A 57,671-nucleotide genomic window follows, 5' to 3' on the forward strand; every position below is an offset into this window, starting at 1 on the left:
TCTCCAAATGCTTCGCCCGTACAGTTGTTAGTTGTCAGTTGTCAGTAGGAAAAATCCTCTCCCCTACATCCCCTGCCTCTTGTCTGTTCCCTGCTTCCCTGTTCCCCGTTCCCTACTATAGACTAATGACTAATCACCAATGACTAATAACTAATGACTAGCAATTTAGAAGACCAACTTTTAGCATTACGACAAGAAGGAGAAACAGCGATCGCTGCTGCTGATAGCCTAGAACGCCTAGAAGAACTCAGAGTTAACTATTTGGGCAAAAAAGGGCAATTGGGGCTGCTGTTACGAAGTATGGGGCAAATGAGCGCGGAAGAACGTCCTCAGATTGGGGCGATCGCTAACACTGTCAAAGAAGCCATTCAAAACAGCCTTGACCAGCAACGCACAACCCTGGAATCTGCTCAAATTCTGGTACAACTAGAGGCGGAAACAATAGATGTCACCATGCCCGGTATTTACCGTCCCCAAGGTCGGATTCATCCCCTCAATGGCATTATTGACCAAACCCTAGATATCTTTGTTGGCATGGGTTACACCGTTGCCCAAGGATCAGAAATGGAAACAGATTACTACAATTTTGAAGCTCTTAACACCCCCCCAGATCATCCAGCCCGTGATATGCAGGATACCTTCTATTTACCAGATGGTAATTTATTGCGGACTCATACTTCTTCAGTGCAAATTCGCTACATGGAAAAGGAAGAACCACCTATTCGAGTTGTTGCCCCAGGTCGAGTATATCGCAGAGATGATGTAGATGCGACGCACTCAGCAGTTTTCCATCAAATTGAACTTTTAGCCATAGATGAAGGACTAACTTTTACAGACCTCAAAGGAACTGTGAAAATATTTTTACAATCAATATTTGGCGATTTACCAATTCGGTTTCGTGCCAGTTATTTTCCTTTCACCGAACCTTCAGCCGAAGTAGATTTACAGTGGAAAGGACGTTGGTTAGAAGTCATGGGTTGCGGTATGGTTGACCCCAATGTTTTAAAATCTGTGGGTTATGATCCAGAAGTTTATAGCGGCTTTGCTGCCGGTTTTGGTGTAGAACGTTTTGCCATGGTACTACACCAAATTGATGATATTCGCCGTTTATATAATAGCGATTTACGCTTTTTACAACAATTTTAATGCAGGGGTGGGGTTTCCCCGCCCTTAATAATCATGAACCAAAACTTAACCAACCAAAAATTTCTTTAACTGTTAATTCTAAATTGATATTTTCCAAAATTGGTAATTTATCATCACCTTCATATATTTCTATTTTTTGTCCAGGAAATACAGCTAATACACTTTCTTCCTCTGGATTTAATAACCAACCTAATTCAGTTCCGTGACGGGAACAATGCAATAATTTCGTTAATACTTTTTTCTGTGGTTGTTCAGGAGAAAGAATTTCTATTACCCAATCAGGATGAATTTCAAACCGATTAGCAATTCTCCCAGATTCAGTTTTGGGGATTCTTTCCCACCGGAACACCGCAATATCAGGCACAATGGTACTACCACCAAAGGTACAACGTAGTTCTGGGAAGGCATAAGCAATCTTTGGCGTTTCCGCTACTTGATTAATATTGGTACAAAATTTAATCTGTAGACGACTGTGTTCACCTTGTGGCATAGGTTTTTGTAGGATTTCCCCGTTAATAAATTCTGATGCTGGTTTAGTTTCTGGTAACTTGAGAAAATTTTCTAGTGTAATCTGGCGTTCAGTGGCTATAGTCATAATTGGTAACTAGAAAGCATAATTATATTATCAACGATAATGTTGAAAATTAGTTTTCGGGAAATATAGCAATCCTATTTGATTTGTGATAGCGTAGCGTGCCGTAGGTATACATTGCTAAAGTCAGATCCCCGACTTCTTAAAGAAGTCGGGGATCTTGTTGGTGATTGGGGGACTTTAACTTGTAGAGACAATCGCAGTTTTGATCTAACTCCGCTGCCAAATTTTAATGGTTTTATCCAAACTTCCACTAACTAACATTTCTCCAGAAGCAGTAAATGATAAAGCTGTAACTGTGTTAGCATGACCTGTAAATGTCCCTAATAATTCCCCAGATTGTAAATGCCACAATTTGATAGTTTTATCAGCACTACCACTGGCAATAATTTGTTCGTCAGGACTTAAAGCAACTGTATTCACACTATCTCGATGTCCTTTGAGAGTGTGAACTAATTCCCCAGTGGCTAAATTCCAAACTCGAATAGTTTGATCTTGACTACCACTAACTAAAAATTTAGCATCAGCACTTATGGCTAGGGAACTAACAATATGAGAATGACCCATCAGGGTGTATATTGGTTGTATATCTGGCAATTTTTTCTGATTGAGTGTTGAGGATGTTTCCCAAACTTTGATTTTGCGATAACTACCTGTAATTAAAATTTTCCCATCTTGACTTAATACCATTGAATGGGCTGCTGTATCATCTAAGGATAGAGTATTTTCAACTTGGCGATCGCGCAAATTCCAAAATAAAATCTTCCGATCATGGCCACCAGTCGCTAACATCTTACCATCAGGAGTAAACGCCACACAACGGACATCTCCATGATGTTTATGGAGAATATCAATTAGATCCAACGCCCCAGTATGCCAAATTTTAACGGTGGAATCTGCACCTACACTCACTAATGTTTGTCCGTCGGTGCTAAAAGCCAGAGAATTAACTTCATTAACATGATCAGAAATCACCCAAGGATATTCTGATAATGTCTCGATTAATTCACCTTTTGATAAATCCCATAATTTTGTTTCTCCCCTGCTACCACTAGCTAACATCGGAATTGTTTTGACATTTTTAGATCCGGCATCTTGCACTACTAATGTTTTGATAGCATAGGCTAAACAGTTAATACCTTTGGTATGTCCTTTCAGTGTTTGCCAGCATTCCCAATCACCAATAATCTTCTTTTGGGGATGATCTGATGGTAAGGTTTGAATGGTTTCTACCATCATTTTCTCATCAGTTATTGGCACATCATCTGGCTTACCACCCAGAGATTGTAAATACCAATTTAATCCTCCCGCATATAATAGACTACTGGGAGTTAGATAAGTTTTGGCGTTGGAAAAATCTAGTTGATTTGTGGGTAAAAAACCAGTAATTACAGTTTGTTTGTGGTATCCTAATTTGTTATTTCCAGGATAAAACAAACACAAGAAAATTAATACTTGGTGGTTACTGATATCTTCTTGACTAACAGACCAACGAATTTTATCTTTTTTAATACCGTTAAAACTTTCTCCATCTGCTACGTGAATTTGAATACTCACTTTTGGGTTATTAGCTAACAAATAAGTAAACTTACTTTCACTACGTAAATTTCCCTCATCATCCAAAACCATATTGTCTAAAGTGTCTTGTGGCACTTTTCTCACCAATTTTCCTAAGCGTTCTGTAATCATCCAATCAACAATTTGTTCACGGACAAGATAATCTTCTGCTTGACGTTGAAAATAAGTAGGAAAGGGAATGATCCAATCAGGATATTCAGGATATTCTGGTGGTATCGGTGGGGGATTTTTGGCGAGAATTTCAGCTTGCTGACGGGAACATTCGAGAATTTTTGTGAATGAATCCCCCGCAAATGCCATTACCTCACTGTGATAACCTTTAACTCGACTTTCTAAAAGAGAAAGATCCGCCGTTTTCGGTTTTTTCACCCGGTTTAAGAAGTCAGTTTGTTGCGCTTTTAGTAAACTAATCCAATTCATCTGCATGATAGTGGCACACCATTGCATACCCAAGATAACTTATACTAATGGAATAATTACTCAATTTATAACTTCAGCCAAAATTCAGTAATCATCACAGTCTAATAGAATACAAAAACTAGCTGAATTTAATGGTAAACATCAACCCCTACGGTGATTAAGCACTGCTTAATTTTATATAGTAGGTTATAGAGATTTCGATGATTTCCCTAAATTCTAACTAACCTAACTAACAATTTACTGTTTCTCTAGAAACACTTCTGAGTAGAAAAATAGTAAGCATTCACTCGTCAGTCGTCAGCTAATACAGCTTTCCGTAAAACACGGGTAATTAAAAGAATGCAGAATTTAGAATTTAGAATTTAGAATTTAGAATTACGTTTTGCAACGGGGATTTTACCCCGACGCAAAACCCGCTGCTTGTAGAAGCAGGGGACTTTAACCCCCAAAGGTAAGTTAAAACTTCCTCTTCTTGGCTATTCCTGCTTTTAGCTGACTCCTGAATACTACTGAAAGATTTTTTACACCCTATCCGATTTTCAAACATCCTCTTATTGATATATTCAGCATAACTTTATTAAAACAATAAATAATATAATCTAGGACTTGACTATCATAAAAATAGTTGTGTTGTTTTGATTTGTGAGAAGCATCAATATTTGTCATCTACAAAACTTTAAGTTTATCTGGAATCAAAACTATCATAAAAATATTTGTTCTAATTTATGGTAAGCATCAATATTTGTTATCTAGAAAACTTTAATTTTGTCTTGAATCAATTTTAAAATTATGAATCATAAAAAAACACTCACCTCATTAGAAAAAATAATTCCTAATCAATTGCTAAATCAGATACAATATATTCATTGTAGTCTAGTTTCCTGGTGGATTTTGCATTGGGGAAGTCAGCCTTTAAATTTTTCTGAAAAATCAGCAATGGTTTTTTCTCCTCATCAAGATGATGAAACCTTTGGTTGTGGAGGCATGATTGCCCGCAAAAGAGAACAGGGAATACAAGTAGGGATAACTTTTTTAACTGACGGTAGAGGTTCTCATGGTTTAGATCCACTTATGCAAAATCAAGTTATCCAGATTCGTCAACAAGAATCTTTGATAGCTTTAGATATTTTGGGTGTGAACACTTCAGAGATTCATTTTTTAAATTATCAAGATGGCAGTTTGGCTGCTTTGAATATAGAGAAAAGGCAACAGATAATTACTGAGATTTCAGAATTACTAAATTTGTATCAACCTGGAGAAGTTTATGTACCTCACCGCAAAGATTGTCATCAAGATCATGAAGCTACTTATAATTTAGTGAAAGAGGCAATTATTCAATCTAAAATCACTACAGAAATACTTCAGTATCCTATTTGGGTATTTTGGCGATCGCCATTATTTATTCTGTTGAAGTTACAAGATATTGCAGCGGCTTATCGCTTATCAGTAACATCAGTAAAAGAGAAAAAACAAAAAGCTATTGCTGCCTATCCTTCCCAGCTTGAGATGTTACCTCGGGGATTTATTAACAGATTTTTATATTCGGAAGAAATATTTTTTAAATCCGAGTGAAGTTGTGAGTGGTAAGCATCTGAAGATTTGTTATCAATAATTACAGTGGAGAAAATTTAAATGCGGATTCTACATATTACTAATCATGTCCAAAAAATCGGTAATGGAATTGTTAATGTTGCTGTAGATTTAGCTTGTTTACAAGCAAAAAGTGGTCTGGATATTGCTGTAGCTTCTGCTGGTGGAGAATATGAAAAATTATTAGCAGATCACGGTGTTGAACATTTTCATCTCAATCAGTGTCGGACACCATTAAATCTCATTAAAGCTGCTGGGCATTATCGCCAAATCATTAAAGAGTTTCAACCGGATATTGTTCATGTACACATGATGACAGGGGCAATTTTAGCCGGTATTTTTCGCAAGAATCGAGAATATCATTTAGTTTCTACTGTCCATAATGAATTTCAACATAGTGCTATCCTCATGGGGTTAGCTGATCAGGTAATTGCAGTTAGTAAAGCAGTAGCTAATTCAATGATTAAACGGGGTATTCCACCTCGAAAGTTACGAGTAGTTAGTAATGGGACGTTAGGAAGTCCTCGACATAAAAAACTGGCAGATTATCAACCAGTAGAAATGCCACATCCATCTATAACTACTGTGGCGGGGATGTATACCCGCAAAGGTATTTATGAGTTAATTGAGGCATTTAAAATAGTTTCCTCAGACTTTCCGCAAGCACATTTATATTTAGTGGGAGATGGTCCAGATCGTTCGATATTTGAGGCAATGGTGCAAAATACAGGTGTTAGTAATCGCATTCATTTTGAAGGATTTCAGGCAGAACCGCAACGCTATATGTTAGCAACGGATATCTTTGTTCTGGCTTCACATTGCGAATCTTTTGGCTTAGTGCTAACGGAAGCGCGGGAAGCTGGTTGTGCGATTATAGCCAGTGATGTAGATGGTATTCCTGAGACTTTAGATTATAGTCAAGCGGGGATTTTAGTGCCACCCAAGGATATTCCAGCCTTAGCTAATACTTTGACACAATTATTGAGCGATCGCCAACTTTTAGATCAGTGGAAATTCCGCGCCCAACAAAATTTAGAAAGATTTAGTGCCGCAAGAGTGAATGAAGAAACACTAAATATATATCGTGAATTAATGAGAAAAGACAATATCATCAGAGTCATGGAAACCAGAGAATTAGCCAATCTTAATTAATTCTTTTTCGCTAATGTGCATCGCAATTCCTTTCTCATAATAGGCAGCTTCATTAATAAAGATTGGATAAACAGTAGAATTTCCTTGATAGAAAATTTCTTCTCCTGTGAAAGTCAGAAAAATAGGATCACCAGGATGTAAAGGTTCATAATCTTGAAATTGAAGTCGGGGGTGAATCATCGCCTGAATTTCCCCTACTTCATTTCTCGGATAATCAATCACACCAATTGATTTATAAACTGTTAGTGTGTTATTTTTGGGCAAATATTTTCCTTGATTATAGTCTTCAAAATAATCTAAAATACTATAAATAAGTTGTTCAGTCTGTTGAAATAATTCCGCATTTAAAATTCCCTGGGGTACGGCACCAACTTCAATCGCAAAACCCAAATCACACAAAGAACGCAGAAAACCACTACCTTGAGGTTGTTCATGAATATAAACCTTTACCAAAGGATTAACTGCACTCAAATCAGCCGCTAATTTCAGCAGAAAAGGATGCCAATTTCCCAGAATAATACATAATCCCATATTGGCAGTAGTCGTATGTACATCAACAATTGTATCTACAGATTCTTGATTTTCTGGTTGTAATATTTGCTGAATTTCTCGCGCCCTTAATTCTTCGTAACTTGAGATTTTTGAACTTGATAATTTATCTTGATTAAAGCAACGATTCAGATCCGTATCAATATATCTTGTCCGTGCAGCAATAGCTTTAGGATTACCAAGTAATGATAAAGTTTCAAAACTACCTCGATGAATTAAATGGGGATATTGCTGAAACTTTTTAACCAAGTAAACTCCCGTTAACTCATTACCGTGATTTCCCCCAACAATCGCCACCCGATGAATTTGATTCATAAATACCTCATTTATAAGCAACTTAGCTATGAAAGTGAACACATTCTATCAGTCCATAGCCTTTTGTGCTGAGATGCTGCATAAATAATTTTCTCACAGTCCAGATGCCAATAGCAAGAGGAAGGGAGTATAATTAATGATGATAAATTCTGAGATATTCTTTAAAAATGGGGGAAAGAGTATATAGTTTTTGATCATTTTCTAATTTGGATACTAAAAATCTTCTTGTTAATGATTGTAACCCGTTAATTATATCCATTGATGATAATGATAAAAGTTGTTTTATCTCATCTCTAGATATAGGTTGATCATTTTGACTGATTTTTAATAATATCTCTTTTTCAACTTCAGATAATCTCATCCATATTAAATCAAACAGAGTTTTAAAATCTTCTGTTAAAATTAAACTATTTTCTTTGATAAATTCGGCAACTTCACCCTCAAAGACATCTTTAATTAAAATACTGATATACTGTAAATATTTAGGATGACTTTCATATAAGTTAATTAAGTTTAACCAAGTTTCCTCATTTTTTAATCCTTGATTTTTTAATATCTCTGTAGCTGCACTATCTAAACCTGATAATTCTAAGGAATGAATTGGATAAAGTTCACTATCTAAAGAAATCATTTGTTGGCATTTTTCCTGACTGATGAGAATTAAACAACTTTCATGTTCAATTTCTGTAATCATTTGTAAAAAGGTTTTGTAATCTTGATATTCAGGTTTATATTGTCCTGAATATTGTTGAGGGGTAAATATTTCTTCTAGGTTATCGAGAATAATTAAGCAGCGTTTTTGATTAAATAATTCTAAGGATTGATTTAAGAAGTTATTGGTATTGATATCTTTGCTATTTACATTTAATTCGGTGAGTATTTCTGTAAGGATAGAATTTAAAGAATTAGATAATTTAAGATTTTTCCAGATAATTACATCAAATGGTATTATGTGAGTATCAAGAAAGTGTTTCACTAATGTGCTTTTACCAATACCGGAAATTCCCAAGATTGAGATTAAGCGAGTATTGGAGTTTTCTACCCATTTAGATAGGGTTGTTAGTTCATTGGTTCGTCCGTGAAAATGGGTTATTTTTAGTGATTGTTTGAGGTTAATATAAGATGTTTTTTGTTTGATTTTATCTTCATAATTAATTGCTTGTTTTTGATGATCTGGGTTATTTGGACACCAATTCACATGATTTTTGATTCCTATCCCAAGAATTTGCTGATTAAATGAATTTGCTAATCTTTCGATAGACCAACGAAAATTAGATTTAGTAACATCTTCACCTAATTCTTTTCCCAGAATTTTATATAACTCACGACTAACATTTCCAATATGATTTTCGCTTTCATAGCCAAATTCATCGGCAATGTCACTATAGATTTTACCGTGCCAAATGCCTTGAACAGCACTTCGTTGTAAGTCGTTCAGGTGGTTTCCGGTGTGTTTAAAGACTAATTCATCAACTATTTGTAACACTTCTGTAACAGTCATAAATGCCCGTATAGTTAGGATTACAGCTATTTTAGCCTAGTCTGGGGTTGAATTATCAAGGGTTTTCAAGGGTTTGGATTAATATTTTTTTACAAAATTGGGTAGGAAATGAAGTATTTTAGCAGTATTAAGCTTACTGTGCTTGTGCAATAATTATGCAAAGACAAGGCAAGTGACAATTACCAAACTTATATACTGATAGAAATTACCAGAAGAGGACAAGTGAATCAGTTTAAAACCCTTATTTATGAACAAGAGTTAGAACACATTGCAGGATGGGTTCAAGAATATCCCAACTTAGAAACAGGTGGAGATTTATTTGGCTTTTGGACTCATTCAGGTTTTCCTGTTGTTCAGTTTGTTCTAGGTCCTGGAAAAACTAGCAGACATAATCAAACTAGTTTTTATCAAGATAGAGAACATTTAATTAAAGCAGGAGAAATTCTCAGACAGAAACATGGCCTTCAGCATATTGGAGAATGGCACTCTCATCATCAGATGGGATTAGCACGACCTAGTGGGGGTGATGAACAGACTGTTTTTAACGCCTTAAGGCAATACAACTTTCCTAAGTTTTTGCTATGTATTGCTAATTTACATTCAGAAAGGGAAATTGTCGGAAGTAAATATATAGTTAATGTTGGCGCTTTTTTATTTACTCCTTCATCTCCTAGTTATCAAACAGGCTCTTGGGTAGTATTACCTGATAAAAGTCCAATTCGTCAAGGATTAAGTTTGGGCGATAATCCAAGTTTATTGAGGACTTGTAGACCTAATAAAAACTGGAACGTTTACAAAACAACATTAGAAGAACAAAGATTAATTTCTACTGAACCAATTGAAATATCCAACGATATATGGTATTCAACAAAGAGAGGTAAGGCTTTATTAAAAGAAATTTTTGATTTTTTAAGAAGCAGTTATAAAAACTGTGAAATGTTCCGTACTCCATCGGAAGAAATTTATTTTACATTTGAGCAAAATCCTAATGATAGATATGGATATGTAACGGCTGATAAATGGCGTGTTGATATTCCTAATAATTTCCCTCAATCTTCACCGAAAATAAAGCTTAATGAGCGTCCATCATCGGAAATAAAAGATTGGAATGGAGAGTCTCAAGTTGTGAGGCAAATCGAAGCTTGTATCCAAAGATATTACAATGGTGAATGGAGTAAATAATCATGTCATGGAATCAGTTACAGCGTCAAAGGTTAGCATTGGAAAAGGAAATTCTAAACACCTATTTTCCTCAATTTAGCTGGATTAACCCCATTGATTCTAATAATACAAGAATTGAAGGAGAAGTAAAAACCAATGTAGGTAATGTCTATAAACTTCGAGTTTATGTTCCTTCTGATTTTCCTAACTCTTTACCAGATATGGTTGTTATCTATCCATATCCGTTAAAAGGTTATCAAGGACAAGATATGAAACGACATGAAACAAGTAGTAGTATGCACACTTTAACTCCCAGAGATGGGTATTTGAAGATTTGCCACTATCGAGATTGGTTGCCTAATATAACTTTATATAAAGTTGTTCTTAAAGGTCGTATTTGGTTAGAAGCACTCGAAGGACACAAAAGAACAGGTCAACCAATTGACGCTTTTTTATCACATATGCAGTAAACACAAGATTAAGAAAAAAGCAAAATTATGAGTCAAGCAGAATCTCAAGAAGTTCAAAATTACTTACAAAGAACAGTTCTAGCAGGAGAGACTCCTGAAGATCAAAAACTAGTTTTTGACCCTACAACGGGTGAGTTAGTTGTGCAACAAAAGAATGAAAGACTACCTAATCCTGATGCAGTAGTAGCTGATAACATTGCTGAGGAAGGTTTTTTTGGAGAAACTTCTTTTGTATATCTCCACAAAAAGATTACATTGTTTAGTCAAAAAGAAGTGAATTTAATATTATGAGTGAAGAACAAATGCAAGAATTCATAGAAGTCATAAGGGGTACTGTTGAAATAGTTGAAACTGCCCTAGAAGTTACAAATGTTATTCAAGAAGTTCATAATTTTCTACAAGAAACTGTTCTGGGGGGAAAAACACCTCCAGATCAGCAACTAATATTTGATCCTATGACGAGTGAGTTAGTTGTGCAAAGGAAGAATGAAAGACCATCTAATCCTGATGCTGTAGTAGCTGATAACATTGCTAAAGAAGGTTTTTTTGGAGAAACTTCTTTTGTATATATGCACGAAGACCAAATTTCAACTATTTATCAAAGGTGGAAAGTATCCCAAATTAATCAAGTGCCTGCAATAGCTTTTGGATTTGATGAGGGAGAAGTATTTCATGTATATACCTCACAACCTAAAGCTCATTTTGCAGGTATTCCTGTTACTTCAATTATTCAATTTTTACCACAGTTTGGAAATAATGATGAAGTCTTGAATGTGGTTAACGAAATTGTCAATACAAGACTATATCAACATGGAAAACCATCTTATAATGTTATAGTTTTATTCACAATTGAAGGAGATAAATTACAACATCGTGTTTTTATTAAGCAACCTGATGGGTATTTGGTTGAAGGAATTGTAAAATTTATTCCTGAGCGTTCTGAGCTTTATTCCAGAAGCCAAGGTTTGCTAGAAACTTCATTGCTTGAAGATTTCAAGGTTGGAATAGTAGGATTAGGAAGTGGTGGTTCTTCCGTAGCAATAGAATTGGCTAAAGCGGGAGTTGGTAATTTTGTCTTAATTGATTTTGATCGCGTAGAGTTAGGAAATGTAGCTCGTCATACTTGTGGAACAGGTGATTTAGGACGTTATAAAACTAAAGCTGTTCGAGATTTATTATATGGCAAAAATCCTTATCTCCAAGTAGGAACTGCTGAAATAGATATTAATACTAATCTAGATCAGACTAAACTTTTACTCAAAGATTGTGATTTAATTATTGCTGCAACTGATAATAATCGTAGTCGCTTTAATCTCAATAGTATTGCACTGGAATATAAAATACCTACTATTTTTGGGAGAGCGTTAACTCGTGCTTGTGGTGGAGATGTTTTAAGAGTTCGTCCTTTTGCAGGACCTTGTTTAGCCTGTGTTTTTACTAAGGATTTTTTGGAATCTCGTCAAGAAGAAGTTTCTCAGTTTCGACAAGCTAGAGAGGATAATCCTGCTTATGTCCCTGATGATGAATTACAAGCAACCGTTCAAGTAGGTTTATCTTCTGATATTTTGCCTATATCAAATATGATTGTTAAATTGGCATTAGTTGAATTATCTCGTGGTAAAGATAGTGGTATTAAGTCTTTAGAAGAAGATTTAATTGCAGATTTTTATATTTGGGCTAATCGCCGAGATAATACTTATGAAAGTTGGCCTAAGATGGAATATGGATCAAAAACACCTTCTGTCTTACGTTGGTATGGGGCTAAATGGGAACGTAATTTATTCTGTGCAGTTTGTGGAGAAAGACAAGATACAATAAACGGTGATGATAGCTTTTTTGGATAACTAATTTCAAATGTTAGGATTATTCAGATTAGATATAAATTCGGTTTCAAATTTTTATATATGGGTAGGGGTTCAGCAATGCTCATTGGTGTCAACTTAACGTAAAATCCATAGCCCGCCTGGGAATGAATTCCCAGTCTAATAGCAAAAGTCATCTGAAGATGACTGAATATCCTGAAAATCTTTAGTCTACTTTAGTAGACTTTGGTTATTAGCCCGGAAATTCATTTCTGGGCGGGTGTGGAAGCCAACAGATCAGGCATTTTTAGCCTAAGTTGACACCAATGAGCAATGCTAAACCCCTACGTTATTTTTTTATAAAAAATGCTATAATCATCTCAAAATTACAAAATTGCATGAAAATCACTCACTATGTCTTCTATAGAAGTCACACAAGCAATTAACCAAATATCAGAATTATTCCATCTAGCGTTAAACGGAGAAGAAATTATTATTACCGAAAATCACCAACCATTGTTAAAACTAACTGCACTCAAATCTAAATCTCAACGTCCTCCTTTATTTGGTACAGATAAAGATATTATTTCTATTGCTGATAATTTTGATGCCCCATTAGAAGAATTTGCAGATTAATCATGTAAGTTAGCATTTTTTATTGTTTATTTAACCATCCTTCTAAATTAGGTATCTTACTAAAATAATTAATTCCCAAATTAGCTAATATCTGTTGAATATTAGTATTACCAAATTCCTTAGTATTCTCACTAAAAAAAGCTTTGTTAATTGATAAATTATTTTCAGCATGAGCTAAAATAACCTGTAAAATAAAATCATCTCTTTTTTGATTTTTCCCAGGTAGCAAAGGATTAGTTAAAGTAGCTTCTAACATTTTAATGCTTGGTTAAATCAATTCACAATGATTTTTTAAATATTCGAGAATATTCAAAAAACGCTTTCTAAAATCTCGTAATACTTTTCCATAATCAATCAAACAAAGTTCTAAATAATTGGCAAAAGATTGAGAATTAGTTAATCCTTTATTTCTCTTACCTTCATTCATTTCTATTTGAATAGTTTGAGAAAAAGATTGACTACGTTTTTCTTCTCTTTCTATCGCTACCAGGGTTTCCATTAAACAAATACTAGGAATAACAAATTTTAAGTTTCCTGAAGAATGATAGACAAAATCTTCTAATTCTTTGTTTCTTCCTTTGGCAATTGCCATAATTGAATTAGTTTCTAAATAAATAATCATAATAAGTCTAACTCCTCTGTTGTACCATCAAACAAAAGAGTAAATAAGCCAATTTCCTTCATTTCCTCAATGTAAGGAGGGGTTTCACTTTTCCAATGATAAGCTAAATCTCTTAACCATGATTGAGTTAAAGTTATTAAAGTAGATTGATAGATGATACCTTCAATACTGCCTACATCATAATGTTTTAAAACATTTTTTGTGTCCAATCTTGCTACTTCTGTAAAAGTCGGACTCTTAAAGATTCTCATGACATTAGAATTAACAAACATTAAAAAAGGAATATGCTGGTATTCTTCCATTTTTAAGATATTAAGATCCGGGGAAGAATACATAGCGGAAAATCTCACATCTATGATCAAAATATATTTATCATCTTTATCTTTAGCAGCAATTGCTGGTTGAAAATCAATTATAGTTGGAGGTTGTATTTTTAACATGGTATTTAACCTCTTGTTTAATAGTTTAACTACTTTTCATACAGGAAATATTTATACTAAATTCTATCACAAGTTATCAATAAAATGTGATCATAATAATTATAACTCCTCTGTGGTGTCATCGCACAAAGGAGCAAATAAGCTAATTTCTTTTATTTTCCCACCTTCAGGAGGGGTTTTAATTCAACTCTGCGGTCTGCTGTAGTATTTATGTCCGGCCATAGCCATTGCCAAAAATCCCCACATAATCATCCCCGCAATACTCAGCATCCCGCTATAGATAATTAACTGAGCGCAAGAACTGATACCAATAGCGCGGGCAGCACTGAGAAAACTATCAAAGCGACCTTCTGTATAATTACTAACCGTAACTAGCAGCAATACTAACCCACTAATATAGGGTATAGCACCAATCCAACCCAAGGTAAAAAACATATCTAAAATGCCGCTATCAATAACAATCACTTCTATTTGTCCAGTTTTTTCATTCACTTTCCAGATATTTCCAAAGCCGTTACCGACAACATTAGAAAGAGCTAAATTCAGGTTTCTGTCATAAGTTGCAGATCTATCTCTAAAACTACCATCTTCTTCCAGATTAGAAAAACTTTCAAATCGAGTGGTAATGACTTTAGAAAGCGGTTCAATAGTTACCAAGGGAATAACACAGATTGTCATCACTAAAATTATAGTAATTAATCGCATTTGAATCTGGGGTTTTACTGAACCAAAAATCATAATAATTCCTAATAACCAACCGCCCCAACTTGTTCGCACCTGGGAAAGTAAAAATGATAAATAACCCACAGCAGAAGCGGGGAAAATTAACGGACCGGTGCTGGTAAATAATAATAGTAATCCAGTCTGCATAACAGTTCCAAATGGTCCAGGTGAGTGTAATGTACTCCAGACGCGCATTCCAAAAGGAATTGGTTGTCCAGCACTGGTAAACATTTTCGATTCGATTAGCCAATATCTGTCCCATTCAGGAGCGACAACAAATTGATAGACACCGTAAGCACCAAGGATGAGTACACACCAAATAAATGTTCTTTGCAGATGTTGACGATAACTGGGATAATCTCGCCAATTAGAAAATAGGTGAAAAGCAAAAATTATCGGACTTAACCAATCTAAAAAACTCCGAACTACAGGGAGTGGTTGATTGTAAATTAAACCTATTAAACATCCATAAGAAACTCCTATAGCAGCTAAAAGAAATGGCAGTCCCCCTTGACGAAGACTGCTAGGTAGATGTTTTAAAAAGGTGAATATTGTCAGGAATACGACTAAATAAGGTGCAATTAACATTTGTCTGGTGGGGTCCCAGCCAATTTTATAGTCAACTAAACGAGTGATTAAGGGGGTGAGAAACCATATCCACCAGGTGAAGCCGATATAGTGAATGGGATGCCGCAAGTATAAAAACGCCGCTACTAGAAAAGCAGTGGCGGGAAAAACGAGGCGTAAACTACCTGTACTGGTAAAGTAGCAAGCTGTGATCAGGAGGATAAAAGCAAGAATGATCATCCAACTTTGGGCAGATCGATCTTGGGGAGAAAATTGTTCTTTTAAAACTGTATTGAAAAGTATTGGTTTGGAAATCATTCTCTATGTTTGCCTATTTTGTATTAGGAAGGAGTATTTAAAGAGGTATTGAACGCAGATGAACGCAGATGAACGCGGATAAAGATTCTTAACTCCTGACTCCTACAAGATGGTGATTTCCTATCTTTCTATATTTTTGATATCCTAACCATCTTCCTTGTAAGGATGCTCGCAATTTTTTACTGGCAATTTCTTTTTGTTGGGGAAATAATCTTAACCATTGACATATTCCTAAACTTTCTCTTGTGCCAACTAAAATTGACCAGGATAAAAATACAATTTGACGCAGGGGTGAAAGATGTTCTAATAAAATTAAGGTTTCGTTGTGGACTAGGTTAATTAATGCGGTGTCGTTAAAATTGTGGCGTTGATCTTCATCAAATCTTTGGGCGGGATAGTGATCTACTGCAATGCTGGGATCATAAATCATTTTCCATCCAGCGCGTTTGAGGGTGAGGGCAAAGGACATTTCAAAATGTACCTGTGCGCCCGTTCCTTGCATTCTGTCATCAAATCGCAATTTGCCGATCGCCTGGGTGCGAAAGCTCATATTCACACCTTTGAGAACATCAACTTCACGGGGTGCGCCTACTCCTAAGTGATGGTTGCCAATGACGCGCCCCCACCATTGCAATTTACCAACTATGGGACGGGAACCATTTTCTAATTTGTCTCCTTGATACACCCAATCACGACCACCTACGCCACCAATGGTATAATTAACGCTGAAGTGAGTATTAATTTTGGCTAACCAATCCGGGTGGGGGGCGGCATCATCATCGGTGATGGAAAGAATGTCTCCCTGTACTTGTGCTAGTCCGGCGTTGAGGGCGGCGACGACTCCCGGCTGGGTGACGGTGACAATCTGTAAGGGGAGGAGGTGGGGCGGAAATTGGTGGAGGAATTGCTGGGTTTCTGTGTCTGTATCTCTGACAACAACGATCGCCTGATCAACTGATTTAGTTTGCTGTTGCAGTGCTTTCAGACACCGGGCTAGGTCTTGAGGACGGCGATAGGTGGGGATGAGAACTGTGTTTCTCATGGGTGATTAACTCCTCAAATATATTTAGATAGGTTTGTGCCATTGTTGACCAGCTATGTTGCTCGGCAATAGTCCGGGCAATTTTACCCATTTGTTGACGCAGTGAGCGATCGCTATTTAACAACTCCAGCGCCTCTGCTAAAGCCTTAACATCATCACAATCGTCTAAAACGATGCCGCAGTCGGGATTAACTAAATCAGCCGCACCAGTAGTAGTGGCGGTAATCACGGGCAAACCTGAAGCCATCGCTTCAATCACTACAAGTCCAAAGGGTTCATAACGGGACGGAAACACAAATAAATCTGATGCCCGTTGAATTTGGGGCATATCATGGCGATAACCTAAAAAATGCACTCGTTCACTAATATTTAATGCTTTTGCCATTGCCGGATAAGGGCTATCTTGAGTACCACCGACAACTGCTAAATGTAATTTAGGAACTTTTACCAAAGCATGAAGTACAGTATCTAAGTTCTTCCGGGAAATCCGAATATCACCTGCAAATAATGCCAAATTAACATTTTCAGGCAACCCCAATGCAGTACGAGAACTGACACCAGGAGCAAATTCTTGTAAGTCTACACCATTAACAACAACCCGAATTTGTGAACGAGGTACACCAATATTTACTAATTCTTGGGCAACTTTTTCTGAGACAGCAATAATAATTTTAGATTGGCAAAAAGCTTGTTTTTCCCAATAAGCATTAGCCGCAGTAAATAACCATTGATATAACCCGTACAAATCTTTACGGTTATGGGAAATATGCACAGGCGATTTTAACCATGAACCATGCACAAAATGTACAGCATTCACATCAGTTGCCCCCATAGTAATCGCGCCATTGACTTTAATTAAATCCAAATTAGCTCGATTTTTACGCAACCAATCGGCACTTTTTTTAGCAAAGATGAAATTGCGAATAAATTCCGTAGGATACCTTGCTACTGGAATATAAATACAATTAACAGCATTATTTTCAGATAACTCTGGGGCAATTTCACTAGCTAATAATGTCAGATCATGACCACGACGAATGGCTTCTTGAGCGACTTCATAATTAACTCTACCTTGACCATCACCTTTTCTGATTTTGTGGGTAACAATACAAATTTTCACTCATAACCTCTTGTAATTGACTAAGTTAGGAAACTTTCCAAATTTTATTCGTTAAATTGGTAGGAATAAAACTAATAATTAAAGCGACTAAAGTGCGTAAGTTAAATTTTTGCTCACTTAAAGTTTGCCAAAAATAACGGCGAGCATCTGTAATTTTTTGATCTCGTAATAAGCCAATTCCTAAAGTTGTATTAGCTTCTAACCATTTGGTTTTAAAGTAGGAATTAAATTCTTGTAACTGTTGATCTTTCATAAAGGTTTGATAACAGAATAGCTCACTTTTACCTTTACGGATTTTTGCTTGAACATTGCGACTACCACTAAGCATAGTATCAGTTTGTTCATGCTCTCGATATTTAGTTAATTTTTCGGGAACATAGTAAACTCCATAGCCAGAAATACAGCAAAGATATGTTAAATATAAATCCCACATTCCGTCAACCTCTGAAGGAATATTATCCCAATTAAGCACACCATTTCTGATTACACAAGCAGCCGCAGTGGGAATACTTTTATCAATTAAGCCAATTTGAGTAAAATTTTCATGAACTCCAGGAGTGATTTGGTCACGTTTATAACTGCGGGTATTGTTTTCAGTGGCAGCAATATTAATTTTACTATCACCATCTATAATATATTGGTCACAAAATGCCAAAATTAAATTGGGATTTGCTTCTAAGTTGGGAACAAGTTTGGATAAAAAATCCTCATTCCACATATCATCATCATGGAGACTAGCCACATATTTACCTGTGGCAATTTTAAAACCATAAAACTGGTTAGCTAACATCCCAATATTTTCTTTATGTCGCCAAAATTTAATTCGTGAATCTGGAAATGATTCAACTAGTGCTTGGGGATTTTCAGAACTGCAATTATCAGAAACGATAATTTCTAGATTTTGATAAGTTTGTTGAACGGCACTATTAATTGCTTGTTTTAGATATTCTGGACGATTATAGGTAGGAATAATGACACTTACCAAAGGTTCGGAGGAGTTAATATTTAACATTGATTTTAGGATGAGAAGATAAACTAAGTAGGTGAACGGAAAAAAACCGTAGACGCGGAGCGGCTTCTCGAAGAGTAATATGTAACGAAAAGTAAAATCGCCCAAACCCTCTTCACTCTTGCCTCTGGTTACTGAGCGAAGTCGAAGTATTGCCTCAAGCCTAGTGCCATAACGACGATTTTCAATGCTAACCTACTTACTTTTAGTTGTTGTTTGTTTTTGGGAAACTATCTCTAAAAAACGCAAAGCTGTAGGGACAGGACTATAATTTTTAATTGCCCAACTTCTTCCTTCTTGAGCAATATATTCCAGAATTTCGGGATTTTCTGTAATTCTATCTATTGTGGCTTGAACATTATCTAAATCTACACCAATATAATGTCGCCAATTTTCAGGCATTACAGGTAAAGTAATCCCATATTTTTCAAAATCAACATGAAATGTCACACATCCTGCGGCTAAAGATTCCCAAAATCGCCAACTATCCCATTGTAGAATTGTATTTGACTGTAATTTTAACTTAGCTAAAAGTTGTTTAATTCCACGATTAATTAAACTACTAGGATCATTAGGCCAAGTAGGTACAAAGAAGCCACCAAAGCAAGTACAAGCAACAGATTCTTGCAGACGTTTATAATAATTGGGATAGTGTCTACCACCAGTTTGTAACCATTGTAGATAATGATATCCTGCTTGCGGATGATGATTTGGATCATCAACAAAGTTATTAATAGAGAGAATGTTTTCAATTTGAGGAATTAGCTTACTACAGCTAATATTTCTGACAGGATGTCCAGACTTCCAATGGCGAAAATTGACAAGAATCTGTTTTTTTCTAGCAGTAAAATCTGGTATGGTATTCAGTTCTTGTAAAATGCGATTACTCAGTCCAAAAACCCAAGGCTGAAAGTTATTACCATAGTTTAGTTTGCTATTAAAATGAGTTCTTAAAATCAAATCAAATTGTCTAAATTCTGGTATTTTATTGTAGGTTTTATTATTATCCTCACAATCCAAATAAACAGTAATATATTGACGCTGAGGATGAAATAAGTTCTTTGGTAATGGTTCTTGAATATGATATGAATTGGTTGTGAATATAACTATAGAACAATCATCAGGTGTCACATCTGCATGATGTTTAAAAAGATATTCTGATGTTTCTAAGGAATTTTGCCAATAATTGACATTAGAAAAAAATGGGATTCCCAACTCTTGAAAACCTTCAGCCAAACAAATTATTAAATGTTGAAATTTCTCTCCTATAGAAATATTTTCTACAGGATCACAATAAAAATAAATTTTAAGAGGAAACTTGAGGGAACGATTATTTGTCATACATTTAGCCTGATGATTGAGTAAATATTAAAGGTTTTATTTTTGATATTTAAAATCAGTGATGGTGTTATTTTTGAAGTCTACCAATCTCTGAATATAAATATCAAAGCAGTTTATTAGTTGATATTAAGTATCCTGTTTAGAAGTCATTTCATACTGCATTTGATGATATTCCCAAAGTTTACCTTGAAGTTCTAGGAGTTCTTGATATTTACCTTGTTCGACAATTCTTCCCTGTTCTAAAACTACAACTTTATTCGCTTTAGCAATAGTAGAAAGACGGTGGGCGATCGCAATTACTGTGCGGCCAACAGATAGCTTTTCTAAAGATTCTTGAATTAACCGCTCAGACACAGAGTCTAAAGCACTTGTAGCTTCATCTAAAATCAGAATTTCGGGGTTTTTCAGCAATGCGCGAGCGATCGCAATTCTTTGTCTTTGTCCACCTGATAACCGCACACCTCTATCTCCTAATTGCGTATCGAAACCTTCCGGCATTTCTAGAATAAATTCTAAAGCATTTGCCAATCGTGCAGCTTCTTTAATCTCTGTTGCTGTAGCTGTTGGTGTCCCATAAGCAATATTATTCCAAACAGAAGTATTGAAAATAAATGTATTCTGACTAACAACTGCTATCTGAGAACGCAGAGAGTTAATGTCAAATTTGCGAATATCAACTTCATCTATATAAATATAGCCATCAGTAGCATCATGAAAGCGCGGAATTAAATCCGCAAGTGTAGTTTTTCCAGCCCCAGATGAACCAATTAAAGCCGTCATTTCCCCTTGTTTAATGGAGAGAGTTATATTATGTAAAACTCGTTGATCAGGACTATAATCAAAATCTACCGACACTAAATCAATTGATCTTTTAAAACTAGGAAATCTGAGTGCGCCATTTTGAAAGTAGATTTTATCATCAGTTTTTAACAACTCCTTGATATTTTCCACTGCTCCCGCTTGGGTACTTAAAAAAGCCACGACTCCATTCAAATCTTGAGTCATAGGGATAATGCGGAACAGGACAAAAAAGAAAGTTAACAAAGCTGAAACTTTCATTAATCCTGTGGTTAAAGCCACAATAATCATACTAATTAGAATTAGCGTAGATATACTTTCAGCCAAAGGCTTAACTATCAAAGAAATCCAATAAACACTTTTCCACGTATTAACAATTTTTTCACTGGCTTGATAATACCGTTTTCGCTCAAATTCTTGAGTAGAAAAAGCATGAATTGTGCGAATACCTTCGATAAACTCTAGCACCCTAGCCGTAAAGTTATCATTAGCAGTAGTAATAGTAAAACTACGTTCTCTAATTTGTTTATTTAGAGTGGATAATGCCACCGCTAAAAGACTAAATAGCAAAATAGAAACTATAGTCAGTTTCCAGGAAAGAATAAACAAGGAAATAGAATAGACAATCAGTGTAAAACTTCTAGTGATTAAAAAAGCTAGTCCACCAAAAATCTGCCTAATTCTCTCCATTTCACTGGTGAGTGTATTAACTAATTCTCCAGATTTTTTATGACTAAAATAATTAAGAGTTTGAGCCTCTAACTGTTGAAAAATTCGTTTACGGAGATTATCTACTAAACTTATTTCACTAAACTGAATGCAAATCTGTCCTATATAATTGAAGGATGCTCGCATACAGGTTGTAACAACAATTAAAGCTGATATTCGATATAATCGCTCTGTTGCGGAAGCATTAATTCCTAAAATCAAAATATCAAACCAGCCTATTCCTGTTTTCACAGGTTCAGCCCCAGGAGTAGTTAAGCTTTGCAGAAACACCAGCAAAAATCCTAAACCAAACCCTTCAAAACTGGCAGCTAAAGCCGAAAATACGATAGCTAAAATAGCCACAACTCGAAAGTGTTTAAATTCTCGTAATATTACCCGATTATTTTGCCACAAACTTGTAGCTTGAAAGATTTTCACTGTTGACGGTAGAAATTTGGAATCCATAAAAATTTTGACCAATAATTTTGATAATTAAGCACAGAAGCATCAATCTCAAGAAAATAAATATGCTTACATAGGAGCGCGACGAATAAAACGACCAAGAGCAGAACCACAGAGAATTTCAAATTTCTGCCATAGTATTTTTGCCATTGAATAAAGTTGAATAGGTGTTTGACTATGTTGCCAATATAATTTATCAGTTATGGTGGGAGAGCTACCTTCTAAAGCACTAAGCAGCAGTTTTTTCCGCCAAGGTTTAATATTTGGAATTGTGGCGTGAGACATGATAGTACCACCAGGAACAAAATCCATACCGTCTGGTCCAACTGTACTTAAAGGATAATTAGTCAACATCAATGCTAAGTTTAAATAAGTCTGGTCTCCATAAAGATATGGGTAATGATGAAAGGTATTATCGTTATAAAGATCGTCTAAATTGGCATATCCTGCCATCTCACCCAATTCTTCTAATTGCTGCCAAAGTTTCAAGATAGATTTGTAATTTTTATGAACTCCAATGAAGCCACTATTGTAGTGATAATCTAACTCACGGTCACAAGTAAAACCATTGTTTTGAGCAAATTCTTTCCATGCTAACCGTTTAGGATGATTTGCCGGAACAAAATACCAAGAATCACCACAAAGAGCAATTCCCCGACTTACCCAATTTTCATAAAAATCCCACTCACATTTATTGACAATATCAGGATCAAAGTAAAATAAGGCATCAATATCTGGACAGTAATTTTCCCATAATTGGGACATAAAATCAGGTTTATAAAAACCTAGATGTTTTGGAGTTGTTAGCTTGACAAATCGGATTGCACAACCTTCACCTAAAGAAAACTCTTGATAACCATTTTCTGTTTTCAAAGACTTAGCCCAAGGTGGCACATTTCCCCGATAACCAGCCCAAATTATGCCTCGAAACCCGTGGTGATATAAGGAATTTACTAAAGCCCCCACACCATAATGATAGTCTTTTTCAAATACGGTACAAATCGCTGTTTGCATGGTAGTTTTTATTTTTTACTTAGGTACATAATTCATAGTTATCAATATGAGAACAGGAAGTATTCATCAATTAGATAAAAGCGCTTAAAAACACAGAGTGAATATATTTATTCTAAACTATAGGCAAATTAACCTTATTCTCTATTTGCCATGCACCGCTGAAGTTATGTTTTTGATTTAACTTTTTGCTCTGGGCTTCTAAGCTTAATTTAACCGCATCTTCTAAAGACAAACAACGATTATTAAGTAGGCAAAATTTTCCTTGAAATAGATTCAATCCATTAGATAAATTATTTAGAAAAAATGTACCTAATACAACAATTAAATTAGTCATTTCATGTTTAGCTGTTGGGCTAAATTTAATAGCTCGAAAAAGTTGTTTATTTTCTCCCACATACCACTCATAATCAAACAACAATTTGGGAGAATATATTTGAATAGTTATCAATCCTCCTAGTATGACTGGACTCATAAACAGCAGCAGAAATAAAGCCCAAGTCCAATCAATGATGATTCGTAAATTCCTGAAAATTTGATTACCTTTTTTTGACGATTTTCGATAAACAGAAATGTTTATAAATATCGGCTTATTAGCTTTTTGACAAGCATTTGCCCAAACTTTTAATAAAGAATCACCAATTTTTGGATCTATGCTCACTAAACTAACTGGAGAATGTTTTAAGCATTCTATTAACGATGCTTCATTTTCTAGTGCAGCTAAATGGGGCTGTGGCAATTTTTCAGAAGCTTTCACCAATAACTTTCCTCTCCGCCATTGCAAGGTACATGATAGGAAGTTAAAATTTTCAGATGACTGAGGTATAATAGAGTTATTATTTAGACTAGAAATGACTGAAATTGGCATAGATTAAAAGTGATAAAGTAGTAAAAGATTGACTTGATCTGTACGATCAGGAAATTAAAATTTTCTCAATCGTAAAAAATACATTAAAGATAAGCAGATTTAACTTTTATGACTAACCAGCGTTCCTCCTTGTAAAATTTGTTTATATTAAAATACATATAGGAATCCGCTTTGATTTCTGAATTTATTTGCTCTTGTCTTTGAAAGTTAGATGATGGGTTTCAATCTCTACAATATAAGACTCTTGATAAATAAATCATCAAGAAACAACTTCTTTATTCACTCTTTAAATAAATATTACTTTTTTCTTCACAATATTAAGATATGGTAAAATGAATTAATGGTAACTAAATAAAATTAACCAACATTTTGTGTTTATAAAACATCTTATAGTTTGCTTATCAGGTAAATAAAAATAACTCTAGAGCGGATTAGTTCCTCAACTTAGATCCCCCACTTCTTAAAGAAGCTGGGGATCTTTAATCTTGTTGTTCAAATGCAAAAACCCCTGTCAAGTGCAGGGGTAAATCTATCGTAGCTGGTTAAATATTGAGCAAATATTCTGGTTTATTCTTCCATTGCCGGTTGTAAAACCAATTGTTTTGGCTTGACATAAGGTACATAGGTGCTATCAGATGGAGATGCACCATTAGCCACAACACCAATCAAATTTAACTTACTCAACATCCTTGTGGCTTGATTAAGTTGGGTACGCGTTACTTTACCAATGCTGGCCATCATTACCACACTTCGACAAGAGGATGCTGTGAGCATAGCATCCACTAAACCAAGCACTGAGGGGGCATCTATGATTACCAAATCATAATTTTCTTCAAATGCAGCCATCAATTGGATCATGCGGGGAGAACTCAAAAGATGGGCAGGATCTGTCGGGATTGGTCCGGCTGTCAAAATATCAATGTAAGATGATCCAGAGTAAGGAACACTAATATGATTAGGCAGATTAACTTCACTTTCTAATAAACTGGAAAGTCCCTGTTCATTAGGAAGATTTAATTGTTTGTGCAGATTAGGATCGCGTAAATTAGCATCAATTAGTAAGACTTTTTTATGTAGACGAGCCGCACTCATGGCTAGACCTAATGCCAAAGCCGATTTACCATCATCTGGTAATGCTGATGTTACCATTAATGATCTTAAATCTGAGACTTTATTCAGCAGTTCGATATTTTTGTAAATGAGATCAAGTGATTCCCAGCGGGGAGAAGATTGTAATACTTGAATTGTCCAAGGAGCCAGAACTTCTGGTTTGCCAAATGGCAATTTGATCATTGATTCTCTGGGTCTGGCAGGTGGCAATTTAGGAGTTGTTCCTAATAAGGGGAGAGCAGCCTGTTTTTCTAATTCCGCAGTAGTATGTACAGCGTCATCAGCGGCTTCACGAATGAAGGCAGCAGCCCCTCCTAACATTAAGCCAATGACTCCTCCTAAGAGGAGATTCTGTCTCATGTTAGGCCCAGTTTGAGAACCTTCTTGTGGTTCTTCTACTACTTCCCAATTGAATCCACCCTTAGAAAGTTCCTGGCGTAATTTTTGTTCGGCTCTTAATAATTGTTCTAATCTTTCTCTGCTAAATTGTAGTTGGGGAAGGATGCGATTGTAATAAGCTAATAGAGAGGGAAAACGCTTGAGGTCTGCTTGTAATTCTTTCTCTTTTGCGGCTAAAGTTTGATCGCGGGCGGTTAATGCAACTATAGTAGTTTGCGTTTCTACCAATTGACCTGTGAGATTCAGATCAATTTGTCCAAGTTGTCCTTGTGCTAAAAGATTATCTCCAGAACTAAAGACAGGATTAGTGCTTTCTCCTAAAGTTCTGCTGACTTCTTTTTGTAAAAGTTGTTTTTGACTTTGTAGTTGTTCGTTCAATTTTTGAACGCCGGGAGTATCATCAGTAAAACGTAAGCGTTCTTGTGCTAAAGCCAGTTCGGTTTTTTGGATTTCGTTGAGTAAGCCTTGGTAGCGGGTAGACTGACTCAAACGAGAAGAAACTAAGGCGTTTTGTGGAGAACGATTCAGTTGTACTTGCAAAGATTTTTGCTTTGCTAAAGCTTCTTCATACAAAGAACGAGTTGCTTGTCGTTCCTGTTGGACAGTATTTAAAGTTGTCTCTACGGTTTTAGCCTGAGCATCTGGATCAATTAGATTTTGATTTCTGCGAAACCTTTGTAGATTTGCTTCGGAAACAGTTACTTCATCTGTCGCTTTTCTTAATTGCTCTCTAATGACTTGGAGACCTTTTTGTAACCGCGAATTTTGCTGTTGTTTGTTGTATTCTAAATAAACTTGCTGAATTGTTTGCAGAACTTTTTGGGTTTTTTCTGGATCGTTACTGGTATAATCAACTTGAAATATTTTAGTGACAACCTTATCCTCTGGACTCTTAATTTGAGTTAAGACTAAGGATTTTTTTAAATCCATTACGGTTAAGTCTGGATATTCAGCTTTGAGTTTATCAACTGCTTTTTTAATCAGTCCAGAACTCTGCATCAAGTTTAATTGAGTAGCAGTATCTACCTCCACATTAGTATCAGTGAATTGACTTTCTGTGTTATCAGTTTCTTTCTTGCCTTGATAGTTAGGTTCTACTAACAATTGCATGGTGCTTTTGAAGCTGGGTTCTGTTTTCAAGGTGATGATGCCAGCAATAGCAGTAGAACTCAGCAATACTAATAATAACCAGGGAAATCTTCGCAGAATTACTGCAAACATTTGTCCATAACCTGGTTCTGTTTCTGATGCTGGATTTATATTGGGATTTAGACTAGTTTGAACCACTTTTATTATCCTTATCTGCGATACACTACGCAAACACCTAAAAATTAAATGAATTAGCGATGCACACCTCTAATACCGCAGGGCAGAATTAAAAATTAAAAAAGCAAATTATATAAGCTTTCTAGGAATTTTTAATGATTAGTTATTTTTGCCATGCTGCACTAGTAGTCTGTCAATCCAAAAATGACGGGTGAAGGGGAGCGGGGGGAGCGGGGGGGTAGGGGAGGTAGGGGAGGGAAAAACAGGAGTTTTTTCCGATCATTACCCGTCAAAATAAATTTGACGAACTACTAGTTTTACCAATAACTTGCTCAACTTTACTAAAGAATGACTGTTCTGAGAAATTGCTAACAGCATGATTACGGATAGTTTCGTAATCCCAAGCTATTCCTCCAGCTTCGAGTATTGCTGCTTGTAAAGAGCATGGTGTTTGTCTTTTGAAAAACACCCCAGTTTTTCCTGGTATTTGAGTATCTAAGACTCCACCTGCTCCATAGGCAATAACTGGTGTACCACTAGCGTTTGCCTCGACTGGAACTAATCCATAATCTTCTAAAGCTGCAACAATAATTGACGTAGCTTTAGAAAATAAGTCTTTACGTTCTCTATCACTAACATGACCAAGAAATTGGATGTTGGGTAATGCGTGGGCTTTTAATCTTTCTTGTTCTGGTCCATCACCTGATATTAATAAGTTCCAGCCTAACCAATTAAAAGCTTCGACTATTATATCAAGACGTTTATAACTTATCATCCGCGCCGATGCCAAGTAATATTCTTCTTTGGTATCGGAAAAAACAAAGTTGCTAGTATCAATTGGATAGTTAATAGCAATGGCTTGTTTGTGATAAATCTTTTGAATTCGCTGGGCAACAATGCTAGAGTTAGCAATGTAGAGATCGGGTTCTTGAGCATATTTCAGGTCTACATTTCTCATCATTTGAAAAACTCTTTCGATGAGAGGAGCAAAGTATCTATAATCTCCGTATTCCCGTAAATATGTTTCTGTGTCCCATAAAAAGCGGGTAACATTATGACAAAAACAAATATGTCTAGCTTCAGGTTTTTTCCGTACTGCTTTGGCAAAACTGGTGCTACTGCTGATAATTAGGTCATAATCTTGGAGATCCAAGGAACGAAATGCAGGAAAATACAAAGGAGCTAACATCCGAAAATATTTGGTTGCACCAGGAATTTTTTGCAAAAATGTGGTATTAATAATTCGTTCACCTAAATCAATACTTTTCTGCGGGTCGTATAATGAGGTGAAAATGTCAGCATCGGGATAGCGTTTACACAGTAATTCAAATACGCGCTCTGCTCCACCGCGTTGAGTTAAGTAATCATGGACGAGAGCTATTTTCATACCGGATTCCCTACGATTTGGTAATTGACAATTGGTTTTAATATTTATTCTCTAGGAATTTAATTTTTCATGTTGCATTACTAGGTTTTATCACTTATTTTGTATCAATTAATTTATCTAGTTTAATATGAGCTTGAATCATGCAAAACCTCACAAGATTATGAAAATAATCTCTGTTATCTATTGTATATATGTGAATTCAGAGGTTAAATGAAAATATCAGGAAACCTCTGAATTATCTTGTTGCTGATTTGAAAATTATTTTGTGAGTGCTAAAGTTTTCGCAGGAGCAAAGTAAACGGTTTGTTCAGCGCGTAATTGATCGCAAAGTCTGCCTTCAGGTAGTTCCACGTCATCATAAGTGAGGACTTGATCTTTAGGAATATCGCGCTTTAAGCGACATCCTTCAGCTAGACCCATGGGGAGTAGGTTTTCTTGTTGCACAATGGGGGAATTTTCACATTGTCCATAGGTCATGTAATAACCAATACCATCAAGGGTTTCTCCGGCTGTGAGATCAATTTTGGCAGTGGTGACGACATCAACAACGGGACCCGCTATTGGTGCAAGCACAGCATCATGGAAGAGGACAGCCCGAGCTACAGAGAGGGGAACTTCAAAATGGCATAGGTGATAGGGGGTGTAGAAACTGTAGAGGGGGCCTTCACCGAGTTTATAAAGGTTGAGGTAATGGCGTTGTTTGGGGTCTTCGTGGGTAGCAAATACGAATACTCCTGGACCGGGTTTAGTGCCAACTACGTAATCAACGATACCGCCTAATTCTTGCAGTTGGTCAATATCATACATTTTGGTCATTTCATCCACATGACCGGTGTAGTCATATCCCAACATCCCCCGCTTGGCTACTTTCATGCCTGTGCCGTTGGCGACTATGGCTTGCTCAAAGGAGATTTTTGTACCATCGGCAAAGCTTGTTACCATGGCGGGATTTTGTCCCCAGCGTTGGGCAAAACCGGCTTGGGTGGTGGGGTTGCGGTAGGGGTCTTGTAAACCTTTGATATTACCGCACAGGAGGGGTTTTAAACCGATGCTTTTGACAAAGCGATACAGGTTCATTTCTACCCCTGGTTGGTCGCCGTCACAGGCACTCAGGACGACTCCAGCCCGGTCTGCATGGACCTTGAGAATGGGACCAATTGTGCCATCTAGTTCGGCATTCATGAGGATGATATGCTTGCCATGAGCGATCGCACACATCACCAAATGAGCCGCATATTCAATTGTTCCCGTCACTTCAATGATTGCATCTATGCCATCTGCTTCACACAAGAGCATAGCATCTTCTGTGATTGCATATTTATTTTGAGCTATGGCATCTTCTAAATCAGCTAAATTAGCAACAATCTTGATATCCTCAATTCCTGCTTCTAAATAAGCTCGTTTAGCGTTATCAATATGCCGATTAGAAATAGCCACCAACTCCATTCCTGGCACAGAATTGATAATTTGATTAGCAATGCCTCGACCCATAAAACCAGCGCCAATCATGGCCACTTTGACTGGTTTACCTAATGCAGCCCGGGCTTGTAAAGCTTTATCAACAATAATCATGATTAAACTCCTATTAAAATAGATTCTAGTAAAGGCCAATTGCGATCTTTATCAGACATTTCTGTAGCACTCAATGGCCAAGAAATTTCTAAAATTGGATCGTCATAACGTAAACCTCTTTCATATCCAGGAGTGTAAAATTCACCTACTTGATAGACAACTTCTGCACCATCGGTTAAAGCTTGATAACCATGAGCAAACATTTCTGGAACATAAAGAGCGCGACGATTTTCTGCACTCAGTTCTACACCAATATGCGCTAGATAAGTGGGAGATTCAGGACGCATATCCACAATCACATCATAAATAGCTCCTTGAGTGCAGCGAATTAATTTGGTTTCCGCTGCGGGAAGAGTTTGATAGTGCATTCCTCGCAATGTGCCTTTTTTATGATTAAAAGAAAGATTACATTGGGCAACTGTTGGTTTTAATCCATGAGCAATAAATTCATCAGCGCAAAAAGTCCGAGCAAAAAAACCACGAGAATCAGGCTTTTCTTCTAAGTCAATAATGAAAGCACCAGCAAGTTTAGTAGAGGTAAAAATCATGGTTATTTAGGAAAGTTTTATTGAGCATAACAGAATCGTAGGGGCGTTCGCGTAGCGTGCCGTAGGCATCAGCATTCGGACATAAAATTAATGGTTTTGGCGATAGATTATCACCCGAATGCTTCGCCCTTACTAATGGTTTTGGCGATAGATTATCACCCGAATGCTTCGCCCTTACAAGATTTCAATTCTTGCATTTTAGGTTTATACCTTTAATCCTAATTGGGGATTTATTTTGGGAAAGGTATCATCATGATATTGTGTACAAAGTTCAGGTCGTTTAGGAGAGTTAGCTGTGTATGTAAAAAATAGTGTTGACCGCTCTTGGTTTCTCACAGTCCCATGATGGAAAATATTTCTCACATCTGCAAAAATCACAGTTCCAGCTTTACCAGGACATGATTTCCAAGCTGATTTAGGAATAACTTTCATCATTTTATCATCGTTAATTCCCAAAAAATTAACACGCCATAATTCATAATCAACTTGATAATTTTTAACCTGATCTAAAGCATTAGTCGGTAGGGGAATGTATTCAAATGGTCCATGTTCTTCAGTCACATCATTTAGATAGATAATGACTTTAATCATGCGTCTATCTTCAGAATCTTTATGCCATAGTAAAGTTTCCAGTTGTTTTTTATTAGGAAAGTCTTTCCGCACATGAACACCATGAAAAGCGATAGGTAAACCTATATAATGTTCAATGATGTTTTGTAATCGGGTTTCAATTCCCCAATTAAAGAATTCTGGTAAATCTGTAACCGTATAAATTTGCGGTAACTTATATCCTGCATGGATATCTCTGGGATTTACCATACTATCTGCACAAGTATTAGCAGTAGCTAACATTGTAGCTGTAGATAAAAAACCTAAATTTTCCAAAGATGTGATATAAACACCTGATGTTTTTAGGGTATCAACAATCAATTGATCTTTTGCACTAATAGCAGGTAAATTTTTACCATGATGCCAAAGTGATACTCGATAAGCTAACTCATCTTTTAAGACTGAGATTTTTTCTGCAACTTTATTAATCACAATCCAAATACCTCCCAATCAAAACTTATTTTGTCCAAACAATTGCTGATTTATCCCTTATAGTTTCTGACTTCTGAAGTCGTTGTTCTGTCCATTTCTGTTTCTGCTACTTTAAATTCTCTCATTGGTATTAATTCCAATACGGCCACACTAGCTAAACCTAAAAAAGGAATTACTGTCTTAATAGCCGATACAGGCCATCTTCTCATCGCTCCTAAAAAAACTTTCAAGTCTACTTCATGGTAGTTTTGTAAAAGCATCCGACAACAATATGCTTTAGAATAACCAACTTGCTCAAGTTTTAAAATCACTTCAGGTATATGTTGGTATTGCATTAAAAGTGCAGCCTTTGGTTGTTTTTGCCAATAACTCACACCAACAATACATTCTAAATAGACATCTTTAGTGACAATTACTTTGCCATTAGCAGCACAATAACCAGCTAAATATGCTAAAGATATCCAATTATTACTAGCAGTTGGCCAAATTTGGAGAGCGCGTTTAATTAAATCAGCACGATATACTGTAGCAGTTAGAAAAATTACTGCTCCTACACTTTTAGTAAAACAATGTTCAAATATTGCTTTACCATCACCTTTACCATCTTCAGTATCGGCATCAAACCAGCGATTACCAACTATTTTTGGTGGATGTACTGCTTCACCAGTAATTTGATTTCGACCAGAAAAATTCAAAAACAATAATGATAAATTATCAATATTTTTAATTTTATCCATCACATAAGCGACTGCTCTTTCTTGAATGGGATCATCATCACCAATTGTCCAAACATACTTGGTTGTGGCAGAACTTAGGCAATGAAAAATATTTCGCATTACGCCTATGTTTTCAGGATTTTTATTTGATTTGAATGTGATATCTTGGAGAAGATTCTCCCATTTATTAATGATAGATTGAGTATGATCCGTAGAACAGTTATCAGAAACTAAAATTTCACATTCTGTTTCAAATCCTTTAATAGCCTGAGATAACCAAGTTAATTGTTTATCTAGTAAATCGGCTCGATTGTAAGTAGGAATAGCAATAGTTAGGAGTTTGTTCATGGTTTTTGATGGTTAATAGAGAAGGATTTTATCTTCTATTTAATTACTGAGATGTGAAATATTGATTGATGATTTTTGCTGATTAAAATTCAATTGATATATAAATTTACCTACCAATTGCAAGTAAGTAATTATAATATTTGTGGCTAGAACTGGCCATCTTCTTAAAGCACCAAATAATATTTTCCAATCACTTAATTTGAAAATATTTTCTAGAATCATGCGTTGACAAAATTTAGCAGAATATCCTAAACTTAATAATTTCAGATAAATTTCTGGGATGTAGACATATCGCATCATTAATGACCAGCGAGGATTTTCTTCTAAGGAACTAGCGTGCATTGTGCATTCCAAATAATTATCTTGAGTGACAATTACATTTCCATGAGCCGCACAAAATCCAGTCCAATATGCTTGGGATGCCAAATTTTTACAAGAAGTAGTCCACTGTTGTAAAGCTTGCTGAACTAGTTCAGTTTTATAAATGGTAGCCGTCATGAACAGTACCCCACCAAAACTATTCTGTAAATACTGTTCAAATACAGGTTTACTATTAGTAATTATTTCATCACTATCACTAGGAAACCAGTGTTTTACCAAAACTTGATTTGTTTTGTGATCACGTCCACAACAGTTAAGAAACATCAGTGATAAACTGGGATTTCTTTTAATTGTAGTTACGACATGAGCTAGGGTTCTTTCCTGAATTGGATCATCATCACCCACAGTCCAAACATATTTACTACCAGCAGCTTGAAGACAAAAAGCAATATTAGGCATTAACCCTATATTTTCCCGATTTCTATTCGCTATAAATACAGTATTACTAAAAACAGATTGCCATTTTTTGACAACGCCTGGTGTATTATCTGTTGAGCAATTATCAGAAATAATAATTTCACATTCCGACTCAAAACCTTTAATTGCTATTGCTAACCAAGCCAGTTGTTTATCTAGCAATGCAGCACGATTGTATGTAGGAATAGCAATAGTTAGTAACTTTTGCATTATCTGGTAATCCTGGTATGAGGATATTACTTGGTATAAATCTAAGAGAAGTGTTTAAATCGAATATCTTAAATTGAGAAAATTCGATTTAATCCACTTTGATGCAATAATGTTCGGTTAAGAAAATGTAGGTTGGGTTGACGTATGTTACCCAAAACCCAACAAAATTATTAATCATGTTGGGTTTTGCTGTCACTCAAACCAACCTACGATATTTTCGGAATAAATTAATAATTCTCTTGCTTATTCCAGAAGAAATCTTTGTCAATTTGTTCTGTGCGAATTAGATACTCTAATTGTTTGAGGCGGGTGAAACCTCTAGACAAGAAAGTATCTTCATTCATATCAATTTGCTTGAACAAACTAAATAATTGTCCAGCCCCAAGTTGAGCATTCCAATCACACTTGAATCCGGGAAGAATAGTGTTAATCTTTTCAAAAGATACTCGATAGCTGCGATTATCTGAACCGTTAGTACCAAAAGATAATTGACAACCGGGAAAGACATCAGCAACGATTTCTGCTATTTCTTTAACTCGATAATTATTCGCTGTATCACCAACGTTAAAGATTTGATTGTGAATAATATCTCTGGGTGCTTCCAAAGCACAAACAATGGCTTTACAAATATCTAAAGCGTGAACTAATGGCCGCCACGGTGTACCGTCACTGGTCATTTTAATTTCTTTGGTAGTCCAAGCCAAGCCAGCCAAGTTGTTTAAAACAATATCAAATCGCATTCTGGGAGAAGCACCAAAAGCAGTAGCATTCCGCATGAAAGTAGGAGAGAAATCATCATCAGCTAATGGTTGAACATCTCTTTCTACTAATGTTTTACATTCGGCGTAAGCTGTTTGGGGATTAACTGGTGATGATTCTGTAATATCACCTTCACTAGCCACACCATAAACACTACAAGAAGACATATAAACAAAGCGACGGACACCTACTGCTTTTGCCAAATTAGCAAGACGAACTGAACCTAAATGATTAATATCATAAGTAATAGTAGGAGATAATTGTCCAGTCGGATCATTAGATAATTCCGCCATATGAACAATAGCTTCCACCCCTTCTAAATCTTCAGGACTGATATCACGAATATCTTTATTGAGAGTTTTAGCTGTTAAGTGAGTGCCGTTATATAGCCAACCAACTTTATAAAATCCAGTATCAACACCAAGAACTTCATGTCCTCTTTTCATTAATAAAGAAGGCAATAAAGAACCAAGATAACCTTCTGTTCCAGTTACTAAAATCTTCATGATTGTTAAAACTTTTGATGTGTAAAATTAAGTTGTTTGTTGAAAAGTCCGCAAATAAAATTCTCTTGTCTTCCTCTTGAGTGCCTCTGCGCCTCTGCGTGTTAGCGAAGCCCGATAAAAAAATGTAGTTCATTCTACAAAGATGCTAAACTGTGCAAATGAGTAGGTTCTGGTATTTGCTTAACTATAGCTTTACCAATTTCCAAAGAAGAAGTTGCAGCGGGTGAAGGTGCATTGCAAACATGAATAGAGTTCTCACCTGCAATGATTAAAAAGTCATCAACAAGCGCACCATTATTCATTAATGCTTGAGCGCGAACTCCTGCATGAGTAGGAATTACATCTTCTGCTTGAACTTCGGGAATTAGTGTTTGCAGACTTTTGACAAATGCTGCTTTACTAAAGGAACGAATGATTTCTTGAATCCCTTCGTCAGCGTGTTTTGCTGCTAATTTCCAAAAGCCGGGATAAGTGATAACTTCGGCAAAATCTCTAAAATCAAAGTCGGTTTTTTTGTAACCTTCACGTTTGAGACTGAGAACTGCATTTGGTCCTGCGTGAACTGTGTTATCAATCATCCGGGTGAAATGCACGCCGAGAAAGGGGAAATCTGGGTTAGGAACTGGATAAATGAGAGTTTTGACCAGATAGCGTTTTTCGGGGGTAAGTTCGTAATATTCGCCGCGAAAGGGAACGATCTTAGCTTCAGGATTAGCTTTACCTAATTTTGCAATGCGATCGCTATGCAATCCGGCACAATTGATCACAAATCGAGTTTCAAAACTGCCCTTGTTAGTTTCTAATACCTGATTTTTGCCACTGCGGGTAATTTTCACAACTTGGGTATTGAGACGTAAATCTCCCCCTTGATTGCGAATTAATTCGGCGTATTTTAAACAAACTTGTTTGTAATTAACAATCCCTGTATTAAATACCCGAATTCCACCTACACAACTAACATGAGGTTCAACTTCTTTGACTTCTTGAGGACTAATTCTTTTAACAGGAATACCGTTTTCTAAACCGCGGGTGTAGAGATTTTCTAAGCGGGGTAATTCTTGTTCATTAGTGGCAACAATTACCTTGCCACAAACATCATGATCAATATCATACTTTTGGCAAAATTCTACCATGGAACGGCTGCCATCCCGGGAGAATTTCGCCTTAAAACTTCCTGGTTTATAGTAAATCCCCGAATGAATTACACCGCTATTATTACCAGTTTGATGAAATGCCCATTCACTCTCTTTTTCTAAGACTAGTATTTTGGCATTTGCATAACGTTCTCCTAAAGCCATGGCTGTGGAAAGTCCAACTATTCCCCCACCAATAATCGCAAAATCATACATTAGTAATTTTTCCTAAATCCAAAATTTCTATTCCCAAACTTGCCAAGGAGCTTTACCACTTTTCCAAAGGTCTTCAAGATAGTTTTTATCTCTTAATGTGTCCATGGGTTGCCAAAAACCATCATGTTTGTAAGCCGCTAACTGTTCTAAATTAGCTAACTTTTCTAATGGTTCTTTCTCCCACACAGTTGAAGTATCAGCAATAAAATCAATTACTTGTGGTTCTAGAACAAAATAGCCCCCATTAATCCAAGCACCATCACCTTCAGGTTTTTCTTGAAAACTGGTAATTTTAGTTTGTTCTTGTCCTAAAGAAATTGCGCCAAATCTTCCTGCTGGTTGCACTGCGCTGAGTGTTGCTAATGTCTTTTGTTCTTGATGGAATTTAATTAATTCTGTAATATTGATATTACTGACACCATCACCATAGGTAAAGCAAAAGGTTTCATTCCCAATATGTTCACGAACTTGCTTTAACCGCCCACCGGTCATTGTATTATCACCTGTATTTACTAAGGTGACGCGCCAAGGTTCAGCATATCCAGAATGGACATTCATTTGATTAAATCGCATATCAAATGTCACATCTGACATATGTAAAAAATAGTTAGCAAAGTATTCTTTAATAACGTACCCTTTGTAACCGCAACAAATAATGAAATCATTAATACCGTGAGCTGAGTAAGTCTTCATTATGTGCCAGAGAATTGGCTTACCACCAACTTCAACCATGGGTTTGGGTCTGATACTGGTTTCTTCACTTAACCTTGTACCCAGACCTCCTGCTAAAATCACTGCTTTCATGTAGTTACCTCAAAAATTTGCAGGTGGGTGATAATTTCAACTAATGGAAATGAAGAGAATGCACAATGATGGCAGAGAACTTGAATGCTTTTTTCTTTCTCTTTATTGGGTAGATAAACATAATTTAACTATTATTTTCTAGAAAATTATAAAGAATAAGTAAATTAAGATATTTTATCTGTAAAATATTTGTAGGAGGAGTCACCGAGTCAGGAGTTCAGGAGTCACCGAGTCAGGAGTTCAGGAGTCACCGAGTCAGGAGTCAGGAGTCAGAATAAGAAAGAAGAAGAAAGAAAGAAAGAAGAAGAAAGAAGAAGAAATAAAAGTCTTTTGGTGGTGGTCTTTTTTCGTAAATTTTGTACCTAATTCAATCCACATACTGCGATAGTAATTTTAATCACAAAAACAAAAACCCCCGATTTCTTGATGAAGTCAGAGGTAGCATTTTAACTGTTATTTTTACCGATTATTGACATTTTAGATGATTTTAATTTCTTCCTTATTCTTCCTTCTTATTTTTTCTTCTTCCTTATTCTTCCTTATTCTTCCTTATTCTTCCTTCTTATTTTTTCTTCTCCTGACTCCTGACTCCTGACTCCTGACTCCTGACTCCTGACTCCTTCTATATCAATTACTTTGTCCAAGTAGGGTTGAGTTAGATAATAAACCGTCACATTTATTAGCGACAACAATACAAATGCTACTGAGGGACTGTTGATAATTATCCATATCATTTTCTTCTAAAGAAACTTTAGCGGCTGCTTCTAAATCCGCAACTGCTTGAACATGATTTTTATCAGCTATACCTTCTCCATATTGTGCTAGTTCATAGTAGGCCATACCACGTTTTAGATAAATTTTAGCCAACCGGGAATTGAGTTTAATTGCTTCAGTAAAATCGGCGATCGCTTGTTTATATTCTGCTGCATAATTAGTGCTATATTGAGCCATTTGATAGCGAACCGAACCCCGTTGAAAGTAAGCATCTACTTTTGATGAATTGAGTTTAATGGCTTCAGTAAAATCGGCAATTGATTTTTCGTATTCCTGAAAAGAATTATTGATGTATTTATTGATTTCAAATCGCACAACACCCCTTCTGATATAAGCCTCAGCATCATTTTTATTTATATTGATGGCAGCATTAAAATCCGCGATTGCTTGTTTATATTCTCTGTTAGGGTCACTACTATAGTTAGCAAGCATATAATAAGCATTGCCGCGATTTACATAAGCTTTAACTTCTTGAGGATCTAACTTCAAAGCTTGGTTATAATTAGCTAATGCAGCTTCATAATTATTTAAATTGTACTGAGAATTAGCCAAATCTATATAGCTTTTGGCAGACTGGGGATTCTTTTTAATAGCTTGGGTAAAGTTGACCACTGCCTGTTCATAGTCTTGCCGTTGATAAGCAGTATGACCACGCTGATAATAATCCGTAAAAGAAAGCTTTGGTAAATCAGGAGTTTGATTAGCAGCACGAGACATCAAACTTTGTTGAGTATAAGGATTTTGGGAAACAAAAGGACGGGTAAATTTAATCATTACGTCCAAATAACCCAAAAGACCCAATCCCATCACCCCAACAATGAAACCGTATATCTTGGGGTTTAACTTTTTCCGAGACGGAACATGATAAAACTGCTGGTTTATGGGTTGCCAATGATAGACCGGATAATTTGATTTTAATGGCTGAGTAATCCGTGGAGTCGGAACATAGCGACGTTTAGACTGAGGTTTTTGGCGTGGTTGCAGATGTTGTTTAGAAGCGATCGCTACGAGTGACGGAAACGGATCTCTTCCACCTAATCGTCTAGTCCTCTCACACCAAGGACATTTATCTAAATGATTATGATAAAGATGCTGAGGATTAGCCGCACAAGTCAGCAAACTTTCCTCCACTGCCGCTAATGCCGATAACCAAGTTTGAGCATTAGGACGTAACCGGGGATTGTCATGACCATCTTCAAAACAACGCACAAATAAATCCTGTAAGCTGGGATGAAGCAGATCCCAACCAGGGGAAATCGGAGTAGGCAAATAGGGGACTTGTTTCTTTTGACTATAGGTAAAATGCCCAGAAAGTATCCTCCCCTGGTAGGTTGGAGGTTCTATCCCACCTTGAAATATCCCAGAAAATGGGTGAGTTCCTTCCATTAACAATTGGAAAATCAGTACAGCCAACCCAAATAAATCATGATAATTTTCGCGGTCATAATCAGCAAAAGTTTTATTCTGTAATTCTGGCGGAGTATACTCAGCCTTACCCACAGAACAACGATAGACCAGATTTTCTAATGGTTCGGTCACTTGGAACGAATCTGTATCTACCAATGTCACCAATGCCGTATCACTAACCAGAATATTTGACTCATTCACATCACCAATACAGTATCCGCTGGCGTGCAAAGCCGCAAAAGCTGAGGCTAGGTTACGGGCAGTCCGCAATAAATACTGATAAGAGAACAATGGGCAATGTTGTCGGCGAATCCCCGGATTATAAAAATCCATAATTGGCCGCATTCCCCGAATCCGGGGCATAATAAAGCCCACAATCTTACCGCTACTATCTGCTGCTTGCAACAACTCCTGTGGCCAAGCAATGGCAATATGCCCTAAATTGTCCGTCGGATTAACAGGAGGATTAGCCAGCATTGCCCGCAGTTTTTGGGCATAGGAGATAGTTGGTTTGTGATAGATTTTCGCCACTAGATTGTCATCCAATGGCACTGCATAGATACAAGCTTCACCACCATGTCCCACACTGACAGAGAGGTTGAGAATTTCCGGGTTGGGAAAAGGACGTAGTACCTGCATGGCAGAATTAAGGTTATGTGAAGTAATTGGAATCAGTCAAAAGTTCAGCAACTCAAGAGGATGGCTTTAGCTGGTGTGAGGACGCAGGAGTTATCCACCAACCTGCAAATAATTCCTGATTACCATAACTCATGAGTTAATAAATGCAGCTAGAACTAAAGTCAAATCATCATCAGTCCGCTGAGTAATCTTATCAGAGCTTAAAAATCTCATTAAATGTTCTTTTGCTAATATTCTATCTTCAGCGTTAGCTACAAACTCGAATAAAGGTAAAAAGAAAGGTTTATGAGGTTCACCAACAATCATATTTAAAGCTAACATCTGTAACCCATCGGTAAGCACACCAACATTAACTATCTCTTCCCGCCATATTTTCAGTTGTGCTGTCTCTAAGGCATCGGGAGATGTTAAAAAGGTCGTTTGATTGATATATTCACCGTTGCTGGGGATGGTTAAGGCTATCAGATTACCCATACTATTTTTAGCTACAGCTAAACCATCACCAACCTGCCCCACAGCCACAATTTCTGGTGTAGCAATCATGACAATTAAGGTAGTTGCTAAATCATGAGGTTGATTGTGACAAATATCCGCCTCAATTTCTATGGCTTTGCGGGCTGCTAACATAGCATCAGTTAGCAAATAACCCAAAAAATCATTATTAGCCAGGGTATTACTGGTAATCTCTTGGCGAGAAAGATGCTCTATTGCCGTTTCTACAGCAATCATTGATCCCACCTTTCCTAGTTTAGCAGAACCCGCACCATCGGCTGCTGCTATTACCAACACATTATTGGCTAATAGTTGCCAATGGTGAGCATCCTGACAAAGTTGCTGGTTTTTTGAGTGACTAGTTCCACATACAGATGCAGCTACTATGCGCCATTGAGAAATCTGTTTTGATGTATTCATATAATTTGTTTTCCACAGCTAGTTCAGTTTAAACAACAAGCTGTAATTTTCATCTAAACAGATCCCCACCCAATTGGTGGTAGTGCTACCTGTTCATCTACTTGAGAATGGGATACCGCTGACATACTTGCGGACAACCATACAAACATCTCAATAAAATTTAATCCTTTCAGCTTGAGTGGACTCCGCACAGCGATTTGACTTAATCTGCTCATGTTCGCATTGTCTACGCCCACAGTAAAGAAGGCCACCCGCTTATTAGATTCATCTCCTTGCAGTCTTTGGGATGCTTGTTCGACAACATGATCTAGTTCACCTTGGGGTTCACCATCGGTAATCATAAACACCCAGGGACGGTAGTAAGCAATACCATTAGTTCGATATTGGGATTTACGCTCTTGAATAATATCTAATGCTTTATGAATTGCTGAACCCATGATGGTTAAACCCTGGGCTGTGAGAATTGGCGGATTAAATTGATCAGCAGTTACAAAGTCCTGCACGACATTTACACTACTATCAAAGGTGATAATTGCCACTTCCACTCTTCTGGATGCTAGAGAATTTTTTACCAGTTCATCCTTTAAACTCAACAAACCTTGATTTAAAGCTTCGATTCGTTCCCCCTGCATTGAGCCGGAGGTATCTAGCAATAGCACGCATGGGCAACGGGGTTCGGGATTTTCCGCAAATTCTACAACTTCGTCAAGATTAAACGTATCAATCATAACTTTTTGTGTTATGTTATAATCCAAAGTCTTATTTTCCTTTTACTCAAAGTATATAGTTTCTAGCGCTAGCATGACTAAAATTATGGTATTTTGTCGAAAATACTTGAGTTTTTCAGTAAAGATATTGATTTGCGGTAAATTTGCCAAATATCTCTCCAACTCCTCATAACTAGGTGTTGCATAATTCAAGTATGAATAACCTCACTCAGAGGGAATTACAACTAATTTCCTGGGTGTAATTTCCAGGAAATGAATACTTTCTCTTCTTTGCTATTCTTGCTCTTGTCCGATAGCTGAGTGCTATAATCAACATATACATTTACCTCCATAAATTTTTAAAGATTCTATGTGAGATTTCGTCTGTCTTCAGGTAAATAAATTCATTATTTTTAAATCCCCAAACAGGACGAATATCATTCTGACGGTTGATGAATTTAAATTATCCGAAATATCTCAGCATTCTCCCTCGGATTACTATGTGATTTATCAAAATCAAATAGCTGAAAGATCTGACAAGCAGGAGATTTATATCTAAGCAAATGCTCAAGAATTAGCACAAAAAACCACAAAACTTGTTACATTCAAGATCGCTAGGTAGGAGAATTTTTAGAAAATGTTTTTCGTTGATATTCATAATTTAATAACTTGTGATCATGACTATATTTTCCAGTGATATCATATTACAGCCTGATATTTAATCTTTTCCCATACTATATTGATGTATCCGCCCAAAAAATTGTAAAAATATGAAAAATACTGGCACATTTACCAAACTACCTCCCGCGGGTTTATTAAGACAATTAAGCAATTGTTATGAAACTACCTGTTTACAAGCATTTAGTAACTCTGTATCTTGGTTGATATATATAGAACAAGGAAAAATTATCTATGCGACTCATTCCGTAGAACCTTTTGATAGATTAGAACGACAAATGCGTCGTCTCCATCAACAAATCCCGCTCGTAGATAATGAAGTGCGTGTACAAATGCGCTTGGTGTTTGAAGCTGAAGATCATGATCATTTCCCAAACCAACCTCCAGAATACGAAGCGATTAACTGGCTTGTCACTGAACAACATCTTCTGCCTACTCAAGCAACATTACTTATTCAAGAATTAGTCAAAGAGGTAATTGAATGGTTTATCCTCATTAAAACAGGCACTTATGAATTAGCAGAACCAATCCATGATTTGACAAAAATTTGTCAGTTAGATATCAATACTATCATCGAAGAATGTCAAAATCAGTTACAAAATTGGCGATATCTTGGTAGATATATCTCTTCTCCCTATCAGCGTCCATATTTGTTAGTTAGTAGCAAATTTCAGGATAAAAGATTACCACCACTAAAAGAGAATATCACTAATTGGATGAAGGGTTTTAGCTTACGTCATCTAGCGATTATCATGAATCAGGATGAATTGCAACTAGCTTTAAGTTTATACCCCTATATTGTCAAGGGTTCGATAGTATTACATGAACCAGATCCTCCATTTGATAAATTACCAAAAACAAATGGCAGTCTATTACCATTTTCTGAAGATAGCACAGAATCGGTGAAGGAAAAATTATTTATTTCCGATGTAGCACTAAGCAAAGATCCTCCTCCAGAAACTTTAATTATTTCTGAAAATAATGTTGCGGTTGAACAGCTAGTAACAGACATTGCTGATTTACCTCCAGATGATTTACAACCCGAAACTGTTGATAGTAACATAGATGCTGATTCCCAAAAAGTAAAAGTCAATCCGAGAACTACACAAAAGACTTACAAAATTATCTCTGTAGATGATAGTCCCACAATTCTCAAGGAAATTAGCCGTTATTTAGAAGATGAGAATTTTACTTTGGTGACTATTAATGAACCAGTAAAAGCAGTTATGTCAATTATTCGACATAAGCCGGATCTGATTTTACTGGATTTAAATATGGCAGGAATTGATGGTTATGAACTATGTCGCATTATCCGCAATAATTCCCTGTTTAAAAATATTCCCATTATTTTTGTGACTAGCAATAAGGGAATTATAGATAAGGTAAAAGCGAGATTTGTCGGTGCTTCGGGATATTTAACTAAACCTTTTACTCGCGCTGAATTGCTAAAAATGATTTTTATGCACTTAGCATAATTACAGCAAAGTAGGGGTTTAGCATTGCGCTTTACCCTGACTTGATTTTGAATTTAAATTTTGTGCTTCCTTGTCTCAACCAAAGCAACCAACCGTTATTTGAGAAGTATAAGTTTTTTAAATGGACATTTTTGGAAAATTGGTAAAGTTGATGTTTATTGAGAATATCTCTCTCTATTCTCAAGATTATTGAGAATGTTGTCAATAAGTTAACGGAAATAGGTTTTTACAGGATTGATTAATACCCCTTGACTTTTTGTGCTACTATTAGAGATAGAATCGGCTAATGCTATGTTTAATTTTTGGGCTTAACTAAAAGCCTGTATGGGGTTGGGTATCCTTGCGTCAACCCAACATGATCAAAACTATCAAATATTATGTGGAGTTCTCTTAGTCATTTAGAGATTTCGATATCTTGTCTACAGCCCAGACAGTAGTGCCAAGTACCTTTTTTGAAACGAACCACAGAGGCACGGAGGACACGGAGAGAAGAAATATTGGTACATTAGAGGTTGTTTGAAAAATAATTACTTAAAATTCCTATTTTTATCCTGCTCATCCTTTAATCGGTGGACATCCTGATATGGCTTGCGCCACGCTTCGCTATCAGACAGTTTCCTTGCGTCAACCCAACCTACAATATAAACATTTAAGAAAAATGAATTTACATAAAATGCAACCCAGAGAATCATTAAATAAAGCCTTTCTCAAGGTTAAACCCAATAGAAATGATATTGAGCATTTTAAAAAGAATCTGCAAAGTCTCATTGAGGAAATTAATGAAGTTGAATCTGAAGAGTTTCATAAAAATCTGATTGGTGATTTTTTAAAGAACACATATTATAGCACAAATCATTTCATTAATACTAAGGGACGCAATGATTTTGTTATTCATAATGGTAAAGATGCTAAAAGTAGTGTTGGTGTAATTCTGGAAGCTAAAAAACCTACCAATAAAGGTGAAATGCTGAAAGTTGATAATTTGAATACTAAAGCTTTTCAAGAATTGGTTTTATATTTTCTGCGGGAACGTCTGATAGAGAAAAATATAGAAGTTAAATATTTAATAGTTACTAATATTTATGAATGGTTTATTTTTGATGCAAATAGTTTTGATAAAGCATTTATTGAAAATAAAACCTTGGTTAAGCAATTTACAGATTTTGCAGAGGGAAGATTAACAAGTAAAAAAACGGATTTCTTTTATAAGGAAATTGCTCAACCTGCTATTGCAGAAATTCAAGAACAAATTCCTTTTACATATTTTGATATTCGAGAATGTCAGGAATATTTACAACCTGGTGAAAATCCCGATGATCATAAATTAATCCCACTGTTTAAGTTGTTTTCACCATCACATTTATTAAAATTACCTTTTTCTAATGATAGTAATACTCTTGATAAAGGATTTTACAGCGAATTATTACATATTATCGGGTTAACTGAAACTAAGGAAGGTGGTAAAAAACTCATTCAACGCAAAAAGGAAAATGAGAGAAATCCAGGTTCACTAATTGAAAATGCAATTGTCCAACTTGATAGTTTAGATAAAATTTCTCGCATAGAAAAGCCAGAACGATTTGGAGAAACTTCTCAAGAACAACTTTTCAACGTTGGGTTAGAATTAGCAATTACTTGGGTAAATAGAATCCTGTTTCTGAAGTTATTAGAAGCGCAATTAATCAAATATCATAAAAATGATCTGTCTTTCGGATTCTTGAATTTAGAGAAAGTCCAAAATTATCATGATCTTAACAGTCTTTTCTTCAGCGTATTAGCTCGCAAACAAAACGAAAGAAACGAAACTGTAAAAAAGATATTTTCTCATGTTCCTTATTTAAATAGTTCTTTATTTGAACATACAGATATTGAACAATCAAGTCCAAGTATTTTTATTCAGAATCTTAGAAATGAGAAACTAGAAATTTTTCCCGCGACTGTCTTAAAAGACAACAACGGAAAAAAACGCATTGGTGAAATTAATGCTTTAGAATATCTCTTTGAATTTCTCAATGCTTATGATTTTAGTAGTGAAAGCGGGGAAGAAATTCAAGAAGAGAATAAAAGGTTAATTAATGCGTCTGTACTGGGTTTGATTTTCGAGAAAATTAACGGTTATAAAGATGGTTCTTTCTTTACTCCCGGTTTTATTACTATGTATATGTGTCGGGAAACAATTAGAAAAGCAGTTATACAGAAGTTTAATGAAGTTAAAGGTTGGAATTGTGAAAATATTGATGATTTATATGAAAAGATAGAAGATAAAAAAGAAGCTAATAGAATTATCAATAGTTTGAAAATATGTGATCCTGCTGTGGGTTCAGGACATTTTTTAGTTTCGGCTTTGAATGAAATTATTGCGATTAAAAGCGAATTGAAGATTTTACTTGATAGGGAAGGTAAAAGATTAAAAGAGTATGATATTGAAGTTGTCAATGATGAATTGATTGTGATTGATGATGAAAAGTTATTATTTGATTACAATCCTAAAAGCAAGGAAAGTCAACGAGTTCAAGAAACTCTATTTCATGAAAAACAAACGATTATTGAAAACTGTTTATTTGGTGTGGATATAAATCCCAACTCTGTGAAAATATGTCGGTTGCGGTTATGGATTGAACTTTTAAAAAATGCTTATTATAAGACCTCACCCCTAACCCCTCTCCTGGGAGGAGAGGGGAATATAGGAGAATTGGAGACTTTACCCAATATTGATATTAATATTAAATGTGGTAATTCTTTAATTAGTCGGTTTTCTTTAGATGCTGATTTGCGAACTGCTTTAAATAGAAATAAATGCAGTATGGAAACTTATAGAAATGCTGTTCAAACTTACCGCAATGCTGAAAATAAAGAGCAAAAGCGGGAAATGGAAAGATTGATTAATGATATTAAAGGTAATTTTAAAACAACATTACAAGCAAGTGATCCAAATAAAACTAAGTTCAGAAAGTTAGAGGGTGAACTTTTTAATTTAGAGAATCAAATTTTGTTATTTGAGGAGACGAAAGCTGAGAAAAAGACGCGGGAGAAAAAAATCGCTAAGTTAAATAATGAGATTGATAAGTTACGGGTTGAGATTGAGGATATAGAAGGTGGTAAAATATATGAAAATGCTCTAGAATGGCGTTTTGAGTTTCCTGAAGTTTTGAATAATGAGGGTGTTTTTGTCGGTTTTGATGTCGTAATTGGTAATCCTCCTTATATCAGACAAGAAGAAATTAAGGAATTGAAGCCAATTTTGCAGCAGAATTATCAATGCTATACAGGAACTGCTGATATATTTGTTTATTTCTATGAAATAGGTTTAAAGTTATTAAAATCGAAAGGTCATTTAACTTATATCTCTTCTAATAAATATTTTCGAGCAGGTTATGGTGAAAAATTACGTCACTTTTTAACAAATTCAACAACCATTTACAATCTAATTGATTTTGGTGATTTCCCAGTTTTTGAAGAAGCGATTGCTTATCCTAGTATTATCATATTAAGCAAGGTTAAATCAGACGTAAACCAAATACAGGCTTTGTCATGGAATGCAATAAAAAAACAAAATATTGCCGAATTTGTGACTGTATTAAAAGAGGATAGTTTGATAATTTTGCAGGGAAATTTAAAATCTGATGGTTGGCGGTTAGAATCTTCTCAAATCTTAAACTTATTAACGAAATTGCAAAATTCTGGGACAGCATTAGGAGAGTATGTTAATGGTAAATTTTATCGTGGTATTTTGACAGGTTTTAATGAGGCTTTCGTTGTAGATAGAGAAACACGAGATAGACTAATTGTTGAACATCCTTCTTCTGCTGAAGTTATCAAGCCTTTGTTGCGTGGCCGTGATGTTAAAAGATGGTGTGTTGAGTATCAAGATTTATGGCTAATTTTCACCAGAAGAGGAATTGATATTCAAAAATATCCAGCAATTGAGAATTATTTAAGCCAATACAAAAAACAGCTTACACCTGGTACTGGTAGAAAAGCAGGTACTTATAAATGGTATGAAATCCAGGATAATATTGCTTACTGGCAAGAATTTGAGCAACCTAAGATTATTTATCCAAATATCTGTAAGCGTAATGAATTTGCATGGGATGAATCAGGCTATTACGCCAATCAAAAAGCATTTATTATTCCTACAAATGATAAAGTTTTACTAGCAATTCTTAACTCTAGTGTAGTGACGTTCTTATTTCATCATCTACTCTCAAAATTACAGGGTGATTTCTATGAACCAAGCTCGATATTCATGAAAGATTTCCCTATTCCCCCTGCTACGGAATCACAGCGTAAAGCTATAGAAAACCTTATACAAAAATGTCTTGCTGCTAAAGGTAAAGATGTTAAAAATATTGAAACAGAAATAGATCAGCTAGTTTATCAACTTTACGAACTAACAGCAGAAGAGATTAAAATTATAGAAGGGTAAATACCACAAATCCCAGATCCCCGACTTCTTTAAGAAGTCGGGGATCTAAAAGCAGAAATATAAACACTCATGCTACTTGCTGCTGATTTTGCAAAATATTTAATGTGTATCTAGCTCTAGTTTTAATAATATTTAATTGGTCAACTTGTGCTAATAATTTATCTAAAGTTTCAGTTTCAACCTTTGATAATTGATTTTGAGAATTTTTAATTAATAACTCCTGTAATTGCGTCTGAGTTTTAGGAAATAAAGAACTTTCTGCTAAAGCTTGCAACTCATCTATACTTAAACCAATCAATAATTCAGAATCTAAAGATAAGTTAGTTAGTTGTTGATAGGTTTCTAAGTTTAACAGTACCCCAACCTTTTCTCCCTGTGCGTTAGTGATATATTGAACTGATTCAGACATGGCTTTACAGTCAAATTTGATAGTTTTATTGTAACTTATGATTGAATTCTAGATCCCCGACTTCTCGAAGAAGTCGGAGATATCTACGCAGCTTCCCTTAATTGGGTGGGTACAGACACTTCTGGAAACGGTAGAGAAAGCTGTTCTGGTGATGGTATTGGCGCTTCCTGTAATACCGTGACTTCAATATTTACACTGACTAAATAACTACCTGTATCTGCACCTACGGCTTCAGAAATTAATTTAGCTATATCTGGACGTTTTGCGGTTAAAGGATCACGGATAATACAACGATCCCATTCATGTTTGGCAGTTGGGTTAAGATTGAGAATATAATGCTTCATCATAGGTGTAGTCCTTAAAATCCTTATTCCATCAGTCTTTCCAGGTTTGAAGACTATTTTCATAGTATAGTACAAATTTACTAAAATGGCAAGAGCATGATCAAAAATTGCCTTTAATAAAAGCAACTACTTTATAGATAAACATATAAAAACGCAAAGACGTTTTACGAAACGCCTCTACGATTTTCTGGACTGAGATGAAAGATGGTTATGTGACTAAAGAAACTTGATAATTTAAGTTTCTGATGTTGCACTTGTGGAAAACTCATCCTGAGAATTCAATAACTGCACCTCATTAATCCAATTTGCTTGTTGCGGTACGGGAATATAAATTCCGGCTGCGTCTAAGGTGATTTTTAGGCGACGACGATATTCTCGCGCTACGTTCCATTGTTTAAGCGGTTGGGTTTTGATCCAGACACGAATCATCACACCGCGATCGCTAAAATGCTCAACACCCAAAACATTTGGCTTTTCCAGAATTTGATGTTTCCATGCGGGATCTTGACTCATCTCCAAACCCACATCTTTAATTAACTTCAAAGCCTCATCTACATCCGCTTGATAAGAAACCGGAATACTTAAATCAGCCCGTGACCAACGACTAGAAAGATTAGCCACAATCTTCACCTCACTATTGGGGATAGTAATTAAGCGTCCTTCCGAATCTCGAACTTGAGTCATTCGCAGATTCAACTTTTCCACCAAACCGCCCACAGTACCCACAGTAATCATATCACCCAGGGCATATTGGTCTTCAAAAATAATCAGAAAGCCGTTAATTGCGTCTTTGATTAAGTTTTGGGAAGCGAGGGATATAGCCACACCGACTAAACCAGCACCAGCTAACAGCGGAACGATATCTATCCCCAAAGATATCAAAGCTAGTAAGCTACCTGCACCCACAAAAATAATCGTAGTGATACTTTTAGTTACGCCGGAAAATGTGGATATTCTCAACTGCAAACGTTCGGATGTTTCTGGAGTTAATAAAGCCCCACCACTCACTATGGTTGAGGTAAAATGATCTATTAAGGCATAGGTAAACCGCACAGCTACATAAGTTCCCACCGCGACAATAGTTAATTTGATGGGAATTTGGGCAATGGTGAGAATCCCAATTTGGAAGGCGCGTGTGTAGGGAAATAGTCCTAAAATAATTAAACTACCACTGCCCCAAATCCCTGCTTGTGCTATTTGAAAAAGTCTAGTTTTGACTTCTTGAAGATGCTGCTGTTGTTGTTGATTTAATAGTTTGGTAATTGGTGCAGTATCTTTGGAAATAGCCGGGATAGAATCGGCTGCATTCTTGCTTAAACGCTTTTGCCAACGCCTGACACCCCAACTGATGATGATCATTGCCAGTGTCCCCACAGCAGCAATTTCACCTTGCTGAATTAAAAACCGAGTTTGTCGTTCTTGCTTGGCTTGTTGCAGGTGTTGTTTTAAGTCATCACTAATTTGATTTGCTAATGTTAACGGGTTTGCCTGTCCAACATCTTCGTAGGTAATGGTCATCAGGTATTGGTCATTAACAAAAATCGTCGGTAATCCTTTAACTGTGCGATTCTGCACTTTAACTTCTGTTGCAGATGCCTGTAAATAATTATGGGTGATATCCTGTAAATTCTGTTGAATGTTTTGAAAACGTTCGGGAAATTTGGTTTTTGAGGCTGTGATGCTAAATAAAGGACGACCATCTAAATTAATCCAGCCAGATACCATCTTATCATCTACCTTATTGCTTGAACTACTGGGAGTGGGCAGAAAAGGTAAAGGAGAAAACTGGGCTGTGGCTTTGGTGACAGAACCGATGGTAATTACCATTGTCCCTGCTACCGCTAAAAATCGAAGTATCACTAAAATACCTCCTTGTGTGATTGAAGGCTTCCACACCCGTCCGGAACTTAAGTTCCGGGCTAATAGCTAAAGTAAACTAAAGTTTACTAAGTAATTTTTGGTTTCTTTAGTCATCTTGAGATGACTTTTGCTATCAGACTGGGAATTAATTCCCAGTTGGGTTATCGGTTTTACCTGAAGTTGACACCAATGGGAATAGGGGAATAATTAATATCCTGTCGCCTATGTCCTAAGTCGTTGCTATATTCTTACCAGAGAATGATGAAAAAAGAAAAAGCCCGATCTAGTGTTAACACGGCTCATATCAGAGGTGAAGCTAGTTCACAGGACTTTTTGAATAGCTGATTACTAATTCTCAGAAAATATGGCTAGTAATGAGAAAACCTTGTTAAAGTACGTAAAGGCTTATAAACCTGTTTCATTTTTTTAAAGGATAATTTTCATGATTGCAACCACTCCCAGATTAAAGCACGAGGTTAAAGACCTCGGCCTAGCTCCCTTGGGAAGACAACGCATTGAATGGGCTGGCAGAGAAATGCCCGTATTGAAGCAAATCCGCGATCGCTTCGAGAAAGAAAAGCCCTTTGCTGGATTGCGTATTTCAGCTTGCGCCCACGTTACCACAGAAACAGCACATTTAGCGATCGCTCTGAAAGCCGGTGGTGCTGATGCAGTTTTAATTGCTAGTAACCCCTTATCAACTCAAGATGACGTAGCTGCAAGTCTTGTAGCTGATCATGGAATTTCCGTATTTGCTCAAAAAGGCGAAGATGCCGCTACCTATAGCCGTCACGTCCAAATAGCCTTAGATCATCGCCCCAACATCATTGTTGATGACGGTAGCGACGTGGTAGCAGAATTGGTTCAACACCGTCAAAACCAAATCGCTGATTTGATTGGTAGTACCGAAGAAACCACCACCGGGATCGTGCGGTTACGCGCCATGTTTAACGAAGGCGTTCTTACATTCCCTGCGATGAACGTCAACGACGCAGACACCAAGCACTTCTTTGATAACCGCTATGGTACTGGTCAATCTACCTTAGATGGGATTATCCGCGCTACAAATATTTTGTTAGCTGGTAAAACTGTTGTCGTTGTCGGTTATGGCTGGTGTGGTAAGGGTACAGCCCTCCGCGCCCGTGGCATGGGTGCAAACGTCATCGTCACCGAAATTGACCACATCAAGGCAATTGAAGCCGTTATGGACGGTTTCCGTGTGCTACCAATGGCGGAAGCAGCACCTCACGGTGATATCTTCATTACTGTCACAGGTAACAAGCACGTCGTTCGCGGTGAACACTTTGATGTGATGAAAGACGGTGCGATCGTTTGTAACTCTGGTCACTTTGATTTGGAACTTGATTTGAAATACTTAGCCGCTAATGCTAAGGAAATCAAGGATGTCCGTCCTTTCACAGAAGAGTATAAATTGACAAATGGTAAATCCGTAGTTGTACTCGGACAAGGACGTTTGATTAATTTGGCTGCTGCTGAAGGACACCCCAGCGCAGTTATGGATATGAGTTTTGCTAACCAAGCATTAGCTGTTGAATACCTGGTGAAGAATAAGGGTAGTTTAGCTGCTGGTTTGCATTCTATTCCTAGAGAAGTGGATGAAGAAATTGCTCGTTTGAAGTTGCAAGCTATGGGCATTTTCATTGATAGTTTGACAGCCGAGCAAATTGACTATACCAATTCTTGGCAGTCTGGAACGTAAGTCATTAATTAGTTGATTTTTTGGGGATAGGCGTTTTGCTTATCCCTTTTTTTATAATTTATTGGTGTTACTTTAGTACAAATAAAACATCAGCATAGCTTTGGTATTGATTGTTATTGAAAGACCAATTTAATAACAGTTTATCCTTATTAAAAGAGCGTGTATTTAGATATTCATCAATTTTATTTTTTAACAAAGTATAATCTCTTTTTAGCTTCCAACTATCTTCTAAAGAATTAGTATCCACAAGAACCAAAAATAACCTATTACTTGCATCAAATCTTTGAGAACCTTGATTTTCATACAACCAGCGCAAAAGTTCACGTGGTTGTTTTAATGTGTTATTGATAATATCTCTTCTAATTTTCACAAAATTATCATAAAAATCTTTTACATCCTGCTGGGAACTTTCAGCAAAAGCTGTAATCAAATCAATCAATAGTTCATCATCAGGACGATTTTGATCAAAAGGAAGATTAAATATTTTGGCTGTCTTCTTTAACTCTGATAATTCCTTAATTGTTAGTTTTCTGTTCCTTCTCTCATTTTCCATAAAACCTTTTGGAAAATAAGTTACCTTGAGATCAAAAGGTATATCATCAATAAAAAAATCAACTTGTTTAATTAGCCCCACAGTTGGTAAAACACGCTCATGGTCTTTAAAAATATCCTCAATAATAATTGATGTCCAATTATTATACCAAGAACACAGAACAAAACCTTTTAAACTATGTAAAATTTCATTTTTTACTTTTTCTATTAAATTATCATAATTAGTAATCTTTTTTATGTAGTTATCAACTAGATACTTATTAATATCATTTTGATGGATACCACCCCAGTCAAAAACTCTTAGTTTATATAATTCTGCTAGTAAATCTTGCTCATGTATGCGACGTTCTTCTCTTTGTATTTCATATATTTGATTAATAGAATCATGAATAGTTTCTAAAGAAATATTAGACTTAAAAAGTGTTTCAAGGTACTGCTTTACTCCTAAATTATCTGAAGATATTTGTGCTTTTTGAAATAAATGCAAGTAATAATCTTTTCGAGCCAAAGAACGTAATTTTAAAAAATATAATCCTTCAGGAGATGATGTTAATTCAAAAAATTTATTTTCATCATAAAGCCGAGAAAGTTGAGAAAACGTATAACTCATTTTTTTTTTCAGATTTCAGATTATTTTGAGTGAATATCAGGTATTTCTTTAGACCAGTTAGGTAATTTTTCTAACAACATCAATTTTATATTATCTTCATTTCCAGGTTTTTGATAGATTAAAACGAAATCATTTTTTAAACCTCCCTTTCTGCTATCTTGAATTACTGAATTAGCTGAATAATTCATAGGAAATAATCCACGAAATTGTAATTGATTATCAGATGGTATTACCTCTTTTAAAAACTGCCAACTATCAGCATCTCTCGCATTGAAAAATAGAGCTAATATTCCACCAGGTTTCAGGATACGAGTAGCAGTTTGCATAAATTCCGTCATTTCATTCACATAATTGTTTTTATTCTTCCCTCGACTACGAGCATTAGAAACTACAATTTCTTGAGAAAAATCCGGCTCTTTATCTATTAAACAATTCCACATTTCACTCAATTCTAAGTATGGAATCCTATCACTATGTGGCGGATCAGTTAATATCAAAGAAATAGTTTCATCAGGGCAATTATTAAGAACTTTTCGATTATCACCTTGAAAAATTGCTACATCTGCTTTATTGTTAATAACATCTGTTAATTTTTTAGATACACAATAACCTTTTTTAAATTCATCTTCTTGAATAGATTTTAGTAAACTATTGGCACGTTTAATAAAACAATTCCACACATTAATTTCAAAATGTAGTGTTGGTCGCCAATATCCTATCACCCAACTACCAACTTCTATTTTATTTGTTGGTTCAGATTTTGTTTTACCTCTTCCTGTAATTGCAAAAACCATCTTAGACATTTGACCAGAAGCAGCAGTTAATGATAGCAATAATGCAGATTTGATAGAATCTGGTTGTTTGTGAATTGCATTAAGTAACAAATCTATATTATGTAATGCACGACCAGTAAATAAATCTTTTAGTGTTAAAGTATCATTTGTATTTATACGGCTATTTTGAAATAACTTAATTGGTCGAGGTATTTTAGGTTCGTATCCCTCAAATTGTTTAAATGCTTGATAGTCATAATTAGTTGGTATCCTTTTATCACTTTCATTTCTTCTTGGCGATAAATGCCAAACTGAATTTAGTTCATTTTCATGCCATAAATAGTGAGTTGCAAATTTTCCATCTTCTAGTAAGTAAGTTTTATATATTTCTGATTTAACACTTATTTCTAATTCATCAAGGGCTTTTTTTAAAATATCTGGATTTGGTAAATTTACTAATAAATTCGATAATTCTACAGCTACAGGATTAATGTCAATACCTATGAATCGTCTTTCCCTAATTACTGCTTCACGAGCAACTAAACCTGATCCTAAAAATGGATCTAAAACAATATCACCTTTTTCTGTTAAGTTTTCAATTAAAAATGCTAAACATTCAATTGGTTTTTTACCCCAATATTTATGAAAAGCAGCTAATCCTTTATAGCCTTTTGGTAATACTATTGTTTCAGGATTTGTTTTTGTCAATTCTAATTCAAATAGACTTAATTGTTTAACAATAGATTTCATTATTTATGTAATCAAGATTATGTTTTATTGAAAGACACGGATGATTTTATACAAAATAGATTATAACATAAGTCCTTAAATTATCGGTTGTTAATAAAATTTAACAAAAAGTCTTTATAACTAGGCGAATATAATTCACATCTACACAGACACATAGCATCCGAAAAAAGTGGATAAAGAGTAGATGTAGGTTGACATGACAAAAACCAACATCTTTATAAGATTATTGCGTTTGGTTGCGCTTTGCTTAAACCAACCTACGAATTATTACTGGGTAAAGAATAATGAAAGTAGGATAGAAGTTAATATAAAACAATGATAAAATAAAGTAATGTCGAAAAAACGTAAATTACTGGAGAAAGTTCTTTCAGGATCTAAAAATCTTCAATTCGATGATTTGGTGACATTAGTTGAAGCCTTTGGTTTTTCCTTATCACGTATCAACGGTAGTCATCACATTTTTACTCATCCAACTATCCCTGAACTTATTAACTTACAAAATCGCAATGGTAAAGCTATTCCTTATCAAATTCGGCAATTTTTGATTTTGATTGAAAAATATTCCTTAACTATGGAGAATGAATAATGAAACACTATCACATTAATATTTTCTACAGTCAAGAAGATGAAGGTTATATTGCTGATATTCCTGATTTAAAATATTGTTCAGGATTTGGTTTAACTGAAGAAGAAGCACTACAAGAAGTTCTCAAAGCTAAAACTGCTTGGTTAGAAGCTGCGGAAATAGAAGGTAAACCCATTCCCGAACCAAGATATAAACCTGTAATTTATCAAATAGCTTCATAACTTTATAGTCTTATGGAAACATTAAATTATCGAGAAATAGTTAAAAATTTCATCCAAAAATATGCACAGGAAGAATGTGTAGAAGATTCAGAAAATCTCGAAATTGTTTTTGATACAGAAAGGGATGTTTATTTATTATTGGTTACAGGATGGAAGGATGAAAAAAGAATTTATTGGTTTCCCATTCATATTAGTATTAAAGATGGTAAAATCTGGATTGAAAGGGATTTTACGGAAGAAGGAATTCCTCATCAATTAGTAGAGTTAGGTGTTCCGAAAACAGATATTGTTTTAGGTTTTAGATCACCTTATGTCAGACAGTTTACAGGTTTTGCATCGGTTTAGATTTTTTGCGTCTTTACATAAAATAAAAAATCTTGATCATTGCTATACTAGAAGCATTCCTAAATCATCATCTCATGCTAACCGTAACCATTGATGAAATCCAGAAAAACTTCACTAGCTATCTTCACCAAGTAGCAGCAGGAGAAAGCATTATTATCATTGAAGCAGGTAAAGCGATCGCAGAAATTAAACCAGTTCCCAATATTATGGAAAAATTAGATTACCCTGAATTAGTACAACAAGTGTTAGCAACACATACAGACGGTCATTGCTCTGAAGGAACAGAAATCGAGTTAATATTTGATATTCAAAGAAATCGCTATTGAGTAATTCATATAGGTTGGGAAGGTGAAAATAGAACCTATGGTACAATGATTCATGTAGATATTAAAGATGGAAAAATCTGGATTCAGAGAGATTTAACTGAGGAAGGGGTAGCTAATGAATTGGTAGAATTAGGAGTACCAAAAAGCGATATAGTTTTAGCTTTTAGAGCGCCTCATATCAGACAATTTACTGATTTTGCACAAGATTAAAACTTTGCGTCTTTGCATGACACAAAAACCCCAAAAATCCCCATCATTAATCATTAGGAGGATGCCAACTTAAACTAATCCAAATAGCCCTAGCTTGGACAACATCTTCATTATTTAATCGTAAAGCTAAAACTGTCGCTCTGCCAATAGCAGTTATCCCAATAATATGAGTACCACCATTTGCCCATTGAAAATGATCTAACCATCTTTGTAGACGAGGATTAAACAAAGATATAGATTCATTCTTTACAGGATCATTAGCTGTTATTTTCGCTCCTTTAAACTCATTACAACGATAACAACAAGCAGCTAAATTTTCTCGCTCATCATTTCCCCCCAATGAACTAGGCAAAATATGATCCATAACTAAAGGCATACCTGTTAACCGGCTAGAAGTGCGACAATATTCACATCTATAACCAGCCTCATTAATAACTTGTTGACGAAGAGATTTAGAAATAGATGACACTGGTATTATACTAATTGCTCAAAATCTGGAAGAGAAAACCCTTGCCACTTTAAAAGTGCATAGGCATAAGCTTTTTTTAACATTAAATAATCAGCACTCACCCGCAACGATTTCAACAATAACCTATCAGATTCACTTAATTGATTATTTTGATTTTTTTCTAACAGTTGAAAATGTAATTCTTGCTGACTTTCTGGAATTTGACTTTGAGCAATAGTTAATAATTCCTCAATTGTTAATTCTTGCATAGCAATTAATTCCCCTTGTAATTCCAGAGGTGCATAATCAATAGCAGGAGGAGCATTAATTTGAGTAGGCATAATTTATCCTGGTATTTGACCTATATATATTTTATAACACTTCTCTTTCTTTGCGTCTCTGCTCCTTTGCGACTTTGCGCGAAATAAAAATATTCAACCCAAAGTTAAAATATTCTCTGGAAAATCCACCACCAAACGCAACAACTTTAACCACTCAGAACCCAATAAAATCTCATTAATGCCTTTGCCCACATTCACAGGAATTTGATACTGCTTTCCATCTAATATCACTTGACCTAAATAAATCTGAAATTTTGATTCACCTTTAGCAGTCCGTAACATTTCCTCCCCACTATACAACCATTCTAAACCATCTAAATCTTGTGTATTAATAGCCATAAAACCTGCAAAACCACTATCGAATAGGGCATCTACAGCAAGATTCAAGCCATCATTAGTAACTA

Annotated in this window: 53 protein-coding genes (1 of these 53 running past the window's edge); 17 read left to right on the forward strand and 36 right to left on the reverse strand. The window is 35.7% G+C overall.

Annotated features, from left to right (window positions below):
* Positions 1 to 153 precede the first annotated feature (153 nt).
* Positions 154 to 1,146 carry a phenylalanine--tRNA ligase subunit alpha gene (pheS, locus tag FJR06_RS12980; RefSeq protein ID WP_015078029.1) on the forward strand — a complete coding sequence of 331 codons (993 nt, stop codon included), beginning with the start codon at positions 154 to 156 and terminating at the stop codon, positions 1,144 to 1,146.
* A gap of 31 nt (positions 1,147 to 1,177) precedes the next feature.
* Here pheS and FJR06_RS12985 read toward each other — a convergent pair whose 3' ends face one another.
* On the reverse strand, positions 1,178 to 1,741 hold the full coding sequence (locus FJR06_RS12985; protein WP_015078028.1) for a Uma2 family endonuclease: 564 nt from the start codon (positions 1,739 to 1,741) through the stop codon (positions 1,178 to 1,180).
* 207 nt (positions 1,742 to 1,948) lie between these two features.
* A complete protein-coding gene (locus FJR06_RS12990; RefSeq protein WP_168631861.1) occupies positions 1,949 to 3,742 on the reverse strand; it encodes a WD40 repeat domain-containing protein in 1,794 nt (597 codons plus the stop codon).
* Between the two features lie 783 nt (positions 3,743 to 4,525).
* Between FJR06_RS12990 and FJR06_RS12995 the strand changes: the two genes are divergently transcribed.
* Positions 4,526 to 5,308 carry a PIG-L deacetylase family protein gene (locus tag FJR06_RS12995; RefSeq protein ID WP_168651573.1) on the forward strand — a complete coding sequence of 261 codons (783 nt, stop codon included), beginning with the start codon at positions 4,526 to 4,528 and terminating at the stop codon, positions 5,306 to 5,308.
* 60 nt (positions 5,309 to 5,368) lie between these two features.
* Complete coding sequence (locus tag FJR06_RS13000; protein ID WP_168651574.1) at positions 5,369 to 6,478, forward strand: glycosyltransferase family 4 protein; 1,110 nt, start codon at positions 5,369 to 5,371, stop codon at positions 6,476 to 6,478.
* On the opposite strand, the gene FJR06_RS13005 is transcribed toward FJR06_RS13000, so the two are convergent.
* Both FJR06_RS13005 and FJR06_RS13010 read right to left on the reverse strand, forming a co-directional pair.
* Positions 6,461 to 7,342: an aspartoacylase gene (locus FJR06_RS13005; protein ID WP_168651575.1), complete on the reverse strand. Its 882-nt coding sequence runs from the start codon at positions 7,340 to 7,342 to the stop codon at positions 6,461 to 6,463. The genes FJR06_RS13000 and FJR06_RS13005 overlap by 18 nt on opposite strands.
* A 133-nt stretch (positions 7,343 to 7,475) precedes the next feature.
* Entirely contained in the window at positions 7,476 to 8,843 is a 1,368-nt protein-coding gene (locus FJR06_RS13010) for an NB-ARC domain-containing protein (RefSeq protein WP_015078023.1), read from the reverse strand.
* 222 nt (positions 8,844 to 9,065) lie between these two features.
* Between FJR06_RS13010 and FJR06_RS13015 the strand changes: the two genes are divergently transcribed.
* The 5 genes from FJR06_RS13015 to FJR06_RS13035 all read left to right on the forward strand — a co-directional run bounded on the left by FJR06_RS13015 (position 9,066) and on the right by FJR06_RS13035 (position 12,912).
* Entirely contained in the window at positions 9,066 to 10,025 is a 960-nt protein-coding gene (locus FJR06_RS13015; RefSeq protein WP_168633092.1) for a Mov34/MPN/PAD-1 family protein, read from the forward strand.
* A gap of 2 nt (positions 10,026 to 10,027) precedes the next feature.
* Positions 10,028 to 10,474, forward strand: a complete 447-nt coding sequence (locus FJR06_RS13020) for a hypothetical protein (protein WP_168633093.1) — start codon at positions 10,028 to 10,030, stop codon at positions 10,472 to 10,474.
* 27 nt (positions 10,475 to 10,501) lie between these two features.
* Positions 10,502 to 10,765, forward strand: a complete 264-nt coding sequence (locus tag FJR06_RS13025; RefSeq protein WP_168633087.1) for a hypothetical protein — start codon at positions 10,502 to 10,504, stop codon at positions 10,763 to 10,765.
* The gene (locus FJR06_RS13030; protein WP_217357505.1) at positions 10,762 to 12,318 is read left to right on the forward strand and encodes a ThiF family adenylyltransferase; all 1,557 of its coding nucleotides are present in this window, start codon (positions 10,762 to 10,764) and stop codon (positions 12,316 to 12,318) included. Before FJR06_RS13025 ends, FJR06_RS13030 begins: the two co-directional genes overlap by 4 nt.
* Positions 12,319 to 12,690: 372 nt before the next feature.
* Entirely contained in the window at positions 12,691 to 12,912 is a 222-nt protein-coding gene (locus FJR06_RS13035; protein ID WP_015078021.1) for a type II toxin-antitoxin system Phd/YefM family antitoxin, read from the forward strand.
* Positions 12,913 to 12,931: 19 nt separating this feature from the next.
* Here FJR06_RS13035 and FJR06_RS13040 read toward each other — a convergent pair whose 3' ends face one another.
* The 15 genes from FJR06_RS13040 to rfbC all read right to left on the reverse strand — a co-directional run bounded on the left by FJR06_RS13040 (position 12,932) and on the right by rfbC (position 30,223).
* Positions 12,932 to 13,168 (reverse strand): hypothetical protein, encoded by a 237-nt coding sequence (locus tag FJR06_RS13040; protein ID WP_168651576.1) that lies wholly within the window; start codon positions 13,166 to 13,168, stop codon positions 12,932 to 12,934.
* Between the two features lie 12 nt (positions 13,169 to 13,180).
* Positions 13,181 to 13,534, reverse strand: a complete 354-nt coding sequence (locus tag FJR06_RS13045; RefSeq protein ID WP_168651577.1) for a PIN domain-containing protein — start codon at positions 13,532 to 13,534, stop codon at positions 13,181 to 13,183.
* Positions 13,531 to 13,974, reverse strand: coding sequence for a hypothetical protein (locus FJR06_RS13050; protein ID WP_015078019.1), 444 nt, complete (start codon positions 13,972 to 13,974; stop codon positions 13,531 to 13,533). The genes FJR06_RS13045 and FJR06_RS13050 overlap by 4 nt, the downstream gene beginning before the upstream one ends.
* Positions 13,975 to 14,157: 183 nt before the next feature.
* On the reverse strand, positions 14,158 to 15,582 hold the full coding sequence (locus tag FJR06_RS13055) for an O-antigen ligase family protein (RefSeq protein WP_015078018.1): 1,425 nt from the start codon (positions 15,580 to 15,582) through the stop codon (positions 14,158 to 14,160).
* An 88-nt stretch (positions 15,583 to 15,670) separates the two neighbouring features.
* Positions 15,671 to 16,624, reverse strand: coding sequence for a glycosyltransferase family 2 protein (locus tag FJR06_RS13060; protein ID WP_015078017.1), 954 nt, complete (start codon positions 16,622 to 16,624; stop codon positions 15,671 to 15,673).
* Positions 16,542 to 17,744 (reverse strand): glycosyltransferase family 4 protein, encoded by a 1,203-nt coding sequence (locus FJR06_RS13065; protein WP_168651578.1) that lies wholly within the window; start codon positions 17,742 to 17,744, stop codon positions 16,542 to 16,544. The genes FJR06_RS13060 and FJR06_RS13065 overlap by 83 nt, the downstream gene beginning before the upstream one ends.
* A 25-nt stretch (positions 17,745 to 17,769) precedes the next feature.
* A complete protein-coding gene (locus tag FJR06_RS13070; protein ID WP_015078015.1) occupies positions 17,770 to 18,756 on the reverse strand; it encodes a glycosyltransferase family 2 protein in 987 nt (328 codons plus the stop codon).
* 192 nt (positions 18,757 to 18,948) lie between these two features.
* A complete protein-coding gene (locus FJR06_RS13075) occupies positions 18,949 to 20,094 on the reverse strand; it encodes a hypothetical protein (RefSeq protein WP_015078014.1) in 1,146 nt (381 codons plus the stop codon).
* Positions 20,095 to 20,220: 126 nt separating this feature from the next.
* Complete coding sequence (gene hepA, locus FJR06_RS13080) at positions 20,221 to 22,065, reverse strand: heterocyst formation ABC transporter subunit HepA (protein WP_015078013.1); 1,845 nt, start codon at positions 22,063 to 22,065, stop codon at positions 20,221 to 20,223.
* A gap of 66 nt (positions 22,066 to 22,131) precedes the next feature.
* Positions 22,132 to 23,076, reverse strand: coding sequence for a hypothetical protein (locus tag FJR06_RS13085; RefSeq protein WP_168651579.1), 945 nt, complete (start codon positions 23,074 to 23,076; stop codon positions 22,132 to 22,134).
* A 112-nt stretch (positions 23,077 to 23,188) separates the two neighbouring features.
* The gene (gene hepC, locus FJR06_RS13090) at positions 23,189 to 23,941 is read right to left on the reverse strand and encodes a heterocyst development glycosyltransferase HepC (protein ID WP_015078011.1); all 753 of its coding nucleotides are present in this window, start codon (positions 23,939 to 23,941) and stop codon (positions 23,189 to 23,191) included.
* Between the two features lie 567 nt (positions 23,942 to 24,508).
* The gene (locus FJR06_RS13095) at positions 24,509 to 26,737 is read right to left on the reverse strand and encodes a polysaccharide biosynthesis tyrosine autokinase (protein WP_168651580.1); all 2,229 of its coding nucleotides are present in this window, start codon (positions 26,735 to 26,737) and stop codon (positions 24,509 to 24,511) included.
* 268 nt (positions 26,738 to 27,005) lie between these two features.
* A complete protein-coding gene (locus tag FJR06_RS13100; protein WP_015078009.1) occupies positions 27,006 to 28,103 on the reverse strand; it encodes a glycosyltransferase in 1,098 nt (365 codons plus the stop codon).
* Between the two features lie 258 nt (positions 28,104 to 28,361).
* Positions 28,362 to 29,675: an NAD(P)H-dependent oxidoreductase gene (locus FJR06_RS13105; protein WP_015078008.1), complete on the reverse strand. Its 1,314-nt coding sequence runs from the start codon at positions 29,673 to 29,675 to the stop codon at positions 28,362 to 28,364.
* 2 nt (positions 29,676 to 29,677) lie between these two features.
* The gene (gene rfbC, locus FJR06_RS13110; RefSeq protein WP_015078007.1) at positions 29,678 to 30,223 is read right to left on the reverse strand and encodes a dTDP-4-dehydrorhamnose 3,5-epimerase; all 546 of its coding nucleotides are present in this window, start codon (positions 30,221 to 30,223) and stop codon (positions 29,678 to 29,680) included.
* Positions 30,224 to 30,313: 90 nt separating this feature from the next.
* Between rfbC and FJR06_RS24715 the strand changes: the two genes are divergently transcribed.
* A complete protein-coding gene (locus FJR06_RS24715; protein WP_256369501.1) occupies positions 30,314 to 30,439 on the forward strand; it encodes a hypothetical protein in 126 nt (41 codons plus the stop codon).
* Here the strand turns inward: FJR06_RS24715 and FJR06_RS13115 are convergent.
* The 9 genes from FJR06_RS13115 to FJR06_RS13155 form a co-directional block, all read right to left on the reverse strand.
* Entirely contained in the window at positions 30,428 to 31,264 is an 837-nt protein-coding gene (locus FJR06_RS13115) for a hypothetical protein (protein WP_015078006.1), read from the reverse strand. The genes FJR06_RS24715 and FJR06_RS13115 overlap by 12 nt on opposite strands.
* Before the next feature lie 50 nt (positions 31,265 to 31,314).
* On the reverse strand, positions 31,315 to 32,328 hold the full coding sequence (locus FJR06_RS13120) for a glycosyltransferase family 2 protein (RefSeq protein WP_168651581.1): 1,014 nt from the start codon (positions 32,326 to 32,328) through the stop codon (positions 31,315 to 31,317).
* A gap of 39 nt (positions 32,329 to 32,367) precedes the next feature.
* Positions 32,368 to 33,336, reverse strand: coding sequence for a glycosyltransferase family 2 protein (locus FJR06_RS13125; RefSeq protein WP_015078004.1), 969 nt, complete (start codon positions 33,334 to 33,336; stop codon positions 32,368 to 32,370).
* Positions 33,337 to 33,563: 227 nt separating this feature from the next.
* Positions 33,564 to 34,601, reverse strand: a complete 1,038-nt coding sequence (locus FJR06_RS13130; RefSeq protein WP_015078003.1) for an NAD(P)-dependent oxidoreductase — start codon at positions 34,599 to 34,601, stop codon at positions 33,564 to 33,566.
* Between the two features lie 134 nt (positions 34,602 to 34,735).
* On the reverse strand, positions 34,736 to 35,950 hold the full coding sequence (lhgO, locus tag FJR06_RS13135) for an L-2-hydroxyglutarate oxidase (protein WP_168651582.1): 1,215 nt from the start codon (positions 35,948 to 35,950) through the stop codon (positions 34,736 to 34,738).
* Between the two features lie 27 nt (positions 35,951 to 35,977).
* Positions 35,978 to 36,754: a glucose-1-phosphate cytidylyltransferase gene (gene rfbF, locus FJR06_RS13140; protein WP_015078001.1), complete on the reverse strand. Its 777-nt coding sequence runs from the start codon at positions 36,752 to 36,754 to the stop codon at positions 35,978 to 35,980.
* A gap of 627 nt (positions 36,755 to 37,381) precedes the next feature.
* Positions 37,382 to 39,574 carry a tetratricopeptide repeat protein gene (locus tag FJR06_RS13145; RefSeq protein WP_168633107.1) on the reverse strand — a complete coding sequence of 731 codons (2,193 nt, stop codon included), beginning with the start codon at positions 39,572 to 39,574 and terminating at the stop codon, positions 37,382 to 37,384.
* 129 nt (positions 39,575 to 39,703) lie between these two features.
* A complete protein-coding gene (locus FJR06_RS13150; protein WP_015077999.1) occupies positions 39,704 to 40,486 on the reverse strand; it encodes a PP2C family serine/threonine-protein phosphatase in 783 nt (260 codons plus the stop codon).
* Between the two features lie 53 nt (positions 40,487 to 40,539).
* Positions 40,540 to 41,214: a VWA domain-containing protein gene (locus FJR06_RS13155; protein ID WP_015077998.1), complete on the reverse strand. Its 675-nt coding sequence runs from the start codon at positions 41,212 to 41,214 to the stop codon at positions 40,540 to 40,542.
* 749 nt (positions 41,215 to 41,963) lie between these two features.
* Between FJR06_RS13155 and FJR06_RS13160 the strand changes: the two genes are divergently transcribed.
* Positions 41,964 to 43,346, forward strand: coding sequence for a response regulator (locus FJR06_RS13160; protein ID WP_015077997.1), 1,383 nt, complete (start codon positions 41,964 to 41,966; stop codon positions 43,344 to 43,346).
* Between the two features lie 583 nt (positions 43,347 to 43,929).
* Positions 43,930 to 47,772, forward strand: coding sequence for an Eco57I restriction-modification methylase domain-containing protein (locus tag FJR06_RS13165; protein WP_217359782.1), 3,843 nt, complete (start codon positions 43,930 to 43,932; stop codon positions 47,770 to 47,772).
* A gap of 67 nt (positions 47,773 to 47,839) precedes the next feature.
* Here FJR06_RS13165 and FJR06_RS13170 read toward each other — a convergent pair whose 3' ends face one another.
* From FJR06_RS13170 to FJR06_RS13180, 3 genes are all read right to left on the reverse strand, one after another.
* On the reverse strand, positions 47,840 to 48,181 hold the full coding sequence (locus FJR06_RS13170) for a hypothetical protein (RefSeq protein ID WP_148759672.1): 342 nt from the start codon (positions 48,179 to 48,181) through the stop codon (positions 47,840 to 47,842).
* A gap of 83 nt (positions 48,182 to 48,264) precedes the next feature.
* Positions 48,265 to 48,528 carry a hypothetical protein gene (locus tag FJR06_RS13175; protein ID WP_168651583.1) on the reverse strand — a complete coding sequence of 88 codons (264 nt, stop codon included), beginning with the start codon at positions 48,526 to 48,528 and terminating at the stop codon, positions 48,265 to 48,267.
* 231 nt (positions 48,529 to 48,759) lie between these two features.
* Positions 48,760 to 50,385 (reverse strand): mechanosensitive ion channel family protein, encoded by a 1,626-nt coding sequence (locus tag FJR06_RS13180; protein ID WP_168651584.1) that lies wholly within the window; start codon positions 50,383 to 50,385, stop codon positions 48,760 to 48,762.
* Positions 50,386 to 50,827: 442 nt separating this feature from the next.
* On the opposite strand from FJR06_RS13180, the gene ahcY reads away from it, so the two are divergent.
* The gene (gene ahcY, locus FJR06_RS13185; protein ID WP_168651585.1) at positions 50,828 to 52,105 is read left to right on the forward strand and encodes an adenosylhomocysteinase; all 1,278 of its coding nucleotides are present in this window, start codon (positions 50,828 to 50,830) and stop codon (positions 52,103 to 52,105) included.
* A 67-nt stretch (positions 52,106 to 52,172) separates the two neighbouring features.
* Here ahcY and FJR06_RS13190 read toward each other — a convergent pair whose 3' ends face one another.
* Positions 52,173 to 53,267: a hypothetical protein gene (locus FJR06_RS13190; RefSeq protein WP_015077991.1), complete on the reverse strand. Its 1,095-nt coding sequence runs from the start codon at positions 53,265 to 53,267 to the stop codon at positions 52,173 to 52,175.
* 20 nt (positions 53,268 to 53,287) lie between these two features.
* A complete protein-coding gene (locus tag FJR06_RS13195; protein ID WP_015077990.1) occupies positions 53,288 to 54,790 on the reverse strand; it encodes a DNA methyltransferase in 1,503 nt (500 codons plus the stop codon).
* Positions 54,791 to 55,121: 331 nt separating this feature from the next.
* Between FJR06_RS13195 and FJR06_RS13200 the strand changes: the two genes are divergently transcribed.
* The 5 genes from FJR06_RS13200 (at position 55,122) to FJR06_RS24925 (ending at position 56,478) form a co-directional block, all read left to right on the forward strand.
* Positions 55,122 to 55,376 (forward strand): type II toxin-antitoxin system HicA family toxin, encoded by a 255-nt coding sequence (locus FJR06_RS13200; RefSeq protein WP_015077989.1) that lies wholly within the window; start codon positions 55,122 to 55,124, stop codon positions 55,374 to 55,376.
* Positions 55,376 to 55,597: a type II toxin-antitoxin system HicB family antitoxin gene (locus tag FJR06_RS13205; protein ID WP_015077988.1), complete on the forward strand. Its 222-nt coding sequence runs from the start codon at positions 55,376 to 55,378 to the stop codon at positions 55,595 to 55,597. The genes FJR06_RS13200 and FJR06_RS13205 overlap by 1 nt, the downstream gene beginning before the upstream one ends.
* A gap of 12 nt (positions 55,598 to 55,609) precedes the next feature.
* Positions 55,610 to 55,942 carry a XisI protein gene (locus tag FJR06_RS13210; RefSeq protein WP_168651586.1) on the forward strand — a complete coding sequence of 111 codons (333 nt, stop codon included), beginning with the start codon at positions 55,610 to 55,612 and terminating at the stop codon, positions 55,940 to 55,942.
* 74 nt (positions 55,943 to 56,016) lie between these two features.
* Entirely contained in the window at positions 56,017 to 56,268 is a 252-nt protein-coding gene (locus tag FJR06_RS24920; RefSeq protein ID WP_371723933.1) for a hypothetical protein, read from the forward strand.
* Between the two features lie 9 nt (positions 56,269 to 56,277).
* Positions 56,278 to 56,478, forward strand: coding sequence for a XisI protein (locus FJR06_RS24925; RefSeq protein ID WP_371723947.1), 201 nt, complete (start codon positions 56,278 to 56,280; stop codon positions 56,476 to 56,478).
* Positions 56,479 to 56,524: 46 nt separating this feature from the next.
* On the opposite strand, the gene FJR06_RS13225 is transcribed toward FJR06_RS24925, so the two are convergent.
* The 3 genes from FJR06_RS13225 to FJR06_RS13235 all read right to left on the reverse strand — a co-directional run.
* Positions 56,525 to 56,947: an HNH endonuclease gene (locus FJR06_RS13225; RefSeq protein WP_015077986.1), complete on the reverse strand. Its 423-nt coding sequence runs from the start codon at positions 56,945 to 56,947 to the stop codon at positions 56,525 to 56,527.
* 5 nt (positions 56,948 to 56,952) lie between these two features.
* Positions 56,953 to 57,267 carry a hypothetical protein gene (locus FJR06_RS13230; RefSeq protein WP_015077985.1) on the reverse strand — a complete coding sequence of 105 codons (315 nt, stop codon included), beginning with the start codon at positions 57,265 to 57,267 and terminating at the stop codon, positions 56,953 to 56,955.
* Between the two features lie 93 nt (positions 57,268 to 57,360).
* Positions 57,361 to 57,671: the 3' portion of a hypothetical protein gene (locus FJR06_RS13235; protein WP_015077984.1), read on the reverse strand. 52 nt of this gene lie beyond the right edge of the window; 311 of the gene's 363 nt are visible here — the last part of the coding sequence; its start codon lies beyond the right edge, outside the window; its stop codon occupies positions 57,361 to 57,363.

Origin of the sequence: Dolichospermum sp. UHCC 0352 (genome assembly GCF_009711925.1) — a bacterium.
GTDB lineage: Bacteria > Cyanobacteriota > Cyanobacteriia > Cyanobacteriales > Nostocaceae > Dolichospermum > Dolichospermum lemmermannii.

Bases quoted from the DNA above. Each gene is read 5' to 3' on its own strand.
- pheS (WP_015078029.1), top strand. From the start codon at position 154: ATGACTAGCAATTTAGAAGACCAACTTTTAGCATTACGACAAGAAGGA.
- FJR06_RS12985 (WP_015078028.1), bottom strand. From the start codon at position 1,741: ATGACTATAGCCACTGAACGCCAGATTACACTAGAAAATTTTCTCAAG.
- FJR06_RS12990 (WP_168631861.1), bottom strand. From the start codon at position 3,742: ATGCAGATGAATTGGATTAGTTTACTAAAAGCGCAACAAACTGACTTC.
- FJR06_RS12995 (WP_168651573.1), top strand. From the start codon at position 4,526: ATGAATCATAAAAAAACACTCACCTCATTAGAAAAAATAATTCCTAAT.
- FJR06_RS13000 (WP_168651574.1), top strand. From the start codon at position 5,369: ATGCGGATTCTACATATTACTAATCATGTCCAAAAAATCGGTAATGGA.
- FJR06_RS13005 (WP_168651575.1), bottom strand. From the start codon at position 7,342: ATGAATCAAATTCATCGGGTGGCGATTGTTGGGGGAAATCACGGTAAT.
- FJR06_RS13010 (WP_015078023.1), bottom strand. From the start codon at position 8,843: ATGACTGTTACAGAAGTGTTACAAATAGTTGATGAATTAGTCTTTAAA.
- FJR06_RS13020 (WP_168633093.1), top strand. From the start codon at position 10,028: ATGTCATGGAATCAGTTACAGCGTCAAAGGTTAGCATTGGAAAAGGAA.
- FJR06_RS13025 (WP_168633087.1), top strand. From the start codon at position 10,502: ATGAGTCAAGCAGAATCTCAAGAAGTTCAAAATTACTTACAAAGAACA.
- FJR06_RS13030 (WP_217357505.1), top strand. From the start codon at position 10,762: ATGAGTGAAGAACAAATGCAAGAATTCATAGAAGTCATAAGGGGTACT.
- FJR06_RS13035 (WP_015078021.1), top strand. From the start codon at position 12,691: ATGTCTTCTATAGAAGTCACACAAGCAATTAACCAAATATCAGAATTA.
- FJR06_RS13040 (WP_168651576.1), bottom strand. From the start codon at position 13,168: ATGTTAGAAGCTACTTTAACTAATCCTTTGCTACCTGGGAAAAATCAA.
- FJR06_RS13045 (WP_168651577.1), bottom strand. From the start codon at position 13,534: ATGATTATTTATTTAGAAACTAATTCAATTATGGCAATTGCCAAAGGA.
- FJR06_RS13050 (WP_015078019.1), bottom strand. From the start codon at position 13,974: ATGTTAAAAATACAACCTCCAACTATAATTGATTTTCAACCAGCAATT.
- FJR06_RS13055 (WP_015078018.1), bottom strand. From the start codon at position 15,582: ATGATTTCCAAACCAATACTTTTCAATACAGTTTTAAAAGAACAATTT.
- FJR06_RS13060 (WP_015078017.1), bottom strand. From the start codon at position 16,624: ATGAGAAACACAGTTCTCATCCCCACCTATCGCCGTCCTCAAGACCTA.
- FJR06_RS13070 (WP_015078015.1), bottom strand. From the start codon at position 18,756: ATGTTAAATATTAACTCCTCCGAACCTTTGGTAAGTGTCATTATTCCT.
- FJR06_RS13075 (WP_015078014.1), bottom strand. From the start codon at position 20,094: ATGACAAATAATCGTTCCCTCAAGTTTCCTCTTAAAATTTATTTTTAT.
- hepA (WP_015078013.1), bottom strand. From the start codon at position 22,065: ATGGATTCCAAATTTCTACCGTCAACAGTGAAAATCTTTCAAGCTACA.
- FJR06_RS13085 (WP_168651579.1), bottom strand. From the start codon at position 23,076: ATGCAAACAGCGATTTGTACCGTATTTGAAAAAGACTATCATTATGGT.
- hepC (WP_015078011.1), bottom strand. From the start codon at position 23,941: ATGCCAATTTCAGTCATTTCTAGTCTAAATAATAACTCTATTATACCT.
- FJR06_RS13100 (WP_015078009.1), bottom strand. From the start codon at position 28,103: ATGAAAATAGCTCTCGTCCATGATTACTTAACTCAACGCGGTGGAGCA.
- FJR06_RS13105 (WP_015078008.1), bottom strand. From the start codon at position 29,675: ATGATTATTGTTGATAAAGCTTTACAAGCCCGGGCTGCATTAGGTAAA.
- rfbC (WP_015078007.1), bottom strand. From the start codon at position 30,223: ATGATTTTTACCTCTACTAAACTTGCTGGTGCTTTCATTATTGACTTA.
- FJR06_RS24715 (WP_256369501.1), top strand. From the start codon at position 30,314: ATGGTTTTGGCGATAGATTATCACCCGAATGCTTCGCCCTTACTAATG.
- FJR06_RS13120 (WP_168651581.1), bottom strand. From the start codon at position 32,328: ATGAACAAACTCCTAACTATTGCTATTCCTACTTACAATCGAGCCGAT.
- FJR06_RS13125 (WP_015078004.1), bottom strand. From the start codon at position 33,336: ATGCAAAAGTTACTAACTATTGCTATTCCTACATACAATCGTGCTGCA.
- FJR06_RS13130 (WP_015078003.1), bottom strand. From the start codon at position 34,601: ATGAAGATTTTAGTAACTGGAACAGAAGGTTATCTTGGTTCTTTATTG.
- lhgO (WP_168651582.1), bottom strand. From the start codon at position 35,950: ATGTATGATTTTGCGATTATTGGTGGGGGAATAGTTGGACTTTCCACA.
- rfbF (WP_015078001.1), bottom strand. From the start codon at position 36,754: ATGAAAGCAGTGATTTTAGCAGGAGGTCTGGGTACAAGGTTAAGTGAA.
- FJR06_RS13145 (WP_168633107.1), bottom strand. From the start codon at position 39,574: ATGCAGGTACTACGTCCTTTTCCCAACCCGGAAATTCTCAACCTCTCT.
- FJR06_RS13150 (WP_015077999.1), bottom strand. From the start codon at position 40,486: ATGAATACATCAAAACAGATTTCTCAATGGCGCATAGTAGCTGCATCT.
- FJR06_RS13155 (WP_015077998.1), bottom strand. From the start codon at position 41,214: ATGATTGATACGTTTAATCTTGACGAAGTTGTAGAATTTGCGGAAAAT.
- FJR06_RS13160 (WP_015077997.1), top strand. From the start codon at position 41,964: ATGAAAAATACTGGCACATTTACCAAACTACCTCCCGCGGGTTTATTA.
- FJR06_RS13165 (WP_217359782.1), top strand. From the start codon at position 43,930: ATGGCTTGCGCCACGCTTCGCTATCAGACAGTTTCCTTGCGTCAACCC.
- FJR06_RS13170 (WP_148759672.1), bottom strand. From the start codon at position 48,181: ATGTCTGAATCAGTTCAATATATCACTAACGCACAGGGAGAAAAGGTT.
- FJR06_RS13175 (WP_168651583.1), bottom strand. From the start codon at position 48,528: ATGATGAAGCATTATATTCTCAATCTTAACCCAACTGCCAAACATGAA.
- ahcY (WP_168651585.1), top strand. From the start codon at position 50,828: ATGATTGCAACCACTCCCAGATTAAAGCACGAGGTTAAAGACCTCGGC.
- FJR06_RS13190 (WP_015077991.1), bottom strand. From the start codon at position 53,267: ATGAGTTATACGTTTTCTCAACTTTCTCGGCTTTATGATGAAAATAAA.
- FJR06_RS13195 (WP_015077990.1), bottom strand. From the start codon at position 54,790: ATGAAATCTATTGTTAAACAATTAAGTCTATTTGAATTAGAATTGACA.
- FJR06_RS13200 (WP_015077989.1), top strand. From the start codon at position 55,122: ATGTCGAAAAAACGTAAATTACTGGAGAAAGTTCTTTCAGGATCTAAA.
- FJR06_RS13205 (WP_015077988.1), top strand. From the start codon at position 55,376: ATGAAACACTATCACATTAATATTTTCTACAGTCAAGAAGATGAAGGT.
- FJR06_RS13210 (WP_168651586.1), top strand. From the start codon at position 55,610: ATGGAAACATTAAATTATCGAGAAATAGTTAAAAATTTCATCCAAAAA.
- FJR06_RS24920 (WP_371723933.1), top strand. From the start codon at position 56,017: ATGCTAACCGTAACCATTGATGAAATCCAGAAAAACTTCACTAGCTAT.
- FJR06_RS13230 (WP_015077985.1), bottom strand. From the start codon at position 57,267: ATGCCTACTCAAATTAATGCTCCTCCTGCTATTGATTATGCACCTCTG.